General features: G+C 44.1%; 51 protein-coding genes and 2 riboswitches (2 of these 53 cut by a window edge). Of the genes, 45 read left to right on the top strand and 6 right to left on the bottom strand.

Annotated elements, in window-relative coordinates; all coding sequences use genetic code 11:
• The 24 genes from rseP to rny all read left to right on the top strand — a co-directional run.
• A protein-coding gene (gene rseP / locus ACFOJ8_RS07785) for an RIP metalloprotease RseP (RefSeq protein ID WP_380654858.1) crosses the window boundary here: on the top strand, window positions 1-957 show its 3' portion. The gene continues 327 nt to the left of window position 1, outside the view; the window shows 957 of its 1,284 coding nt (coding positions 328-1,284); its start codon lies beyond the left edge, outside the window; its stop codon occupies window positions 955-957.
• A gap of 11 nt (window positions 958-968) precedes the next feature.
• Complete coding sequence (locus ACFOJ8_RS07780) at window positions 969-2,657, top strand: proline--tRNA ligase (RefSeq protein WP_380654855.1); 1,689 nt, start codon at window positions 969-971, stop codon at window positions 2,655-2,657.
• A gap of 54 nt (window positions 2,658-2,711) precedes the next feature.
• Window positions 2,712-6,995 (top strand): PolC-type DNA polymerase III, encoded by a 4,284-nt coding sequence (locus ACFOJ8_RS07775; protein ID WP_380654853.1) that lies wholly within the window; start codon window positions 2,712-2,714, stop codon window positions 6,993-6,995.
• Window positions 6,996-7,115: 120 nt separating this feature from the next.
• Entirely contained in the window at window positions 7,116-7,583 is a 468-nt protein-coding gene (gene rimP / locus ACFOJ8_RS07770) for a ribosome maturation factor RimP (RefSeq protein WP_380654851.1), read from the top strand.
• 16 nt (window positions 7,584-7,599) lie between these two features.
• Entirely contained in the window at window positions 7,600-8,652 is a 1,053-nt protein-coding gene (nusA, locus tag ACFOJ8_RS07765; protein ID WP_380654848.1) for a transcription termination factor NusA, read from the top strand.
• A 16-nt stretch (window positions 8,653-8,668) separates the two neighbouring features.
• Complete coding sequence (gene rnpM, locus ACFOJ8_RS07760; protein WP_380657079.1) at window positions 8,669-8,956, top strand: RNase P modulator RnpM; 288 nt, start codon at window positions 8,669-8,671, stop codon at window positions 8,954-8,956.
• Window positions 8,953-9,261 (top strand): L7Ae/L30e/S12e/Gadd45 family ribosomal protein, encoded by a 309-nt coding sequence (locus ACFOJ8_RS07755; RefSeq protein WP_380654845.1) that lies wholly within the window; start codon window positions 8,953-8,955, stop codon window positions 9,259-9,261. The genes rnpM and ACFOJ8_RS07755 overlap by 4 nt, the downstream gene beginning before the upstream one ends.
• Window positions 9,262-9,265: 4 nt before the next feature.
• Complete coding sequence (gene infB, locus ACFOJ8_RS07750; RefSeq protein ID WP_380654842.1) at window positions 9,266-11,440, top strand: translation initiation factor IF-2; 2,175 nt, start codon at window positions 9,266-9,268, stop codon at window positions 11,438-11,440.
• Between the two features lie 5 nt (window positions 11,441-11,445).
• Complete coding sequence (gene rbfA / locus ACFOJ8_RS07745) at window positions 11,446-11,781, top strand: 30S ribosome-binding factor RbfA (protein ID WP_380654840.1); 336 nt, start codon at window positions 11,446-11,448, stop codon at window positions 11,779-11,781.
• A 53-nt stretch (window positions 11,782-11,834) separates the two neighbouring features.
• On the top strand, window positions 11,835-12,743 hold the full coding sequence (truB, locus tag ACFOJ8_RS07740) for a tRNA pseudouridine(55) synthase TruB (RefSeq protein ID WP_380654838.1): 909 nt from the start codon (window positions 11,835-11,837) through the stop codon (window positions 12,741-12,743).
• A gap of 11 nt (window positions 12,744-12,754) precedes the next feature.
• Window positions 12,755-13,696 (top strand): bifunctional riboflavin kinase/FAD synthetase, encoded by a 942-nt coding sequence (locus ACFOJ8_RS07735; RefSeq protein WP_380654835.1) that lies wholly within the window; start codon window positions 12,755-12,757, stop codon window positions 13,694-13,696.
• 100 nt (window positions 13,697-13,796) lie between these two features.
• Window positions 13,797-14,066, top strand: coding sequence for a 30S ribosomal protein S15 (rpsO, locus tag ACFOJ8_RS07730; RefSeq protein ID WP_380654832.1), 270 nt, complete (start codon window positions 13,797-13,799; stop codon window positions 14,064-14,066).
• 105 nt (window positions 14,067-14,171) lie between these two features.
• Window positions 14,172-16,292 (top strand): polyribonucleotide nucleotidyltransferase, encoded by a 2,121-nt coding sequence (gene pnp, locus ACFOJ8_RS07725; RefSeq protein ID WP_380654830.1) that lies wholly within the window; start codon window positions 14,172-14,174, stop codon window positions 16,290-16,292.
• Window positions 16,289-16,546, top strand: coding sequence for a hypothetical protein (locus tag ACFOJ8_RS07720; RefSeq protein ID WP_380654828.1), 258 nt, complete (start codon window positions 16,289-16,291; stop codon window positions 16,544-16,546). The genes pnp and ACFOJ8_RS07720 overlap by 4 nt, the downstream gene beginning before the upstream one ends.
• A gap of 18 nt (window positions 16,547-16,564) precedes the next feature.
• Window positions 16,565-18,232 (top strand): ribonuclease J, encoded by a 1,668-nt coding sequence (locus tag ACFOJ8_RS07715; RefSeq protein ID WP_380654825.1) that lies wholly within the window; start codon window positions 16,565-16,567, stop codon window positions 18,230-18,232.
• 58 nt (window positions 18,233-18,290) lie between these two features.
• Window positions 18,291-20,720, top strand: coding sequence for a DNA translocase FtsK 4TM domain-containing protein (locus tag ACFOJ8_RS07710; protein WP_380654822.1), 2,430 nt, complete (start codon window positions 18,291-18,293; stop codon window positions 20,718-20,720).
• 10 nt (window positions 20,721-20,730) lie between these two features.
• On the top strand, window positions 20,731-21,996 hold the full coding sequence (gene yfmF, locus ACFOJ8_RS07705) for an EF-P 5-aminopentanol modification-associated protein YfmF (RefSeq protein ID WP_380654819.1): 1,266 nt from the start codon (window positions 20,731-20,733) through the stop codon (window positions 21,994-21,996).
• Entirely contained in the window at window positions 21,983-23,266 is a 1,284-nt protein-coding gene (gene yfmH, locus ACFOJ8_RS07700; protein WP_380654817.1) for an EF-P 5-aminopentanol modification-associated protein YfmH, read from the top strand. Before yfmF ends, yfmH begins: the two co-directional genes overlap by 14 nt.
• The gene (locus ACFOJ8_RS07695) at window positions 23,259-23,948 is read left to right on the top strand and encodes an SDR family NAD(P)-dependent oxidoreductase (protein WP_380654814.1); all 690 of its coding nucleotides are present in this window, start codon (window positions 23,259-23,261) and stop codon (window positions 23,946-23,948) included. Before yfmH ends, ACFOJ8_RS07695 begins: the two co-directional genes overlap by 8 nt.
• Window positions 23,945-24,775 (top strand): DUF3388 domain-containing protein, encoded by an 831-nt coding sequence (locus ACFOJ8_RS07690; RefSeq protein WP_380654811.1) that lies wholly within the window; start codon window positions 23,945-23,947, stop codon window positions 24,773-24,775. The genes ACFOJ8_RS07695 and ACFOJ8_RS07690 overlap by 4 nt, the downstream gene beginning before the upstream one ends.
• 9 nt (window positions 24,776-24,784) lie before the next feature.
• Window positions 24,785-25,609: a helix-turn-helix domain-containing protein gene (locus tag ACFOJ8_RS07685; RefSeq protein WP_380654809.1), complete on the top strand. Its 825-nt coding sequence runs from the start codon at window positions 24,785-24,787 to the stop codon at window positions 25,607-25,609.
• Window position 25,610: 1 nt separating this feature from the next.
• The gene (gene pgsA / locus ACFOJ8_RS07680; RefSeq protein WP_380654806.1) at window positions 25,611-26,198 is read left to right on the top strand and encodes a CDP-diacylglycerol--glycerol-3-phosphate 3-phosphatidyltransferase; all 588 of its coding nucleotides are present in this window, start codon (window positions 25,611-25,613) and stop codon (window positions 26,196-26,198) included.
• A 168-nt stretch (window positions 26,199-26,366) separates the two neighbouring features.
• Window positions 26,367-27,422, top strand: coding sequence for a recombinase RecA (gene recA / locus ACFOJ8_RS07675; protein ID WP_380654803.1), 1,056 nt, complete (start codon window positions 26,367-26,369; stop codon window positions 27,420-27,422).
• 163 nt (window positions 27,423-27,585) lie between these two features.
• Complete coding sequence (gene rny / locus ACFOJ8_RS07670; RefSeq protein WP_380657076.1) at window positions 27,586-29,139, top strand: ribonuclease Y; 1,554 nt, start codon at window positions 27,586-27,588, stop codon at window positions 29,137-29,139.
• A gap of 46 nt (window positions 29,140-29,185) precedes the next feature.
• On the opposite strand, the gene ACFOJ8_RS07665 is transcribed toward rny, so the two are convergent.
• Complete coding sequence (locus tag ACFOJ8_RS07665) at window positions 29,186-29,407, bottom strand: hypothetical protein (protein ID WP_380654800.1); 222 nt, start codon at window positions 29,405-29,407, stop codon at window positions 29,186-29,188.
• Between the two features lie 77 nt (window positions 29,408-29,484).
• Here ACFOJ8_RS07665 and ACFOJ8_RS07660 point away from each other — a divergent pair, with 77 nt between their 5' ends.
• From ACFOJ8_RS07660 to hfq, 15 genes are all read left to right on the top strand, one after another.
• Window positions 29,485-30,243, top strand: coding sequence for a TIGR00282 family metallophosphoesterase (locus ACFOJ8_RS07660; RefSeq protein ID WP_380654798.1), 759 nt, complete (start codon window positions 29,485-29,487; stop codon window positions 30,241-30,243).
• Window positions 30,244-30,343: 100 nt separating this feature from the next.
• The gene (locus ACFOJ8_RS07655; RefSeq protein WP_380654795.1) at window positions 30,344-32,083 is read left to right on the top strand and encodes a 2-oxoacid:acceptor oxidoreductase subunit alpha; all 1,740 of its coding nucleotides are present in this window, start codon (window positions 30,344-30,346) and stop codon (window positions 32,081-32,083) included.
• On the top strand, window positions 32,083-32,949 hold the full coding sequence (locus ACFOJ8_RS07650; RefSeq protein WP_380654792.1) for a 2-oxoacid:ferredoxin oxidoreductase subunit beta: 867 nt from the start codon (window positions 32,083-32,085) through the stop codon (window positions 32,947-32,949). The genes ACFOJ8_RS07655 and ACFOJ8_RS07650 overlap by 1 nt, the downstream gene beginning before the upstream one ends.
• Before the next feature lie 112 nt (window positions 32,950-33,061).
• On the top strand, window positions 33,062-34,783 hold the full coding sequence (locus ACFOJ8_RS07645; protein WP_380657074.1) for an ABC transporter ATP-binding protein: 1,722 nt from the start codon (window positions 33,062-33,064) through the stop codon (window positions 34,781-34,783).
• Complete coding sequence (locus tag ACFOJ8_RS07640) at window positions 34,776-36,599, top strand: ABC transporter ATP-binding protein (RefSeq protein ID WP_380654790.1); 1,824 nt, start codon at window positions 34,776-34,778, stop codon at window positions 36,597-36,599. The genes ACFOJ8_RS07645 and ACFOJ8_RS07640 overlap by 8 nt, the downstream gene beginning before the upstream one ends.
• A 48-nt stretch (window positions 36,600-36,647) precedes the next feature.
• Window positions 36,648-36,738: riboswitch (TPP riboswitch) on the top strand.
• Window positions 36,739-36,805: 67 nt separating this feature from the next.
• Window positions 36,806-37,384: an ECF transporter S component gene (locus ACFOJ8_RS07635; protein WP_380654788.1), complete on the top strand. Its 579-nt coding sequence runs from the start codon at window positions 36,806-36,808 to the stop codon at window positions 37,382-37,384.
• 2 nt (window positions 37,385-37,386) lie between these two features.
• The gene (locus ACFOJ8_RS07630) at window positions 37,387-38,790 is read left to right on the top strand and encodes an ABC transporter ATP-binding protein (RefSeq protein ID WP_380654786.1); all 1,404 of its coding nucleotides are present in this window, start codon (window positions 37,387-37,389) and stop codon (window positions 38,788-38,790) included.
• On the top strand, window positions 38,784-39,575 hold the full coding sequence (locus ACFOJ8_RS07625) for an energy-coupling factor transporter transmembrane component T family protein (RefSeq protein WP_380654784.1): 792 nt from the start codon (window positions 38,784-38,786) through the stop codon (window positions 39,573-39,575). Before ACFOJ8_RS07630 ends, ACFOJ8_RS07625 begins: the two co-directional genes overlap by 7 nt.
• Before the next feature lie 136 nt (window positions 39,576-39,711).
• A complete protein-coding gene (locus ACFOJ8_RS07620; RefSeq protein ID WP_380654782.1) occupies window positions 39,712-40,137 on the top strand; it encodes a RicAFT regulatory complex protein RicA family protein in 426 nt (141 codons plus the stop codon).
• Window positions 40,138-40,203: 66 nt separating this feature from the next.
• Window positions 40,204-40,689, top strand: coding sequence for an energy coupling factor transporter S component ThiW (thiW, locus tag ACFOJ8_RS07615; protein ID WP_380654779.1), 486 nt, complete (start codon window positions 40,204-40,206; stop codon window positions 40,687-40,689).
• A 49-nt stretch (window positions 40,690-40,738) separates the two neighbouring features.
• Window positions 40,739-43,258, top strand: a complete 2,520-nt coding sequence (gene mutS, locus ACFOJ8_RS07610) for a DNA mismatch repair protein MutS (protein ID WP_380654777.1) — start codon at window positions 40,739-40,741, stop codon at window positions 43,256-43,258.
• A gap of 4 nt (window positions 43,259-43,262) precedes the next feature.
• Complete coding sequence (mutL, locus tag ACFOJ8_RS07605) at window positions 43,263-45,149, top strand: DNA mismatch repair endonuclease MutL (RefSeq protein ID WP_380654775.1); 1,887 nt, start codon at window positions 43,263-43,265, stop codon at window positions 45,147-45,149.
• Between the two features lie 11 nt (window positions 45,150-45,160).
• Window positions 45,161-46,036, top strand: a complete 876-nt coding sequence (locus ACFOJ8_RS07600; protein ID WP_380654773.1) for an alpha/beta fold hydrolase — start codon at window positions 45,161-45,163, stop codon at window positions 46,034-46,036.
• Entirely contained in the window at window positions 46,029-46,970 is a 942-nt protein-coding gene (gene miaA, locus ACFOJ8_RS07595) for a tRNA (adenosine(37)-N6)-dimethylallyltransferase MiaA (protein ID WP_380654770.1), read from the top strand. Before ACFOJ8_RS07600 ends, miaA begins: the two co-directional genes overlap by 8 nt.
• Window positions 46,963-47,157: an RNA chaperone Hfq gene (gene hfq, locus ACFOJ8_RS07590; protein WP_380654767.1), complete on the top strand. Its 195-nt coding sequence runs from the start codon at window positions 46,963-46,965 to the stop codon at window positions 47,155-47,157. Before miaA ends, hfq begins: the two co-directional genes overlap by 8 nt.
• Before the next feature lie 31 nt (window positions 47,158-47,188).
• Here hfq and ACFOJ8_RS07585 read toward each other — a convergent pair whose 3' ends face one another.
• Window positions 47,189-47,674 carry a glutathione peroxidase gene (locus ACFOJ8_RS07585; protein WP_380654764.1) on the bottom strand — a complete coding sequence of 162 codons (486 nt, stop codon included), beginning with the start codon at window positions 47,672-47,674 and terminating at the stop codon, window positions 47,189-47,191.
• Between the two features lie 107 nt (window positions 47,675-47,781).
• On the opposite strand from ACFOJ8_RS07585, the gene hflX reads away from it, so the two are divergent.
• Together hflX and ACFOJ8_RS07575 are read left to right on the top strand one after the other, a co-directional pair.
• Entirely contained in the window at window positions 47,782-49,047 is a 1,266-nt protein-coding gene (gene hflX, locus ACFOJ8_RS07580) for a GTPase HflX (RefSeq protein WP_380654761.1), read from the top strand.
• Window positions 49,048-49,075: 28 nt separating this feature from the next.
• Complete coding sequence (locus ACFOJ8_RS07575; RefSeq protein ID WP_380657072.1) at window positions 49,076-50,302, top strand: methionine gamma-lyase family protein; 1,227 nt, start codon at window positions 49,076-49,078, stop codon at window positions 50,300-50,302.
• 154 nt (window positions 50,303-50,456) lie between these two features.
• Here ACFOJ8_RS07575 and ACFOJ8_RS07570 read toward each other — a convergent pair whose 3' ends face one another.
• On the bottom strand, window positions 50,457-50,687 hold the full coding sequence (locus tag ACFOJ8_RS07570) for a hypothetical protein (protein WP_380654758.1): 231 nt from the start codon (window positions 50,685-50,687) through the stop codon (window positions 50,457-50,459).
• Between the two features lie 220 nt (window positions 50,688-50,907).
• Between ACFOJ8_RS07570 and ACFOJ8_RS07565 the strand changes: the two genes are divergently transcribed.
• The 3 genes from ACFOJ8_RS07565 to ACFOJ8_RS07555 all read left to right on the top strand — a co-directional run bounded on the left by ACFOJ8_RS07565 (window position 50,908) and on the right by ACFOJ8_RS07555 (window position 52,748).
• Window positions 50,908-51,426, top strand: a complete 519-nt coding sequence (locus ACFOJ8_RS07565; RefSeq protein WP_380654755.1) for a sigma-70 family RNA polymerase sigma factor — start codon at window positions 50,908-50,910, stop codon at window positions 51,424-51,426.
• Window positions 51,419-52,462, top strand: a complete 1,044-nt coding sequence (locus tag ACFOJ8_RS07560; protein ID WP_380654753.1) for a hypothetical protein — start codon at window positions 51,419-51,421, stop codon at window positions 52,460-52,462. The genes ACFOJ8_RS07565 and ACFOJ8_RS07560 overlap by 8 nt, the downstream gene beginning before the upstream one ends.
• A 97-nt stretch (window positions 52,463-52,559) precedes the next feature.
• Window positions 52,560-52,748: a hypothetical protein gene (locus ACFOJ8_RS07555; RefSeq protein ID WP_380654751.1), complete on the top strand. Its 189-nt coding sequence runs from the start codon at window positions 52,560-52,562 to the stop codon at window positions 52,746-52,748.
• Window positions 52,749-52,797: 49 nt separating this feature from the next.
• Here the strand turns inward: ACFOJ8_RS07555 and ACFOJ8_RS07550 are convergent, their stop codons facing one another.
• The 3 genes from ACFOJ8_RS07550 to ACFOJ8_RS07540 all read right to left on the bottom strand — a co-directional run bounded on the left by ACFOJ8_RS07550 (window position 52,798) and on the right by ACFOJ8_RS07540 (window position 56,707).
• On the bottom strand, window positions 52,798-54,105 hold the full coding sequence (locus ACFOJ8_RS07550; RefSeq protein WP_380654749.1) for a nucleobase:cation symporter-2 family protein: 1,308 nt from the start codon (window positions 54,103-54,105) through the stop codon (window positions 52,798-52,800).
• Window positions 54,105-54,689, bottom strand: a complete 585-nt coding sequence (locus ACFOJ8_RS07545) for a xanthine phosphoribosyltransferase (protein ID WP_380654746.1) — start codon at window positions 54,687-54,689, stop codon at window positions 54,105-54,107. The genes ACFOJ8_RS07550 and ACFOJ8_RS07545 overlap by 1 nt, the downstream gene beginning before the upstream one ends.
• Before the next feature lie 79 nt (window positions 54,690-54,768).
• Window positions 54,769-54,870, bottom strand: a riboswitch (purine riboswitch).
• Window positions 54,871-54,970: 100 nt separating this feature from the next.
• Entirely contained in the window at window positions 54,971-56,707 is a 1,737-nt protein-coding gene (locus ACFOJ8_RS07540; protein WP_449329070.1) for an ABC transporter ATP-binding protein, read from the bottom strand.
• A gap of 327 nt (window positions 56,708-57,034) precedes the next feature.
• Here ACFOJ8_RS07540 and ACFOJ8_RS07535 point away from each other — a divergent pair, with 327 nt between their 5' ends.
• Window positions 57,035-57,671, top strand: partial view of a GntR family transcriptional regulator gene (locus tag ACFOJ8_RS07535; RefSeq protein ID WP_380654741.1) — the 5' portion only. 86 nt of this gene lie beyond the right edge of the window; only the first 637 of its 723 coding nucleotides appear in the window; it begins with the start codon at window positions 57,035-57,037; the stop codon falls past the right edge of the window.

Below are 57,671 nucleotides of genomic sequence, written 5' to 3'. Positions count from 1 at the left end.
GTGGAAGTCATCGATTCAGACATAACAAAAGAAATGTTCATCCGCGCGAGTCGTCTGCATGACGGTGAAGAAATCTTATACTCACTTGCTGATGAAGCTTATTTCGTAGAAAACTCCCAACTTGAGCGTATTGCGCCGAGATCGGCACGTTTCGAATCGAAATCGGTCTGGAACCGTTTCATGACACTGGCTGCTGGTCCTCTGATGAACTTTGTACTCGCTTTTGTACTGTTCACACTGCTGTTCTATATCAATGGTAAGCCTTCCGAGGAGCCAGTTGTTGGTCTTGTCGGTGAAGATACACCAGCCGAGGAAGCCGGGCTCGAGGCAGGCGATCGTCTAGAAACGATAAATGGTGAACCCGTCAACAGTTGGGGCAATATGTCATCGATCATACAGCAAGAAGGCGGCCAACCTCTAGACATCACTGTGTCGAACGATGGACAGGAGCGTCAGGTAGAACTGACACCGATAGTGGATGTTACCGAACTTCCCGATGGTACAACCAATGAACGGCTAATCATCGGAATTGGTCAAGAAATGGAAAGGGGAGCCCTATCCCCGATACTATGGGGTGCTGAGCAGACATATGAAATGGGGACAATGATATTCCGTCTCGTGGTTCAGATGTTCGGCAGTATCGTCAATGGTACATTTTCTTTTGATATGCTAAATGGACCTGTAGGCATATATAAGGTGACTGAAGAAGTCGCCGCCCAAGGACTAATCACACTGATCAACTTTACGGCAGTATTAAGCGTCAATCTCGGCATTATGAATCTGTTGCCAGTTCCAGCACTTGATGGTGGCCGTATTCTGTTTGTTCTGTACGAGGGGATTTTCAGGAAGCCATTGAATAAAAAGGTAGAGCTGAACATCCAACTCGTTGGTGTATTATTTTTGCTTATAGTCATGGTTCTTGTAACATGGAATGATATAAAGACATTTTTCCTTTAGGAGTGAAATGAATGAGACAATCCAGAATGTTTATACCTACGATGAGAGAGACACCGCAGGATGCGGAAAGTCTGAGTCATCGCCTTATGCTGAAAGCCGGCATGATCAAGCAGATGGCCAGTGGTATATATACGTATTTGCCAATCACCAAACTTGTACTCAATAATATCGAGCAGATTGTAAGGGAAGAGATGAATGCCGTCGGCGGTGTCGAAATCCACATGCCGGTGCTGCACCCGAAGGAACTGTGGCAGGAATCGGGCCGATGGGATGCATACGGCAGAGAACTTATGAGAATCCAAGACCGTCACGATCGGGACTTTGCACTGGGACCAACGCATGAGGAGATGATTACAGCGCTTCTTCGCGATGAGCTGAAGAGCTATAAGAAGCTTCCTTTGACACTGTTCCAGATACAGACAAAGTTCCGCGATGAGCTGCGCCCACGTTTTGGATTGTTGCGTGGCCGTGAGTTCATCATGAAAGATGCATATTCCTTCCATAGTGATGAAGCATCGCTCGATGAAACGTACAATGACATGTACAACGCGTACTCGAAAATCTTCTCGCGCGTGGCGTTGAATTATCGGGCAGTTGAAGCAGATTCCGGTGCAATCGGTGGTAGCCATACACACGAATTCATGGCGCTGGCTGACATTGGTGAGGATACCATTGTTTATACTCAGGGCAGCAACTATGCAGCCAATATTGAAAAGGCAGCATGTCCAGCACCTGAATCTATAGAAATTAACAGTAGTGAAAAAGTCGGCAAGATCGAGACACCAAACGTTTCTACTTGTGCTGCTTTGGCGGAACATATGGGAATCTCTATTGAAGAAACAACGAAAACAATGATTATGCGTATCGGTAATGACTACGCTATGATACTTCTTCGTGGTGACCACGAACTAAACGATATCAAAGTGAAATCCTATTTTAAAACTGATGACGTTGATTTTGCGACAGACGAGGAGATCAGAAATCTACTAAATGCCGACCCAGGCAGTCTTGGTCCGGTCAATACGGATCTACCAGTCTACCTCGATTATCAGGTGCGGAACATGCAGGACTATCCAACAGGGGCCAATGAAAGTGGCTATCATTTCATCAATGTTAATCACGAGAGGGATTTCGAAGTGGAGGACTATGATGACTTCCGTTTCATTACAGAAGGAGAAATGGTCCAAGACGGTAGTGGTCCGGCCAAGTTCATGAAAGGGATTGAAGTAGGTCAAGTGTTCAAACTCGGCACAAAGTACTCCGATTCCATGAACTTGAATGTACTAGATGAAAATGGTCGGAGTGTGCCTGTGCTCATGGGATGCTACGGCATCGGTATATCACGGACGCTCTCCGCAATCGTTGAAAGTCACAGCGATGATCGCGGCATTATCTGGCCAAAATCTGTTACACCATTCGATATTCATGTTATTACAGCCAATCCGAAGGATGCGGAAGCTGTTAAAATAGCTGAGGAACTCTACGAATCACTTAGTAGTAGATATCGTGTGCTTTATGATGACAGAAAAGAGCGCGCTGGTGTAAAGTTTGCCGATTCTGATTTGATCGGATTGCCGTATAGAGTCGTTATCGGTAGAGGAGCTAAAGAAGGCAAAGTAGAAGTAAAAGCAAGAAACAGTGAAGATTCGATGGATCTTGCGATTGATGATGTGCTGCAGTACCTAGAAGTAAACTATTAGAAGAAGTCATGCGCGTAAATCTTAGATTTACGCGCTTTTATAGGAGTGTTGCAAGTGAAGGGCAAAGACCAGTTCAACATACTGCTTCAGCAGGCAGGCATAAAAGGGAACGACAATTATCTGTCGACAGGCACGTTGGAAAAGGTCGTGTCGGACGATACGCAAAGATTATGGGAATTCCACCTTCATTTCGAAAACATGATTCCTGCTTCTCTGCGTGCCATGATGGAGGACAGTATAAGTAAGGCTTTCTCAAATATTGCACAGACAAAACTCTTTATTACCGCAGATCATTATACGGATAAGGATATATTGGACTACCTCGAGTATGCACTCACAGATATCAACGTCAACGAAAATATTCGTTTCCAGCTACTTAACTGTGAAAAACAGTTCAAAAGTGGCATATTGATGTTTTCTGTGCAGAATGATATAGAAGTTGCCCATTTCAACAAGCATATTAACGGCAATCTGGCATCTGCCTACAGCATGTACGGCATGCCGATTTCGGCTATAGAGTTCAATGTGGATAAAGTACTTGATTCCGATCGACGTACAAAACTTGAAGAGCGTCTGAAGGAAGAGAAGACCGAGCTTGTGCAGGGCTTTATCGAGCAGCGTAAAGATATCGAAGCGGATATGAAGAAGCAACAGGAGGATGTCGTCAAGCAGATTGGAAAGTCGATGAACATGAGTGACATCAGACCGCTTAATACTGTTATTGAAGAAGAGTTCAATGTAAAAGTGGAAGGTGTCATCTTCGACAGTGAAGTAAGAGAACTTCGGACGGGGCGCAAGATTCTCCAGCTGAAACTGACAGACTATACCGATTCGATTGCTGCCAAAATGTTCTCAAGGCACGGAAAGAATGATGATGCGGTATTCGATGCACTATCGAAAAACGACTGGGTCATCATCGAAGGGAATGTCGAGTACGATGAATTCTCGCGTGATATGGTACTCATGATCCGCAACCTGAATGTTATCAACAAGCCAGAAAAAACGGACAAAAATCCCGACAAGCGCGTTGAACTCCATCTCCACTCCGAAATGAGCCAGATGGATGGACTGCGTAATATTGGTGAATACGTTAAGCGAGCGAAAGACTTTGGTCATACGGCAATCGCTGTGACCGATCATAATACCGTACAGGCATTTCCGGATGCTTACCATGCCGCACAGAAGCACGGGCTTAAAATGATATATGGCATGGAAGGCCTGCTTGTCGATGACGGTGCGCCGATTGCCTACAAATCCCAAGATATCGTGCTTGAGACCCATGATTATGTTGTCTTTGACGTGGAGACGACAGGGCTTTCATCAAAATACGATCAGATTATCGAACTGGCTGGCGTTAAAGTGAAAAACGGAGAGATTGTCGATCGTTTTGAGAGATTCAGCAATCCGAACGAGCTACTGACTGAAACAATCAAGGAAATTACCGGTATCACCGATGATATGCTTGTGGACGCACCGCCGATTTCGGAAGTCATCAGAGACTTCAAGACTTGGGTCGGGGATGCGATATTTGTTGCACATAACGCAAGTTTTGATATGGGCTTCATAGAAGCCGCCTATCGCAGAGAAGGACTCGAACCTTATACCAATGGAGTTATTGACACACTCGAGCTTTCTCGTGCGATCAATAAAGATTTTAAGAAACACGGTTTGAATATATTGGCTAAAAAGTACAGTGTCGAATTGACTCAGCATCACCGGGCAATCTACGATGCTGAAGCGACAGCATACATCTTCATTAAAATGCTTACGCAGATTAAGAAGCTTGGCATCGAAAACCATGGTCACATTAATGAGAAGCTGTCCGATGAAGATTCCTACAAGCGGGCAATGCCGACACATGTCACCATTCTGGTAAAAAACCAAGAAGGTTTGAAAAACTTGTTTAAAATCGTTTCTGCGTCATTGACCGATCATTTCTACAGGACGCCTCGCATCAGAAAACAAGTACTGGAGAAGTATCGTGCCGGTCTGCTCATTGGCAGCGCATGTGATTCTGGTGAAGTATTTACAACGATGATGCAGAAGTCATATGAGGAAGCGAAGAAAGTCGCTGGTTTTTATGATTATCTGGAGATACTTCCAAAAGCATTGTACAGCAGATTATTGGATCGTGAGATTATTCGCGATGAGTCGACGCTTGAAGAAATCATCGGCAATATCGTTGCACTCGGAGATGAGCTTGATAAGCCCGTGGTGGCAACCGGCAATGTACACTATTTGGATGAATCGGATAAACTATGTCGCGATATCCTCGTAAAAAGTAACCCAGGTAATCCACTCAGTCGCGGTGGTCTGCCAGATGCGCAATTCAGAACAACCGATGAAATGCTCGATGCATTCTCATTCCTTGATGAATCTGTCAGGCAGGAAGTTGTCATAGACGCCCCTAACCGCATCGCTGACAGTATCGACACGGTTGTCCCTGTAAAAGATGAACTGTACACTCCTAATATTGAAGGTGCTAACGATCAGATTCGTGAACTGAGTTACAGCAACGCGCGTGCACTCTACGGTGAAGAACTGCCGCAGGTCGTTATCGATCGGTTGGAAAAGGAACTTGAGAGTATCATCGGCAACGGTTTTGCCGTCATCTATCTAATCAGTCAGAAGCTGGTAACGAAATCTCTGGAAGATGGTTATTTGGTCGGATCACGGGGATCAGTGGGATCAAGTTTTGTCGCGACGATGACTGAAATTACCGAAGTAAACCCACTACCACCGCACTACGTGTGCCCGGAATGCCGGACGAGCGAATTCTTCATGGATGGTAGTGTCAGCTCTGGATACGATCTTCCTGATAAAAGTTGTGGGACATGTGGCAGTATTTTAATCAAAGAGGGGCAGGATATTCCGTTCGAGACGTTTCTCGGCTTCAAGGGCGATAAGGTGCCGGATATCGATCTCAACTTCAGTGGGGATTATCAGCCGGTGGCGCACAATTATACGAAGGAACTCTTCGGAGAAGACAAGGTCTTTCGTGCAGGCACCATCGGTACCGTTGCAGAAAAGACCGCATTCGGCTATGTTAAAGGATATTTGAACGATAACGGCCTCCAGCGTAGAGGCGCTGAAATCGACCGCCTTGTACTTGGGTGCAGTGGTGTCAAACGAACGACCGGGCAGCACCCCGGTGGAATCATCGTCGTGCCAGACTATATGGATATATACGACTTCACACCCATTCAATATCCGGCTGATGATGTGGAGTCCGAATGGAAGACGACGCATTTTGATTTCCATTCCATCCACGACAATCTGCTGAAACTCGATATACTCGGACATGACGATCCGACAATGATCCGTATGCTACAAGATCTCTCCGGCATTGATCCAAAGACTGTTCCTGTAGATGATGCGAGAACTATGTCGCTCTTTAGCTCACCAGAAACGCTTGGTGTGACGGAAGAAGATATCGTCTGCCGTACCGGAACGCTCGGTGTACCTGAGTTCGGCACGGGCTTTGTCAGGCAGATGCTTGAAGACACCCGGCCTTCGACGTTCAGTGAACTTGTTCAGATCTCTGGTTTGTCTCACGGTACAGACGTATGGCTCGGCAATGCGCAAGACATCATTAGAAGCGGCACATCGGACCTTAAAAATGTCATCGGCTGTCGGGATGATATTATGGTCTACTTGATGTATCAGGGTCTCGAACCCTCACTCGCCTTCAGTATCATGGAAAAGGTGAGGAAAGGTAAAGGACTAAGCGAGGAACACGAAGCGGCGATGTTGGAGCAAGGGGTACCTGGCTGGTACATCGATTCCTGTAAAAAGATAAAATACATGTTTCCGAAAGCCCACGCTGCTGCCTACGTCTTGATGGCTGTCCGTATCGCTTACTTTAAAGTGCATCATCCGCTCTTTTACTACGCGAGCTATTTCACTGTGCGTGCTTCCGATTTCGACCTTCTGACCATGGTCAAAGACAGTACAACGATCAAGCATAAGGTCAAAGAGATGAACCAACGCTTCCAGGAGCTAAGTAAAAAAGAGAAAGATACACTTATCGTACTCGAGCTCGCCAATGAGATGGCACAGCGCGGCTACAGAATCCGCCCTGTAGATGTTGAAAAGTCCGACAGTACAGAGTTTAGGATAGAAGGAGATGCCCTTTATCCACCGTTCCTTGCGGTTCCGGGGCTTGGTGCGAGTGTGGCAAGGCGTATTGTCGAAGCACGGGATGAAGAGCCTTTCATCTCGAAGGAAGATTTGAACAAACGGGCTGGTGTGTCCCAAAAAATCGTCGACTATCTGACGGAACTCGGCAGTCTTGATCATCTACCGGACAAGGCTCAACTCTCTATTTTCGACATGTAGCTTCAAGTTGCAGGCCCAAAGTCTCTGTGATATAATTACTATGATATTAAATACCCAGTCACAAGGAGAAGAACGGGCGCGCCCGTTCTTCTCTTAGTTTTGAAGGAGGGGAATGGACAGATGAATCGTACTGAACAGAATGTCATGACACACGCACAGCCACTCATCGAAGAAATGGGGTATAAGCTCATCGAAGTGGAGTACGTGAAAGAAGGTCCTGACTACTATTTGAGGCTTTATCTCGATAAAAAAGGCGGTATTACCCTAGAAGACTGCGCCCGGGCAAGCGAAGCACTAAGTGAAAAGCTCGATGAATGGGAGATTATTGAAGGCGGTTATTTCCTTGATGTTTCTTCTCCTGGAGCCGAGCGTCCAATCAATGATGACGATGATCTCGAGATGACACTTGATCAAGGGATATATGTCAAAACATATCAGCAAATCGAAGGCAATAAAGAATGGACAGGGATACTAAAACATTACGATGCTGATGCTGTGACTATCGAGTATAAGGATAAAACCCGCACAAAATCAGTCGTTGTCAGCCGCGACAAGATCGCGACAATACGAAAAGCGGTAATATTATGATTGGAGGCGCTTATAAGTGAATCAGGAATTATTGAATGCAATACAATATCTTGAAAAAGAAAAAAGCATTCCTAAAGAGGTGCTTGTGGAAACAATAGAAGCAGCACTTCTTACAGCATATAAAAAGAACTACTCCCAGCACCGCAATGTTACGGTGGATCTGAATATGGAGAATGGTACATACCGTGTCATTTCCAGAAAAGATGTTGTAGAGGAGGTCGAAGACTCTACAGCAGAAATCGACCTTGAGACGGCTCGCACCGTTAACCCGGCATACGAAATCGGCGATCCGTTTGATGAGGACGTGACACCACAGGACTTTAACCGTGTCGGTGCACAGGCTGCTAAGCAGGCTGTGATGCAGCGTCTTCGCGATGCTGAACGGGGAATTCTATACAATGAGTTTATCGATAAGGAAGATGAGGTCATGACTGGTCTGATCGACCGTGTTGATCATCGTTTCGTTCACATCCAGCTGGGCCGTACGGATGCAGTGCTAAGCGAATCGGAAAGAATGCCAAACGAAGTATATCGTCCGAATGATAGGATCAAGGTCTATGTCAATAAGGTCGAACAAACGACAAAAGGGCCTCAAATCTTTGTATCACGGACTCACCCGAATCTACTGAAACGCCTTTTCGAAAAGGAAGTACCTGAAATTTACGATGGTACGGTCGAAATTACAAGCGTAGCAAGAGAGGCTGGGGAACGTTCTAAGATTAGTGTGTATGCTAAAAACCCAGACGTGGATGCAGTCGGTTCATGTGTTGGAGCACGTGGTGCGAGAGTGGAAGCTATCGTCAATGAACTTTCAGGTGAGAAGATTGACATCGTTCTATGGAACGAAGATCCGAAGGTATTCGTAAAGAATGCGCTTAGCCCATCTCAGGTCGTTGATGTCGTTGTTGATGCAGACAACCAGTCTACAATGGTCATTGTTCCGGATAACCAGCTGTCATTGGCTATTGGTAAAAGGGGACAGAATGCTCGTCTGGCTGCAAAATTGACTGGATGGAAGATTGATATTAAAAGTGAATCTGACGCACGTGAAGAAGGCGTCCTAGAATAATATATGCGGGTGATATATCATGAAGAAGAAAGTACCACTCAGGAAATGTATCCTGACTAATGAAATGCATCCTAAAAAAGATCTCCTACGCATCGTTGTGACTAAGGAAGGCGATGTCTCCGTCGATCCGACAGGCAAGAAGAACGGCCGTGGTAGCTATGTTGTCAAAAATCTTGAAACTGTCGAGAAGGCACGTAGTGGCAAAAGACTCGAAGGTAGGCTCGGTTTTGACAGCGAAACGCTCTCTCCTGTCTATGATGAAATCATTCGCTTAATTTACCGCGAGGATATCCCTAAAAGATGACTGATAAAATACTAAACCTATTGGGGTTAGCTAAACGTGCGGGTATGTTGACAACGGGAGAAGACAAGACGATAGAAGCCATTCAGCATAACAAGGCGAAAGTCGTTTTCATCGCCAGCGATGCAGGAGACAGCACAGCGAAAAAAGTCAGAAACAAATGCACTTATTACAACGTACCATTGATTGATGACTATACCAACGAGAATCTCAGTATCGCAACAGGGGCACCAAATCGTGTGGTATTGTCAGTGACAGATCCAGGTTTCAGCCGAAAGATGCTGCAGCTTAAAGAGAAAGGAAAGTGATTCGATGAGTAAAATCAGAATCTATGAATATGCAAAAGAGTGCGGAGTCCCAAGCAAAGAGGTAATTGAATTCCTCCAGGCCAGAGATATTGAAGTCAAAAGCCATATGAAGTCCCTCGAAGATAACGAACTGGCACTTCTAAACAAGGAGTTCAAGAAAGCAAATGCTTCGAGTGACTCTGCTGCCAAAAGTAAGGCTGCAGACCAGAAAACTGACCGGAAAAAAAATACGAGCCAGAATAATGGTCAGAAACAGAGTAACAATTCCAATCAGGGTGGCGGTCAAAGACAGAATGCCCAAAATCCGAACCAAAGGAACAGAAATAATTGGAATCAAAAACCAGGTGCTGGTGGTAGGCCAAAAAACAGAAAGCAAAATAATGGGCCAAAAGACCAAACAAAGCAGAAACCGGTCCAAAAGCCCGTCGAAATTCCTAAGGAATTTAAGTACCAAGAAGGCATTACAGTAGGTGAACTTGCTGAAAAGATGGGACTTGAATCTTCTAAAATAATTAAGGACCTCTTTATGGTCGGTACAGTGGCGACTATAAATCAGGCACTTGATAATGATACAGTGGAATTGATTGCGAGCGATAACGGATTTACTGCAGAACTTGAGATTATTGTGGATGATACAGATCTCGAGAATTATTTTGAGCTCGGCGACGACTTGACTGAGGAAAGACCAAGCGTTGTTACAATCATGGGCCACGTCGACCATGGTAAAACAACATTGCTCGACTCCATCCGTCATACGAAAGTAACGGCAGGTGAAGCAGGTGGTATCACGCAGCATATCGGTGCATACCAGATTGAATCAGCTGGCAAGAAGATAACCTTCCTCGATACACCAGGTCACGCGGCATTTACGACAATGCGTGCACGCGGTGCGCAAGTGACAGATATCACTGTGCTTGTTGTAGCGGCTGATGACGGTGTGATGCCTCAAACAATTGAAGCGATTAATCATGCCAAAGCAGCAGAAGTACCAATCATTGTTGCAGTCAACAAGATGGATAAGCCGACAGCGAACCCTGACCGGGTCATGACAGAGCTTGGTGAACATGGTCTATTCCCTGAAGATTGGGGTGGCGACACAATCTTTGTTTCACTCTCTGCCCTTAGCGGTGAAGGTATCGATGACCTGCTTGAAATGATCACCCTTGTCGGAGAAGTAGCGGAACTGAAGACGAAGAGCGACAGATCCGCTGTAGGTACAGTTATTGAAGCTGAACTTGATAAATCCAGAGGTCCAGCAGCATCACTCCTCGTCCAGCACGGTACGTTGCAGGTGGGAGATTCCATAGTTGTCGGTAATACTTTCGGTAAAGTCAGAGCAATGGTGGATGACCTCGGCCGCCGCATCCAGAAGGCTGGTCCTTCCACACCAGTTGAAATCACTGGCTTGAACGATGTACCACAAGCGGGCGACCGTTTTGTTGTCTTCAAGGATGACAAGACTGCGCGCAGCATTGGTGAGACGAGAAGTGAACAACAGGTCATGAAAGATCGTGAGCAAACATCTGCAGTCAGCCTAGATAACTTGTTTGAACAGATGAAAGAAGGCGAAATGAAAGATCTTAACATCATCATTAAAGGTGATGTCCAAGGTTCAGTTGAAGCATTAAGTGCTTCACTGATGAAAATAGATGTTGAAGGTGTCAATGTAAGGATCATCCACACAGGAGTCGGTGCTATCAATGAATCCGACGTCACCCTTGCCTCTGCATCACAAGCAATCGTCATCGGCTTTAATGTCCGACCAGATGTCAATGCCAAGAAAGCTGCAGAGCGTGAAGGCATTGATATGAGACTTCACCGTATCATCTACAACGTCATAGAAGAGATTGAATCTGCGATGAAAGGTATGCTCGACCCTGAATTTGAAGAGAAGGTCATCGGTAATACCGAAGTGCGTCAGACATTCAAAGTATCAAAAGTAGGTACAATTGCTGGTTCTTACGTGACAGATGGCAAAATCACTAGAGATTCTGGTGTAAGAGTCATTAGAGAGGGTATAGTCATCTATGAAGGTGAACTGGATACTCTGAAACGCTTTAAGGACGATGCAAAAGAAGTGACTGCCGGCTACGAATGCGGAATTACGATCAAGAATTTCAACGACCTTAAAGAAGGAGACCAGATTGAATCTTATATCATGGTTGAAATTGAAAGGTGATGACTATGAGCAACAGACATGAAAGAGTTGCAGAAGAAATCAAGAAAGTGGTAAGTGAGACGCTCCGTACCAAAGTGTCAGATCCTGATATTGGAATGATTACTGTTACAGATGTAGAGCTTACAAAAGAAATGGAAATCGCGACAATCTATTTCACTTCCCTCAATGAAAACAGAGAAGAAGTGGAAGCGGCACTCGGACGTGCCAAAGGCTTGGTCCGCTCTGAAGTTGCAAGAGAAATCAGGATTAGAAAAGCACCAGAACTTCAGTTCAAATACGATACTTCCATTGAATATGGCCACAAGATTGAGAATCTGCTTAATGAAATCAAAGATAAATAAACCTGAGGGGGATTACCCCCCAGGTTTTTATTTTTATATGGAGGCATAAGGATATGCACGGTGTAATAGCCATCAATAAACCAAAGGGACTGACGAGTCACGACGTCGTCATGCGCATGCGCAGAATTCTACATATGAAAAAAGTGGGGCACACGGGTACCCTTGATCCAGAAGTCACTGGTGTACTGCCAATTGTCATCGGAGATGGTACAAAATTGACCGAATATATGCAGACCAAAAAGAAGCGGTATCAAGCAGAAGTAACACTCGGCTTCTCTACGGATACAGAAGACCAGACAGGCACTGTGGAGGAAAGAAGCACCGATTTGTCAGGGATTGAGGATGAGGCGATTGACCATGTGATTGAAACATTTGTCGGCACATACCCTCAACAAGTGCCAAAATATGCATCTGTGAAAGTGAACGGGAGAAAGTTATATGAATATGCACGTCAAGGAATTGAAGTCGAACGTCCTATTCGAGAAGTCCAGATTTACAGCATCGGCCGCACAAGCAGTATCGAAAGAACGGATAACTTGATTACTTTTGAAATCGATGTCGAATGTTCGAAAGGCACATATATTCGCACTCTGGCTGTAGACATTGGTAGGGCTCTCGGGGTAGCGGCGCATATGTCCCACCTTGTACGAACAGAATCATGTGGCATCACGCTAGACCGGACGGTAACACTCGAAACGTTGAAGGAATCTACACCCGAGGATTATGTCGTTCCAATAGCAGAAATCATCGAAGCGTTGCCGACCATAGACATTACCGACACAGATTTTCTTTTCAAAATCCGCAATGGGCAGAAAGTGGCCAAATCTGATATCATGGAAAAAGTAGACATGAAGAATGTCGGCATGGTGGCATTGAGGCATGAAGGTGTACCGATTGGAATTTACTACAATCATCCAGAACAAGAAGCCTTGATGAAACCATATCAAATGTTCAATTTATAAGAGGCGATGAAATGAAAATTTATAGACTGCACTATCCACACGAACAGCATGAACTCAATCTGAAACCTTCTGCCGTAGCGGTCGGCTTCTTCGATGGTCTCCACAGAGGCCATCAGAATGTCATAAGCAAGATGGAAGAGATTGCTAGAGAAAAAGGGTTGAAAAAAGCAGTGATGACTTTCGATCCCCATCCTTCCGTCGTGCTGAGCCCTAAAAAGCAGCGGACGACCTATTTGACACCGCTTGATATAAAACTTAGCATGTTAGAAGCACGCGGCATCGACTACTGCTTTGTTATTAATTTTTCGAGTGCGCTCGCTGGGCTTGGTCCTGACGAATTTGTAAAACAGTACATTGAGGCGCTTAATATTAAAGAAGTGACAGCCGGTTTCGATTTTACATATGGTAAATTCGGCAAAGGCAATATCGAAATGCTTTCCGAGTACAACTCATTCAATACGACAGGGGTTGGCAAGGTCGCCGAGGGTGATGAGAAGATTTCAACTACCCGTATTAGAGAAGATCTGGCTACACATGATTTAGCGCATGCCAACTTGATGCTCGGCAGACCGTATGAAGTGAAGGGCGTTGTTGTACAGGGAGAGAAGCGGGGACGAACAATTGGTTTTCCGACAGCTAATATCGAACCTGAGTATCGTTATTATCTGCCTGCAAAGGGCGTCTATGCAGTAAGCATGAGACTCGATAATGAGGAAACATTGTATAAAGGAGTATGCAATGTTGGTGTTAAACCGACTTTCCACGATAACCTTGAACGTGTTTCGATTGAAGTGCACCTTTTTGATTTCGATCAAAGCATCTATGGCGAGAACGTGACAGTACATTGGCATCACTTCATTCGTCCAGAGTGGAAGTTTGATGGAATAGATGAATTGAAGGCGCAAATCACAAAAGATAAGCAGAAAGCCATCGACCTACTTGAAAACCTATGAGAGTTCAAGTATAATGGTTCAAGTACCCTAGTCTTGGCAGAGAGAAACTCCGACATCTGCTCGGATAGTGGTGAACAATAATAATAAGGAGGCGTTTCTAATGGCAATTACACAAGAGCGCAAAAATGAACTAATTCAGGAATACCGTACACACGAATCTGATACTGGCTCTCCGGAAGTACAGATTGCTGTACTTACAGCTGAGATTACAGCATTGAATGATCACCTGCGTACACACAAGAAGGACCACCACTCAAGAAGAGGACTTCTTAAAATGGTTGGACGCAGAAAAAATCTGCTCACATACCTTCGTAACAATGACATTCAAAGATACCGTGAACTCATCCAGAGACTCGGTCTTCGTCGATAAGAAACGATCTGGCATATCCCATGGATATGCCTTTTTTTATGTATATTTTTTTACAAAAGTGATATGATTGAAACAAGTAGCCTTACTAAGGAGAGTAGACAAATTATGATAGAATCAACAAAAAAAGTGTACGAAACAGAATGGGGCAGACATAAGCTGACTGTCGAATATGGAGAAATGGCTAAACAGGCAAATGGTGCTGTTCTTGTCCGCTACGGCGAAACAGTAGTACTTAGTACTGCAACAGCATCGAAAGAACCAAAAGATTTGCCGTTCTTCCCACTGACAGTGGCATATGAGGAGAAGTTGTATGCAGCAGGTAAAATACCTGGTGGCTTCAACAAGCGTGAAGGTCGGCCGAGTGAGGAAGCAACCCTCACAAGTCGCCTGATCGACCGTCCGATCCGCCCACTGTTTCCAGATGGCTACAGAAACGATGTGCAAGTTATGTCCATTGTACTTTCCGTCGACCCTGATGCATCGCCACAGATGGCAGCCATGCTTGGTTCCTCCCTGGCGCTTGGTGTCAGTGACATTCCATTCGATGGCCCAATTGCAGGAGTAACCGTCGGATTGATTGATGGAGAATTTGTTATTAATCCATCAACTGAGCAGTTAGAACATTCCCAGATCGACCTCCAAGTTGCTGGTACAAAAGACGCTGTCAACATGGTAGAAGCTGGTGCGAAAGAAGTATCAGAGGAAACAATGCTTAAAGCCATTATGTTTGGCCATGACAGCATCAAGGAAATGGTTGCTTTCCAGGAGTCTATTCTAAATGAAATGGATATTGAAAAGCGACCTTTCGAACCAGTCGAGACGGATGCTTCGTTCAAACAGCAGATGGAAGAGAAGGCTCTGTCCATGGGGCTGTACGATGCAATCCAGGATCCCGACAAACAGGCACGTGAGACAGCGATCAGTGACGCGAAAAAACGTATACTTGATACATTCGACGAGTCTGAAGAAAATTACGAGAGTATCCGTGCTGAAGCCTCAAGTATTCTTGAAGGTCTTCTTAAAAATGAAGTGCGCCGACTGATTACAGAAGAGAAAGTCCGTCCAGATGGCCGTGAACCTTCTGAGATCAGATCGCTCAATTCCCAGGCGGGATTATTACCGAGAACCCATGGTTCTGGACTGTTTACACGTGGACAGACTCAAGCACTTTCCATCTGTACGCTTGGTGCACTTGGAGAACATCAGATAATCGATGGCCTTGGTGTTGAAGAAAACAAGCGCTTTATGCACCACTATAATTTCCCAAATTTCTCTGTTGGTGAAACGGGGCCGATTAGGGGACCAGGGCGTCGCGAGATTGGCCACGGCGCACTCGGAGAACGTGCTTTGCTACAGGTGATTCCTGACGAAGTAGCTTTCCCGTATACCATTCGTCTCGTATCTGAAGTACTAGAATCAAATGGATCGAGTTCCCAGGCTTCAATCTGTGGGTCCACGCTTGCACTGATGGACGCTGGTGTCCCAATTAAAGCACCAGTTGCTGGTATCGCGATGGGACTAGTCATGAAAGATGACAACTATACAATCCTCTCAGATATTCAAGGCATGGAAGATGCACTTGGCGATATGGACTTCAAAGTGGCGGGTACCGAAAATGGTATTACTGCTATTCAGATGGACATCAAAATTGAAGGGCTGAGCGAAGAAATTCTTCGTGAAGCGCTGGAGCAGGCAAGAAAGGGCCGGGCACAGATTTTAGAAAATATGCTGGCGACAATCAGCGAGCCACGTTCAGAAGTCAGCAAATATGCACCTAAAGTGGAAGTCATGCATATCAAACCGGATCAGATTCGTGGTGTCATTGGACCAGGTGGTAAAAAAATCAATGAGATTATCGATGAAACAGGTGTTAAACTGGACATCGAGCAGGATGGTACAGTCTTTATTGGCCATACCGATGCTTCAATGATTGCTCGTGCAAAACAGATTATCGAAGACCTGACACGTGTTGCTGAAGTAGGAGAAGTTTATACAGGTGAAGTAAGACGCATTGAGAAGTTCGGCGCATTCGTCCAGCTCTTCCCAGGCAAGGATGCACTTGTTCACATATCACAACTCGATACCTCAAGAGTTGGCAAAGTCGAAGATATAGTCAAGCTAGGTGACAAATTCCGTGTCAAGGTAACGGAAATTGATAACCAGGGTAGGGTAAATGCTTCCCGCAAGGTACTGCTTGAAGAGGAAAAAGGAGAGAAGCAGCAATGATTTTTGATAAAGTTGAACTTGATGAAGTGACTTATGATGTCACGGGTCAACTGAGAATCAAAGAAGACAACGAAGTGAAAATCACTTTCGAAGATCTAATGTTTGGAAATACACTCAAAGATCTGAATTCCAGAGAAGAAACAATCGATTATCTCGTGCTGAAGAGCAACGAGGAGATAAGATATGATTCGCAAAAAGTTAAAGTGTCTCATCTAACGATAGATGGGAAGTTCTACCACGCCACTTTCAAGTAGGCTTTAGGAGGAAATAATTTGAACGAAGGAAAAAATGAAGCAAAGGTTAAAATTATACCGCTCGGTGGCGTCGGCGAAATTGCAAAAAATATGTACGTTGTCGAAGTGGAAGATGAAATGTTTATCCTCGACGCAGGACTTATGTTCCCGGAGGATGAAATGCTCGGCGTCGATATTGTGATTCCGGATATCACATATGTCCAAGAAAATAAGCAGAAGTTAAAAGGAATTTTCCTTTCCCACGGGCATGAGGATGCGATTGGTGCAATTCCTTATATTATCGAGTCCCTCAACGTCCCGATCTACGGATCAAAGCTCACGTTGGCACTTGTCAAAGACCGTCTCAAAGCCAAAGGCGTTAACAAAAAAGTGAAATTCTATACGATCAATAGTCAGTCCCGTATGAAGTTTAAAAATGCAGAGATGGTATTTTTCGAAACGAGTCATAGCATTCCGGATTCCTATGGAGTGAGCCTCGAAACAAAATACGGTTCCATTGTCTACACTGGTGAGTTCAAGTTCGATCAGAGCTTGAAGAACGGTTACGGCTACAATATGGCGAAGATGTATGATATTGCTAAAAAAGATGTTTTGGCTCTAATCAGTGATTCTACTGAAGCAGAAAGAAGAGGCTACAATACGCCTGAGAATATGGTCGAAGAGCATATCTTGGATGGGTTTGCGAGAGCACGTGGAAGAATAATCGTCTCTTGTTACGCGTCAAACTTTGTACGCATACAACAGGTTCTGACAAATGCTGCAAAGACACGCAGAAAGGTTTCATTCCTTGGTCGCACTCTAGAGAATTCGTTTAAAGTAGCGCGCAACATGGGATACTTTGAAATTCCAGAAGGACTACTCGTTCCAAGTCATGAGATCGGCGATTATCCTGACAACGAAGTTGTCATTATAGCCACCGGTTCCCAAGGTGAACCAATTGAAGCGCTCGGCAGAATGTCCCGCGGCCAGCACGAAGTAACAAATATCAAAGAAGGCGACATCGTCTATATACTGACGACTCCTTCTTCAAATATGGAGGTCATTCTCTACAGTACTATGAATGAGCTCGTCAAAGCAGGCGCAGAGGTTGCAACACCTGGTAGTGTTCATGCGTCAGGTCATGGCTTGAGCGAGGAACTAAAAACCATGCTCAACGTAATGAAACCAAAGCATTTCATACCCGTTCAAGGAGAATTCAAAATGCAGATTGCCCACGCCAAGCTTGCTGCTGAGACAGGCGTAGAGCCTGAAAATATTTTCCTTCTTGAAAAGGGCGATGTTGCTACCTATGACGGAGAAAAGATGATCAGTGCAGACAAAGTGACCGCAGGAAACGTACTGATTGATGGCAGCGGTGTCGGCGATGTTGGTAACATCGTACTCAGAGACCGCAGACTACTCAGTGAAGACGGTATCTTTATTGCGGTAATTACCATAGATCCGAAGAAGCGTAGAATTATGGCTGGCCCTGAAATTCAGTCACGCGGTTTCGTCTATGTGAAGGAGAGCGAAGATCTTCTGAAAGAAGCTGAGGAACGCGTTCATAACATTGTGCTTGATTCGCTAGATGAAAAGAAGTTGGAATGGAGTACACTCAAACAGAGTATTAGAGACGATCTTGGCAAGTATCTGTATGACAATACGAAACGACGTCCTATGATCATCCCGATTATATCTGAAATATAAAACAAGAATGAGACTGCCAGTTCTGGCAGTCTCATTGTAAATAGGAGGGAAGCAGACGATGGCAAAGAAGACAGGGAAGACGAGAAGTAGGAAAAAGAAGAATACGAACAATAGAACGTATTATTCAATTTCCGCCTTCATACTCATCGCAGTTTTGTTCATCACGATTTTTCAACTCGGTGTCATCGGTACATATATCGATGCATTTTTTGCCTACCTCTTCGGTACAAGCAGGTATTTTACATATCTTATGCTTTTTCTGACAAGTATATATCTGGCAGCGGAGCAGAAATTGCCCATTACACGGAGGATGGGCGGATATTTGTTGATGCAGTTCGGGCTGCTGTTTTTATTCCACACACTGCTTTATATTGTAGACAGGCCTAGGATAGAAGCATTCTACACATTCCAGCAAATTGTAGAAACAATACAGACAGTGGGTATCATGGCATTCTTCGGCGGAGGTGTTATCGGACAGATACTATTCTCTTTTTCGTCTACAGGTATATCCATGATAGGCACACTGCTTCTTGGATTGATATTCCTTTATATCAGCTATCTATTGATAACATCAAAGAATATAGAACAAACCATATCAAAAGATATGGTAAAGGCATCAGAAGGCATGAAGCAACTCTCGAATACTCTGCTGCGCGGATTGAAGGGACTTGTTAATCAGCTGGTAGCATTCTCTTCTCAACTACGCGAGAAAGCATCCGATCAAAAGAAAGTAGACGGCAAAAAAAAGACAGCTACCAAGCAGAAAAAACAGCCGGCAAAAATCAATGCTACAAAAAAAGAGGAATTACCAGAGCAGCCGCAACCGCAGCCATCAGCCGATCTTGAAGCTGATGAATCCATTATTGAAACGATGTACGAATACGATCGTACGGAAGTGACTAGTATTCCGGAGCTAAATGAAGACAAAACAACTTCAAATTCGAGTGCGACAGCAGAAATCGAGAAGGAAAGTGATGAATCTACAGCAATCGAATATGAAAATGAAGACTTAACCGACGATTACGCAGCAGTAGATGAGGCCAGTGCAGCTGATTCTGAAACTTTTGACGAGGAAGAGATTAAGCAGCTGAAGCAATATGAACTGCCCTCCCTTACTATGCTAAATGATGCTGAAGTATCTGAAACAGTGAGCAACAAAGAAGTGTTAAAGCAAGGTAAGATTCTCGAAGAAACACTTAAGAATTTTGGAGTGAATGCTAAAGTTTCTAAAATACGTATCGGACCGGCAGTAACACAATTTGAAATTCAACCTGATATCGGGGTTAAGGTTAGTAAGATCATTAATCTGCAAAACGATATCGCACTCAGTTTAGCCGCCAAGGATATTCGTATAGAAGCACCAATCCCTGGAAAATCTGCAGTCGGCATCGAAGTGCCGAACTCCGTTATCAGTATGGTGACGTTACGTGAAGTACTCAAAAGGAGAACAAGCGATAACCCACTCGAAGTCGCCCTCGGTAAAGATATTTCAGGTAGTCCAATTTCGGCAGAATTGAATAAGATGCCGCACCTACTGGTTGCTGGTTCCACCGGTAGTGGTAAATCCGTCTGCATTAACGGTATTATCATCAGTATTTTAATGAATGCGAAACCGCATGAAGTCAAACTCATGATGATCGACCCTAAAATGGTCGAGTTGAATGTTTATAACGGCATTCCACACCTACTGAGTCCAGTTGTAACGAATCCGCAGAAGGCAAGTGATGCACTCAACCGAATCGTTAGTGAGATGGAGCGGAGGTATGACTTGTTCTCTCATTCTAATACACGTAATATTGAAGCATACAACCAGTATCTGGAACGTGAAAGTGAAACGCCTGAAAAAGTTCAAAAATTACCTTATATTGTCGTTATCATAGATGAGCTTGCTGATCTTATGATGGTCGCTTCAAAAGATGTTGAGGCTTCAATTACAAGAATTGCACAGATGGCCCGTGCTGCGGGCATTCACTTGATTATCGCTACACAAAGACCATCGGTCGATGTTATTACAGGGATAATCAAAGCCAATATTCCATCCAGGATTGCCTTCAGCGTAAGTTCTCAAACAGATTCCAGAACAATTATCGATTCCCAGGGCGCGGAGAAACTGCTCGGTCGAGGCGACATGCTCTTCCTACCTTCAGGGAAATCGAAACCGATTCGCGTACAAGGAGCATTCCTATCTGATAGCGAAGTCAGTGATGTTGTCCACTACATTACAAGTCAGATGAAGGCAAACTACGAAAAATCAATTATGAACAAACCGGTCCAAAAAGAACAAAAAGAGTCCGAGGACGCACTCTATCCGGATGCCAAATGGTTTGTCATCGAAGAACAGCGTGCAAGTGCCTCCCTTCTGCAGCGTCAGTTCAGAGTGGGATACAATCGTGCCGCCCGGCTGATCGATGACCTTGAAGCAAATGGGGTTATCGGACCAAGCAGTGGTAGCAAACCAAGAAGCGTACTTGTACAAAATGAAGAATAAGGAGTTTTACATGTATACAGTAGATCGTACCGAAGTGAACCATATTCCAGCAGCCATCATTAAAACAAACAAATTCAAGACCATAACCATTCAACTCCAGTTCAGAAGCAAGCTAGAGAGGGATCGTGTAACAAAAAGGAATATCCTCTCTAAGATGATGATTAAACGAACGCTCCAATTTTCAAAGGAGGCAGAGTTGCTTAAACATCTTGCCCATTACTATGGTGCACATTTGACTTCTAATGTCGGTCGTAAAGGTGAAGATCATATTGTCACTTTCGGCATGGAATTCGTTAACGACAGATTCATCAAAGAAAACCTGGATGTAGTGGGGGAAATGTGCCGTCTACTACGCGATGTTCTTGAAACCCCGGTGCACTATGATGAAACATATGAAGACTTTTTCAAAAAAGAGAAGCGTCTCTACAAGAACCGTCTTAAAAGTATGAAGGATAATAGAGCCCAGTCGAGCTTCCAATCGATGATTGATGTTATGTTCAAAGATGAGAATTATAAATATCTGTCGCATGGGGTTCTAGAGGACATTGATGCAATTACACTCCAGGACATAAAAGACGAGCATGAACAGATGATGGCAAGTGACGCCCTGGCGATAATGATTGTTGGTGCAGTGGACGACAGCATTAAGAAGAACCTCTCGTCGATTTGGTCACGTGAAGCTCCCGTTACATTCGAGCATAGAACATATCCTTATCGTGAAGTTGAGAATGTCAGTAGAGCAAAAGATGTACAACAAATTGAACAAGCTAAACTGAACATGGGGTTCCGGGTTGATATCAACAATCTACAGGAGCAGATGGCATTCAATGTCATGAACCAGATGTATGGTGGCTCTGCTTCTTCTCTTTTATTCAGAAATATTCGTGAGGAGCTGAGTTTAGCCTATCAGATTCATTCACAGGTGGACGTGAGAAATGGCTATATGTTCGTTATGGGTGGTGTTGATCCAACTAATGTGGAAACAGCAGAATCCGCAATACTTTCCGAGCTCGATGCACTGAGGGAAGGGGCTTTCGAAGCGGAGTTCGTCGAAGAAGTCAAAAGAATGATGAGAGTCAATAGACAAGAGATCATGGATAAACCAAAAGGTCTGATCACCATGGAATATAACCGATTGATCCAAGGCATGCAGGATCAGTCGTGGGAAGAACGTCTTGATGCAGTTGATAGTGAGATGATTAGAGAAATCAGCAAACGAGTGGTACTCGATACCGTATACGTACTGACAAGGAGTGACGAAGATGAAAAGAACTGACTACCCTGAAATAGATGAAAGTGTATACCAACATCAATGTGCCAACGGCCTCGATGTATTCATCGTCCAAAAACCAGGATACAGCAAGAAGTTCGTCACCTATACGACGAAGTATGGTTCAATGGACGACCACTTCAAAGTCGATGGAGAATCATACAAAGTGCCAGAGGGTATCGCGCACTTCCTTGAACATAAGATGTTCGAGAAGGAAGATGGTGATGTCTTCAATCTCTTTTCCAAGTATGGAGCCAATGCCAATGCTTTTACATCGTATGACCGCACCTCTTACCTTTTTAGTACAACAGAATCTTTTGATAAAAATCTGAAATTGCTTATGGATATGGTTGAAAAACCTTACTTCACAAAAGAAACAGTCGAGAGGGAGGTCGGCATTATCGGTGAAGAGATAAAGATGTATCAGGACAACCCTGGATACAAGCTTTATTTTGAAACATTGAACCAGATGTACCATAACCTTCCCGTGAAGGATGACATTGCGGGTACGGAAGCGTCAATCGCTGAGATCACAAGCGATCATCTTTTCTTGTGCCACGAGACATTCTACCATCCGTCCAATATGGTACTCATCCTCGTTGGCAAATTTGATGTAGATGACGTCATTACTTCTATCGACCTTCATCAATCAGAACGAGACATACCGGATGCACCGAAAATTGAAAGGATACTGCCTGAGGAGCCACGGGAGATTGTCAAACCTCGCAGTGTATTGGAGATGGATGTCGAGGAGACACGTGTCATGCTAGGGTTCAAGCACCAGCAAGACAGTGGAAATGACATGGCACGTCTAAAGCGTGACTTATCCATGATGTTTGCGCTCGATATGGTCTTTGGTGAACAGTCAGAGTACTATTATGAGCTGATGGAAAAAGACCTAATAGATGATTCTTTCAATTTCAGCCATATTGAAGAAGCGGCCTTTTCACATCTGCTGTTTGCATCAAACACAGAAGCACCAGAGGAGTTTACAGAGGAAATCACATCAATTATAGAGACTGTAAAGGATAGCGATTTCTTCACGGACGAGAAGTTGACCGTTCAGAAACGGGAAATTATTGGTGACTACTTGTCAAGCTTGAACTCGCCAGAGTATATCGCCAATCAGTATACAAAATACTATCTCGACGGCTATGATCTCTACAAACTTCCTGAAGTTATAGACAGCATTGAAATTGATGATGTGAAACAGCATTTCACTGATGTTCTGGATACCCGGTACATGGTGGAGTGTATCTTGAAACCGCATGACTAGGCACATCATCGTCGGCAGCACCGGAGATATTGGCAGCGCCATACACGCAACTCTCAGTGAAAGTGCCGAAATCTGGTCTTTTTCTAGATCCAGCGAACCCAAACACGACGGCCACCATTATTTTCTTGATTTATCGGTGCCGTTCGATACTTCAGTAGTGGAGGATATCTTTAAAGACATCGATGAGATAGAAAGTTTGATATGGTGTCCAGGAGAAACACTTTTTGGCATGTTGGAGGATACTTCGCTTAAAAAAGTGGATGCTCAATACAATATCTCCATCCGGTCGCTAATCACCTTCGTCAATGTCCTGTTACCGAAGCTCAAGAGAAGTCGAGATGGCCGAATCATCATCATCACGTCGGTGTGGGGTCGACATGGTGCCAGTTATGAAAGTGCTTACGCTGCGATGAAGGGTGCCCAGGAATCACTTATTAAATCTCTTGGCAAAGAGCTTGCAGATACCAGTGTTACAGTAAATGGCATTGCACCCGGAGTAGTCTATGGAAACATGACGAGTGATTTATCAGAGTCGGATCAAGCATTCCTACTTCAGGAACTGCCGCAATCACGTTTTGTCGCACAAGAAGAAATCGTACATGCCGTAGAGTACCTGCTGGCCCCAGCGGCCCGATCTGTTACAGGTGAAATTATGAATATCAATGGGGGATGGTATACATGAGTGATACTGAAAAAGGAAAGCCGATGTATCCAGAGAGAAATATTGAACAGTACATGGAATACGAAATTCTGAACAATCGGCCGGGACTACTCGGAGACATCTCCTCACTGCTCGGCAACCTTGGAATCAGCATAGATACGATCAACGGTGTAGAGAACAGAAGACGGGGCCTATTGGTCCGTACCGACGAACTCAACAAACTCAAACGCTTCGAATATATGAGTGCATATATCGATGATATCCATATACTTAAAATAAGAAAACCACAAGTGCGAGATCGGCTCGCGGTCAGGCATGGTCGATTCATTAAAAGAGATGAAGAAGATAAAAAGGTCTTCCGGTTTACCCGAGAGGAAATCGGTATCCTAGTCGATTTTCTAGCTGAAATCTTCAAAGAGAAGGGGCATAAGCTTATCGGGGTACGTGGCATGCCGCGCGTTGGCAAAACGGAATCCATCGTAGCAGGCAGTGTAACCGCAAAGAAAAAATGGTTGTTTTTGTCTTCGACACTGATCAAGCAGACGGAACGTACAAGTTTACTTAAAGGGGAGTACGATGAAAACAACGTGTTCATCATCGATGGAGCCGTAACAATGAAATCCAACGAGGAAGCGCATAAGCAGCTAATCAGGGAAATCATGAGTTATCCTGCCATCAAGGTGATCGAGCACCCCGATCTTTTTATTGAAGGCATGCAGTATGAGCTAGAAGATTTTGATTACATTATTGAGCTCAGAGAAGATGAAAACCAGGAGATTACTTATGAGAAGCATAAGAAACAACACTGGTTTGAAGATGAAGACATCAATTTCTTTGGTGGAATGTAGGGAGGACTCATGAAACTCGGTGCTTATTTAAAAAATAAAAGAGAACAGTCAGGGATCACTCTGAAAGAGATGCAGGAAAAGTCCGGCATCCGGAAAGAAATCATCAAGCGGATTGAGAGTGGTGATCTGAATACTTTGCCAGAACCCGCCCATGCATCTTTTTTGTTGCAACAGTACACGCGTGCGGTCGGTCTTGATCCGGAAGCAGTAATGGAAAGGTACGCGGATGAGATTCCCTATGAGAATGCAACTGAAAGAAAAAGGAATCAGTTGCAAGATGAAGACTATCAATATTTCAGGAAAGTATTAATCGGTTTTGTAGTATTGATTGGTATTCTGTTCGTCGGCTGGATGATTCTACTCCAGGTTGGTGCGCAGGCGGATCTCTTCGAGAAGAAGCCGATTTATGATATGGAAGAGGCAATTGTCTCTTCCCCTGAAGAAAGTGAAGAAACTTCTTTGGATATAGAAGAAGAGACAGAGGAGCCACCGACTGAAGAGACTACCGAAGCACCGGCAACAAGCTATTCTTTCAGTGGTTCCGAAGGGAGTACATTGTACTATGAGCTTCAAGTCGTGGAGCCTTTGATTATCTCATTGTCGGGCGAGAATGCCTCTTGGGTAACGCTTACAGACGATGTGGGCAATACGTATGCTTATGAAAATTTAACTGAAGGAGAATATGAAATCTCTTCTGAAGCTTCAATTGTCTACCTGACCCTGGGCAATTCAGCTGGTTTTGATATTAGCATTGATGACGAACCCCTTGAGAACCCGGAAGCTGGAAACGCGGTCACAGTCTATTATGAATTCAATCTGATAAAGGAGGAGTGACATGAATATACCAAATCAGCTGACGGTATTTAGAGTGATTTTAATACCGGCATTTCTAATATTTATACTTGTGGATTTCGGCTGGGGCACTTTGAATGTACTTGGCGGAAACGAAATATCTGTCAGTCATATGATTGGTGCTGCCATCTTCGTGGTGGCTGCCCTCACCGATTTTCTTGACGGCTATCTGGCCAGAAAGTGGAATCTGATTACCAATATGGGTAAGTTTCTAGATCCATTAGCCGACAAATTATTGGTGACAGCGGGACTAATTGTTCTCGTAGAATTGCAGACCATCTCCTCTTGGATTGCTGTCGTAATCATCGCACGTGAATTTGCTGTTACAGGTCTGAGGTTACTTCAGATCGAACAAGGGTATGTAAGTGCTGCAGGGCAGCTTGGTAAGATAAAAACCGTATTCCAGATGATTGCACTAGTGCTTCTTCTATTCGGGGACTTATTTACACAATATGTGCCATTTTCCCCAGGGCTAGTGACAATGTACATTGCAGTGTTCTTTACGATTCTATCTGGAATTGAGTACTTTTATAAGGGTCGAGCTGTTTTCATAGATGATGGAGCGAAATGATTTTTGCGTATTTTCAAGACCATTATGCCGTAATTGCAACTCTTTATTACAGGTGGATAATAACTGAATAAAAAGGTTGTGAAACAGATCCTAAAAGCGAACATATATTCGCTTTTTAGTGTCTGGTATGGTATAATATATTACGAAATGAATTAATGGAGGGTAATTATGGACGAGAGACAAAAAGCGATAGACACAGTGATAAAGAACATGGAAAAGTCATTTGGCAAGGGCGCTGTAATGAAACTTGGAGATGATGCTGGACGCAAAGTTTCTACAGTTTCCACTGGCTCCATCACACTTGATAAGGCACTTGGTGTTGGCGGTTATCCTAAAGGTAGAATTATTGAAATTTATGGTCCAGAATCTTCTGGTAAGACAACTGTTGCACTGCACGCTATAGCCCAAGCGCAGAAGAATGGTGGGATTGCAGCGTTCATCGATGCAGAGCATGCGCTCGATCCTGACTATGCGCAGAACCTTGGCGTAGATATAGAGAACCTTTATCTATCACAGCCAGATACAGGCGAACAGGCACTTGAAATTACAGAAGCATTTATCAGAAGTGGGGCTGTTGATATCGTCGTTGTCGATTCTGTCGCGGCGTTGACACCAAAAGCGGAAATCGAAGGTGAGATGGGTGATGCCCACGTTGGTCTTCAGGCACGGCTCATGTCACAGGCACTAAGAAAACTTTCCGGTGCCATTTCAAAAAGTAATACGACAGCAATATTCATCAACCAGATTCGTGAGAAAGTTGGCGTTATGTTCGGTAACCCCGAGACAACTTCCGGTGGCCGTGCGCTGAAGTTCTATAGCTCCGTTCGTCTCGAAGTCAGACGTGCCGAGCAGCTGAAACTTGGTACTGATATAGTCGGCAACCGCACGAAGATCAAAGTAGTTAAGAACAAAGTAGCGCCACCGTTCCGCGTTGCAGAAGTGGATATTATGTATGGCAAAGGTATCTCGAAAACGGGCGAATTGATTGACCTCGGCGTTGAGAACGATATTGTTGAAAAAAGTGGTGCATGGTACTCTTATGAAGGTGAAAGACTTGGGCAGGGTAAGGAGAATGCCAAAGAGCACCTTACCAATAATCCGGCATTGCTCGAAGAAATCGAAACCAAACTGCGTAATGCACTTGGTTTTGGCAAGGACAGTGATACCGAGGTTCCTGAGGAAGAGACAGCTGCTGACCAGCTTTTTGATGAGGAAGAACTATAAACGAATAAGTGTATGGCCACGCGGCACCAGAATGCAAATAAGACGTTCTGGTGCTTGCGTTTTTATATGAATATCTTTAGAATTGTATGTGTATAATATCTATTATGAAAGATATTATATAAAACAATAGCTAGAGCCTGTTAGGGAGGTGTTTATTGTGGACATGATAGACATTTTCTTAATCTTGCTTGGCATTATTCTAGGTGTTGTAATCGGATATTTTATCGTCAGAAACACTTTGACTAAACGGCAGCAAGAGGCGCGAAATTCTGCTGAGCACATTATCAATGAAGCGAAGAAGCAGGGTGAGAGCCTCAAGAAAGAAAAGCTGCTCGAGGCAAAAGAGGAAAATCAAACTCTCAGGGAGACATTTGAACGTGAATCCGGTGAGAAGAGAGATGAACTCAAGGCACAGGAATCCAGATTGCTGAATCGGGAACAAGTTCTTGATAGGAAAGGCGAAGTTCTGGATAAAAAGGATGAAGCACTGGAGCACAAAGAAGCCAAAATTGAAGAAAAACAGCAAATGGTTGATGCCGAGGATTATAAGATTAAAGAAATCATCAGTCGGCAAGAAGAAGAACTCACTCGCATCTCCGGACTTACGCGCGAAGAGGCGCGTAATGAGATTTTCGCAGAAGTGGAGCGGGAACTGTCACATGATATGGCTGTAATGGTCAAAGAGAAAGAGAATCAAATGAAGCTTGATGTGGACAAGAAAGCGAAGGAATTGCTTGCTGTGACTGCCCAGCGATATGCAGCAGAATATACAAGTGAATCGACAGTATCAGTCGTTACATTACCAAACGATGAAATGAAGGGTCGCATCATCGGCAGAGAAGGTCGTAACATTCGAACTTTGGAAACATTGACCGGGATCGACTTGATTATCGATGATACACCTGAAGCGGTCATACTTTCCGGTTTTGACCCAATTCGCCGGGCAATTGCTAAAAATGCACTCGAAGACCTCGTGCAGGATGGTAGAATTCATCCAGGACGTATTGAAGAAATGGTGGATAAAGCCAAGCGTAATATGGAGGCGAACATTCGTGATGCAGGGGAAGCAGCAGCTTTCGAACTTGATATTCACAATCTTCACCCGGAACTCATTAAGCATCTCGGTAAGATGAAGTATCGACTTAGCTACGGTCAAAACGTGCTTAAACACTCTGTCGAAGTCGGATATCTTGCTGGTATGCTTGCGAGCGAACTCGGTGAGGATGTACAGCTGGCAAGAAGAGCTGGGCTCCTTCACGATATTGGTAAAGCCATCGATCACGAAGTGGATGGCAGCCATGTTGAAATCGGCGTTGAGCTTGCAAAACGATACAAAGAACATGATACAGTCGTTAATGCTATTCATTCCCACCACGGGGATGTAGAACCGACAAGTATCATTTCGATTCTCGTTGCGGCAGCCGATGCATTGAGCGCTGCTAGACCGGGTGCAAGGAGAGAGACACTTGAGAATTACGTCAAGCGTCTTGAAAGACTTGAAGCTATCGCTGAAGGATACAGTGGCGTTGAAAAGACATTTGCCATCCAGGCGGGTCGTGAGATACGTGTCATGGTCAAACCGGATGAGTTAGATGATCTGAAAGCGCATCGCCTTGCGAGGGATATCAAAAAGCAAGTCGAAGAAGAACTCCAATACCCAGGACACATTAAAGTGACAGTAGTAAGAGAAATGCGAGCAGTAGAATATGCCAAATAGAAAACCAGCAGGATATCCTGCTGGTTTTCTTATTTTGGGCTTATATTTACATGTTGATGTCGATGTCTCTGATATTACTGAAGGCTTCGCTTGTTTCTTGAGTAGAGTTGGAAAATCTTTCGTATTTCTCAGCGAGCTTATAGGCGCTTAGATAGAGTTCGAGGCTGTCTTTTGCTTTGTCTTCGATGCTCTCACTCGTCGAAGGGTTTGCCATAAGGGCCATTTTTGCAAAGTCTTTGGGATCGATGGATAATGTCAAGTTAGTCACTCCTAAAGTTTTATAAAATACAACTTCCCTAAAACATGTATAATAAACATCAAATTGAATTTAAAGGATGAAACTGAATGCGCATTTTATTTATTGGAGATATAGTAGGAAAAGTCGGCCGGAGAATGCTATCTGAGCACCTTTTATCGTTAAAGAGAGAGCATGGGGCACAGGTAGCCATCGTCAATGGTGAGAATGCTGCCCATGGCAAAGGGATCACTGAGAAAATTTATAAGGAGATTCTGACAAGTGGTGCTGATTTCATTACACTTGGTAATCACGCATTTGCCAAACGCGACGTCTATGAATTCATGGATGAGGATATTCGGATGGTTCGTCCGGCAAACTTCCCTGACGGTGCGCCCGGAAAAGGGTATGGTATTGTCAACGTGAATGGTGTCAAGTTGCTCATTATGAATCTTCAAGGTCGTAGTTTCATGGACGCCATTGACTGTCCATTTAAAAAAGCGGACGCAATACTTGGAAGTGTGGAAGCCGATGAAATATTCGTTGATTTTCACAGCGAGACCACAAGTGAAAGCCTCGCAATGGGGCATTATCTAGACGGCAGGGTGGATGCTGTAGTCGGTACACATACCCATGTTCAGACGAATGATGAACAAGTGCTGCCAGGTGGTACGAAGTACATCACTGATGTTGGCATGACAGGCTTTAAGAACGGCATACTCGGTATCCGTAAAGAGGAAGTCATCGAACGCTTCATACATCAGTTGCCAGTTCGTCACAATGTGCCTGAAGAAGGGGCAGGCATCCTTTCCGGTGTCATCATCGATACAGCAGCCAATAAAATAAGTAAAATCCGAATAGAGGAATAGCGGTCATCCAATAGGCTGATTTTCGTTTCAGGCCTATCCATAAGATCGAAAATTGCTGTGGATTTTGGTATATTAGCATAAGGACAAGGAGGCAATGTGTATGAATGAACAATTGTCATGGAAAGTCGGTGGCCAGCAAGGTGAAGGCATCGAATCCACTGGAGAAATATTTTCAACCACACTCAATAGAATGGGTTACCACCTTTATAGCTATAGACATTTTTCGAGTCGTATTAAAGGTGGCCATACAAATAATAATGTTAGAATTTCTACTAAGGAAGTACGGTCGGTCAGCGACAACATCAATATACTTGTTGCATTCGACCAGCAAACCATTGATCTGAATAGTCATGAACTGGTTAAGAAAGGCATCATCATTGCCGACAGCAAATTCAACCCCGAAAAAGACGAAACTCAAGATATACAGCTTATATCCATTCCGTTCACGGAGACTGCTAAAGCGCTCGGTAGTCAACTGATGAAAAACATGGTGGCTATCGGGGCTAGCGCCAGATTGATGAACCTCGAACTTCAACCATTCAAGGATATGATTTATACAATGTTCATCAAAAAAGGACAGGATATCGTTGATGCTAATCACGAAGCGCTCAACCAGGGCTACCAGCTTATGGGTGACGAGATGGTCCATATTGAAGGAGACTTCGAAATGCTTCCATCAGACAGTGAAGCGCGTCTCTTTTTGATCGGCAACGATGCCATCAGTTTCGGTGCATTGAACGCTGGGGTACGGTTCATGGCGGCCTATCCAATTACACCAGCAAGTGAGATCATGGAATACATGATAACTAATCTGCCGAAAGTGGGCGGAACCGTCATACAGACAGAGGATGAAATCGCAGCAGTAACTATGGCGATTGGCTCCAACTATGCAGGAGCGAGAAGTTTTACTTCCTCTGCAGGACCGGGATTATCATTGATGATGGAATCAATAGGACTGTCAGGAATGACTGAAACTCCGCTTGTGATTGTCGATACGATGCGCGGAGGTCCTTCCACGGGGCTGCCGACAAAACAGGAACAATCGGATCTCATGCAGATGATATACGGCACGCATGGAGATATTCCGAAGATTGTGCTCGCACCGTCAGATGTCGAAGATGCATTCTACACTACGATAGAAGCATTCAACTTGGCAGAATACTATCAGGTCCCTGTTATCTTGTTGTCCGATTTGCAAATGTCACTCGGTAAGCAGTCCTCTGCTCCGTTCGATGTCTCCCGAGTGGAAATCAATCGCGGCAAAACGATTACAGAAGATATCGAAGATCAGGCGGATGAATATTTTGAACGTTACGGAAACGAGGACGATGGTATATCCCATCGCCCAATTCCAGGTACCAAAGGCGGCATCCACCATGTAACCGGTGTTGAGCACAGTCCTACTGGTACACCGAATGAGAGTCCAGAGAATCGTCAGGTACAAATGGACAAGCGGATGCGCAAACTGAAAGACTTCACGATGGAAGAACCATTCAAAGTACAAGGAAACGTAAATAGCGATCTGCTTATACTCAGTTTCCTGAGTGTCAATGGTGTTGCGAATGAAGCAGCAGAAAGAATAGATGCGGACGTGACGACTGTGAATCTAAAGCAGATTCATCCATTTCCAATCGATGCACTCAGACCTTATCTTGATGGCGCCAAAGAGATACTTGTCATCGAGCAAAACTATAGTGCACAGTTGCAGAGTGTGCTCAAGATGAACTATCCTGGACATGACAGAATCCGTTCTTATGTAAAATATGATGGAACGCCTTTCAAACCTGAAGAGATCGAAACGCATATCCACTCGATTCTAAAAACAAAGGAAGTTATTTAATGGCGACATTCAAAGACTTTAGAAATAATATCAAACCAAACTGGTGCCCGGGCTGTGGTGACTTTAGTGTTCAGGCAGCTATACAGAAAGCGTGTGCAGCTAATGGGCTTGAGCCAGATGAACTTGCTGTCATCACAGGTATCGGCTGTAGCGGTCGTTTGAGTGGCTACATCAAATCCTACGGTTTCCACTCTACACATGGACGCAGCCTTCCAGTGGCTCAAGGTGTCAAAATGGCCAATGACGACCTTACAGTCATCGCTTCAGGTGGAGATGGCGATGGTTTCGCAATCGGTATGGGACACACCGTCCACGCACTGAAAAGAAACATCGATATCACTTATATCGTCATGGACAATCAAGTCTACGGCCTGACGAAAGGACAGACTTCTCCGTCCTCAGGCAAAGGTTTTGTGACGAAGACGACACCGGAAGGGTCAAAAGAGAATCCGATCCAACCAATCAGAACAGCACTAGCAAGCGGGGCGACTTTTGTTGCTCAAAGTGTGAGCTCAGACATTAAACAGCTTACAGCCATCATCCAGCAGGCGATGGACCATAAGGGGTTCAGCTTCATTAATGTCTTCAGTCCATGTGTAACATACAATAAGGTGAACACTTACGATTGGTTCAAGGAGAATCTGGTAGCTGTCGAGGACATTGAAGGATTTGATTATCAGGATCCAAAGAATGCAATGCAGCACGTCATGGAATATGATGGTCGACTGAAGGGTATCATCTATCATGATCAGGAAGCAAAATCCTACCAAGAGAACATTGAAGGATATCTAGACCAGCCACTTGTTAAAAAAGAAATGAAACTTGAAAATGGAACATTCGATGAACTCATGGCGGAATTCCGCTAAATCAAAAACCTGAAGCTTCGGGCTTCAGGTTTTTATTTTTTCTATTAAAATAGTTTGAATTATGTCATAATTGATATATTACTTCGGTAACCGAAAGAAAAGGGTGGAACAATTGATTACAGTCTTCAAATACGCGCTCAAATACAAATGGTTCATTGCAGTCGCTCTCTTCTTCATGTTCATCGAACTTGCTGTTGAGTTGCTTCAGCCTTATCTGATTTCAAAAGTCATTGATGATGGTATCGTGGCACAGGATATAGATACCGTTTGGTTTTATCTTCTGGTTATGTTCGCCATTAGTATGGCAGCGTTTCTAAGTGGAATCAGTAACTCATATTTCTCGAGTCAGGTCGCCACGCGTTTCAGTTACGATTTGCGAACGGCATTGTTTCGGAAAGTCCAGTATTTCACGCTCGCAACACTATCGAAATTCCCAACTTCCAGTCTCATCACGCGCATGACCCAGGATGTCTTACAAGTCGAAATGTTACTCTATATGTCATTAAGAATTATTCTGAGGGCACCGTTACTTGTTATTGGGTCACTTATCATGTCGTTTGTCGTCAATCCGACACTTGGTTTCTATCTGTCCTTCTTAACACCAGTCCTATTGATATTTCTTTTCTTTACAGCCCGTAAGGGTGGACAGATTTTCCTAAGAGTCCAGAAGCGACTGGATAAAATCAACCGTTTTATCCAACAGAACCTTGAAGCGGTCAGACTAATTAAGGCAAATGACCGTGGCGAGTTCGAAATCGGCAAGTTCAGCAAAGTCGCGGGTCGTCTGCGTGATGATACAGTGTATGCACTGAGGCTGATGGAATCCATCATGCCTGTACTGCTTCTGATTATAAACGGCAGTCTACTCGTCGTATTATGGATGGCTTCTGATTTGCTTCAGAGTAACAGCGTTGAAGTTGGTGAGATTGTCGCCGTCGTCAACTATGCACTCCGCATGCAGAGTGGTTTCTCAATGTTTGCTTTCATCATCATCGCATTCAGTCGTGCCAAAGCTTCCAGTGAACGTATGGAGGAAGTGCTCGAGGCGCCTGTGGCAGTGAACGATAATAAAGAAATCAGCAAGGTGGATCAGGCAGGCACAGTGAAATTTGATAACGTCTCCTTTAAATATCCAGGTTCAACACGGTATGTTCTCCGCGACATCAACTTCGAAGTTAAAGAGAATGAGACACTTGTCATTATGGGTGGTACAGGATCTGGCAAGAGTACACTTCTTAGTCTTATACCAAAAATGTATGATGTAAAAGAAGGGGATGTCTATATCAATGGCATCAATGCAAAAGACTGGAACGAAGATGATCTCCGTGAGACCATCGGTTATGTACCACAGTCTGCTGTATTGTTCTCAGGCAGTATTTTCGAGAACCTCTTATGGGGAGATCTTGAAGCGGGAGAAGCGGAAGTATTCACATCAACACAAAAGGCACAAATCCACAATTCAATCAATACATTCGATCACCGCTATGAAACCCGTGTCGGCCAAAGGGGCGTGACGTTATCGGGCGGGCAAAAGCAACGACTATCCATTGCTCGCGCACTCGTCCGAAGACCGGGTATACTGATCTTAGACGATAGTACTTCGGCTCTAGATATCCGCACGGAATCGGCGCTATGGGATGCTATCAAGGAAGAGAATACGACTCAAATCATCGTCACGCAAAAGATAGTCACTGCAAAAATGGCTGATCGCATCCTTATACTTGATGGTGGCGAGATTAGTGCACTTGGATCGCATGAGACACTTATGGAAGAATCGGATCTATACCGATCCATTGTGCAATCGCAGACGGAAGGGGGACAGCTGGATGATTGATTTTATCAAAAGACCATTCGGCAATGAACCGGTCCTTCAAAAAGAGGAAATCGGACGCAAGAAAAAGAAAGAAGACCAGCGTGCCAATGATATATGGGGAACACTTAAAAGAATGTGGCGCTTCATCAACGAAGAGCGGGTTTTGCTTTATGCCATAATAATCCTTGTAGCATTGACCAGCTTGCTCAGTATCGTCGGGCCGTATCTTGTCGGCCAAATCGTTGATAATTATTTTGTGCAGCGCCAACTAGACGGACTTGCTTCGATTCTGATCCTGTTACTTGTGGTCTATATCTTGCTTTCAACAACGCAGTACCTGGCAGCGTTCATGATGGTCGGACTGTCACAGCGTACAGTATACAAACTCCGTTCCAGATTGTTCTCTCATATGCAGAAATTGCCTGTAAGGTTTTACGATAAACGTCAGCATGGTGAATTGATGAGCCGGATGACAAACGATATCGAAACCATTTCGCAGACGTTGAATACCTCTTTTATACAGTTTACAACGAGTGTCGTCACACTTGTCGGTACAATCAGTGTCATGATTTACTTGAGCCCACTTCTGACACTACTTACAGTATTGATTATTCCAGTACTGATTCTAGCTGTGGGCTTCATCACCCGAAGAACTGGCCCCCTCTACAAGAAACGCCAGCGGGCAACCGGTGAAATGAACGGTTATATCGAGGAGATGGTCTCAGGCCAGGAAATCGTCAAAGTGTTCTCCCAAGAAGAGACAGCGATCAAGAACTTCGATGAAAAAGCTGGAAGACTTAGAGACATCACGTTCTGGGCTTTCCTATACGCCGGGTTCATTCCAAAAGTGATGAATATGCTTAACAACATCAGTTTTACCGTCGTTGCAGGTGTCGGTGGATTACTTGCACTCTCTGGCAACGATGTAGTCACTATCGGAACAATTGTTGTTTTTGCTGAATATGCAAGGCAGTTCACACGACCACTTGCCGATCTCTCCAACCAGTTCAATCAGGTTCTATCTGCCATTGCAGGTGCGGAGCGAGTATTTGGCATCATGGATTCCGAAACAGAAGAGGATAACGGAGGAATTGAAGACAAGGTTTTAGAAGGTGAAATCGAATTCGATGATGTCTCCTTCTCCTACGATCCCGAGCAGCAGACACCAACGATCAGAAATCTTAGCTTCAAGATAGAAGCGGGAGAATCCATCGCGTTAATTGGTTCCACCGGGGCAGGCAAGACGACAGTGATGCAGTTGCTTGCAAGGTTCTATGAAACGGATTCGGGGCAGGTCAGAATAGACAAAGAAGATATCCTTGACTATGCCCGTTCGACCATCCGTTCACAGACGGCGTTTGTGTTGCAGGATCCGTATCTCTTCGAGTCTACTATCAGGGAGAATATACGTTATGGTAAGCTTGATGCCACTGATGAAGAGGTCATTGAAGCGGCGAAGCTTGCCAATGCACATGAGTTCATCATCGAACTTGAAAATGGCTACGATACTGTGCTTGAAGCGGATGAAGGATTCATTTCACAGGGGCAGAAGCAGTTGATCTCAATTGCCCGGGCCCTGATCACAGATCCTGCCATCCTGCTACTTGATGAAGCGACAAGCAGCATCGACACTGTGACTGAGCTCAAGATTCAAGAAGCACTAGAGCGTCTTATGAAAGACCGTACAAGTATCATTATCGCCCACAGGCTCAACACCATCAAAGCGGTCGATAGGATCTTTGTTATGGAACTGGGTGAACTGGTTGAGCATGGCTCTGAGCAGGAACTCCTCGAACAAAAGGGACGCTACTTCCAAATGGTGTCTGATAATAAATAACTTCACAAAAGTCTTGAAATGTATTAAGATAAGTTCAACCGAATAAGAAACGACCACTAGGGGTGTCCGTTTGGACTGAGAATGACCCTCATTACCTGATCTAGATCATACTAGCGTAGGGAAGTGGCATATTTTCCTACAAATATGCACACCACTCCGCTAGTGGTGTGTTTTTTATTTGGGAAATATCATTTGGGGGTTTTTGTATGATAAAAAGGAACAGTCTGACGCTCACCGATGTACTGGTTACAGTTGTCGTTGCGCTTGTGTTCTCGTTCATCTACTCGATATGGGGTGGGGTCTATACAGCGTTGGAGCCACTCGGCTTGCATTTAAATCAGCTTCTTTATGGCATGTGGTTTATTGCAGCGGTAGTCGCTTATCTGATTATTAGGAAGCCAGGCGTTGCACTGATTGCCGAGTTTGCGGCAGCATCAGGTGAGACAATCGTCCTGTTGCAGTTCGATATAATGCTGATTGTCTATGGACTGATCCAAGGACTGGCATGTGAGATTGTATTTGCGATTGTGAAATATAAGAGTACGTCGCTCATGGTTGCAGTCACTGCAGGTATAGCAGCGGCGCTGTCTACACTGCCGCTCGATTGGTACTACGGCTACCTTGGTCAGCTAGCGACATGGAATCTTATGCTCATGTTCGGCTTTAGAGTGTTGAGTGGTGCACTCATAGCCGGTGGTTTGGCATATCTACTTTATAAAGGGCTGAGAGGAACCGGTGTGCTGAAACTTGTCGGTCGCAAAATGCCGGCGGATGAAGGGTTATAACAATGGCCATAACAGTCGAAAAGCTCAGACTGAAATTTCCAGAGGCTGAGAGTCGACTCTTTACCGATCTAGACTTGGAAATAGCGGAGGGTGAGAAGGTACTCATTGTCGGCCCAAGCGGTTCCGGCAAGAGTACACTCCTCAATGTGCTTGGCGGTCTCATTCCAAACGTCATCCAGGTGCCGATAAAAGCGGATAAGCTAGAGCTCGCGGAGTCCGGTGCCTATGTGTTTCAGGATCCGGATGCCCAGTTTACGATGCCGACAGTTTCTGAGGAACTTGCCTTTGTCATGGAGAACAGACAGGTCAAAGTAGAAGAGATGGACCAACAGATTAAAGAGGCGCTTGATACAGTCGGTCTCGATGTGGCACCAGATACACCTATTCAGACACTATCCGGCGGTATGAAACAGAAACTGGCCATAGCCGGTTCATTGTTACAGCGTGCAGACACACTATTTTTTGATGAACCGACAAGCATGCTCGATGACGGTTCCGCTGCCCATCTGTGGGAGACAATCCATAAAATGTGGGGGGATCGCACCGTAGTCATTATCGAACATCGTGTGGAAGATATATGGGACAAGGTGGATCGGGTTATTCTTATGGATGATGCCGGACAGATAAACAGCACGGCATCGCCAGACGTGATGCTCAGAAACCATCGTGATGCGCTCGATGCGTTTGGTGTATGGCACCCGGAGTCCTGGCATAATGCGCCGATGCTTCCCGATATAAAAGCGCAGTCTGAAACGTTGCTTGAAGCACGTAACCTTAAGATTAGGCGTGGAAAAAAACAACTACTTGATATCGCCGGTCTTGAAATCAGGAAGGGTGAATGGATTACACTTGAAGGGGATAATGGAACAGGCAAAACAAGCCTGCTCCTTGCTTTGATGAAACTGATTTCGTCTGAGGGAGATATTTATTTTAAAGGTAGAAGAGTGAAGCGGACGAAGCAATACAAAGGCGCTGTCTATCCAGTATTTCAAAATCCTGAAATGCAGTTTATAACAAATACGGTGGTTGACGAAGTATTTATTAATCTGGAACTCCATTATGATAAGAAAGAAGCCAAGCAGAGGACAGAAGCCTTGCTCGAAAGACTTGGTCTGGAGAATATACAGCATCTGCATCCGCTTGAAATCTCGACAGGTCAGAAGCGTCGGCTGAGTGTTGCGACAGCTTCAGGCGGTATTCCTGAAATCATCATTCTGGATGAACCCACTTTTGGGTTGGATCAGCGTCATGCGTTCCGATTGATTGAAATGCTGCACGACATGGTCCAGTCGGGGACAACCATTATCATGATTACGCATGATGAAGAGATTAAGGTGCGTTATCCGTCAAGACGGCTACATATAGCAGGTGGGATACTTACAGAAAGAGGTGCAGGGCGATGCTAGAAGCGATACGTTACTACAGCACCCCTGTAGATGAAGTCAATCCGATCACTAAGATGCTGATTGCCGCTTGCTTGTTCCTGACGGTTCTACTCATCCACGATCCGAACCATCTGTTCCACCTGTCCCTCCTGATGCTGGTGCTGCTGTTTGTACTGAGTGGAGTGAAAATTAGATATCTCTTACTACTTGTTTCAACTGTATTTTTCTTCGGTGCGATTTCAAGTCTGTATATGATCTTCTATGGTGATGGTACGACTACGTTGGTTCGATTCGGCATCATCCACATCACAGAAGAAAGCACCATCCGTGGCATCCACATCATGATGCGTGGCATAGTATTATCGCTATTCGGTGCACTTGTCGTCTTCACTACGAAACTGACGGATGTCTTCTACAGCTTGATGCAGCAAGGGGGCTTAAAACCGAAGTTTGCCTACGCATTCATGGCCGCAATCCGCATGGTACCGATCATCGGTAATGAATACATGTCACTAAGACGCGCCCGCAAAGTAAGAAAGCCATTGATCCATAGGAAATACGTCAGTGGCTATAAGGGATTCTCTACCACGATCATCACACTTTTGAGCCAGAGTATACGGCGAGCCTATCGCCTCGGTATTGCGATGGAATCAAAAGGATTCGATGATGGGCCAAGGACCTATTATCATCGAACTACGTTCTCAATCCGGGATATCCTTTTTGTCGTCATCATCATTCTTGTGGTTATCAGTGCCTTTCAGCTTGGACAGTGGTATAGCCCATTTCCGACACGGGATGCCAGGTGAAAAACAGCCAAATAGTTTTGAAATATGCAGGAAAAACAGATATACTGATATAAGATTTGATTCGCCTGGTTTTTTGCGGATGATGACAGAATAATGCCGGGCCTCCGGTGTCAGAATAGGAAAAGGTGGAAGGTCTATGTATACGAAAGACGAGATAGTAAAAGAAGCAAAAGCGCTCGGCGGTATGATTGCTGAGACAGAGCAGGTTGATTTCTTTAAAAAAGCTGAAGCAAAGATACATGAGAACAAAGACGTCCGTGAAAAGATGGCCAGTCTAAAAAGTCTTCAGAAACAGGCTGTCAATTTCCAGAACTACGGTAAGGAACGGGCATATCAGATGACTGAGGAAAAGATCAAGAAGGTTGAAGCGGAGCTTGATGAAATGCCGATTGTCAACCAGTTCAAAGAATCTCAGAGCCAGGTCAACGAGTTGTTGCAGATGGTTTCACATGCGATCAGTCAGACCGTGACAAACGAAATTATCACTTCTACAGGCGGGGACATTTTGGAAGGTGAAACCGGAGCGGCAATGAGAAATATGCCGAACCGTAAAGAAGACTAGAAGGTAGCATAAGGGCTGTACATCTTTTTTGATGTACAGCCCTTTATTTAAAAGGAGGATGGTTGAATGACTAGAAATTTAACCATAACAAGTATGCTTGTCGCACTGAATGTTGTACTCAGTACTTTTGTTGTGATCCCCCTCGGTCCAGTCCGAGCAGCTCCCATACAACATCTCATCAATGTCTTAAGCGTCGTACTCACAGGTCCTTTCGCAATCGTTCAGGCATTCCTTTCGTCAACTATCCGTATTATGATGGGGACTGGATCGCCATTTGCCTACCCGGGCAGCATGATCGGTGCACTTGTTGCATTCCTGCTTTACCGGAAATTTAAAAAGCTGGGTCTGTCTGTTGCTGGTGAAATGATCGGGACCGGTGTCCTTGGTTCGCTCGCTACTCTGCCTTTGATTATGATACTTGGTTTGGAGCTGAATTTTTTCTATGTATTGGCGCCTGCGTTTATGGCGAGTACAGTGATTGGTGCTCTGGTATCATGGGTGATTCTTAGGCAACTTGACAAAAAAGGCGTTCTAAAGACGTTCAACATTTAATCGGCCGCGTGATATAATGCAGTTATATTTTAGTAATGGAAGTGTTTAGATGACGACAGTAACACCAATGATGCAACAGTATCTGAATATAAAGGCGGAGCATCCCGATGTATTGCTTCTCTACCGGATGGGTGACTTTTACGAGTTATTCTATGACGATGCGATTACTGCGAGCAAATTGCTCGAAATCACATTGACATCAAGAGACAAAAAGAAGGATCCGATCCCGATGTGCGGCGTACCCTATCATTCTGCTAAGGGCTATATCGAACGACTGATCGATCAAGGATATAAGGTGGCCATCTGTGAACAGCTCGAAGATCCGAAGCAAACGAAAGGAATGGTCAAAAGAGGCGTCGTGCGGGTCATTACTCCAGGCACTTTAATTGATGATTTCGGTATGGATGATGGACGCAGCAACTATATCCTCTCACTGGATGAACAAGGGGGGTTCTTCAATGCCGCCTATTCCGATATTTCTACAGGTGAAATATCGGCTTTCTGCACGGATGACATGATGGTGCTGAAAAGTGAAATCGATCGTATCGACCCGAAAGAAATTGTCATTGAGGAGAATATTCAAGACATCTTATCGGAATTATATGCCGATCCACCAGTAAATACTGTGTTTACGAATGATACGCATCATCCACTCGACTATGACCCGGCAGTCACTCAAGGGGAAAAGCAGGCACTTGATCTTCTTATCAGCTACATCCAAGCTCACAACATGAGGGAACTGAAGCATTTTAGAACAGTCGCGAAACATCGCATCAAGGAGACTATGCAGCTCAATTACGCTGCACTTTCCAACTTGGAGTTGCTGGAGAGCCTTCAGACCAGGAAAGCGAAAGGGTCGCTATTTTGGTACATGAATCGAACTGAGACGCCGATGGGCAAGCGTAAACTAAGAAAATGGATTGAACGTCCGCTCCTCAGCAAGGAAGCTATCATTGAACGGCAGGATGTTGTCGCTTTATTCCTCGAGAATTTCATTGAAAGAGAGGATATCAAGACCTTGCTCAATAACGTCTACGACATTGAGCGGCTTGTCGGCCGTCTTAGCTTCGGCAATATCGATGCCAAAGATCTGGTTCAGATGCGGGATTCACTTGCAGGGCTGCCAGCAATTGAAACGATCCTTTTGGAGATCGGACTGCGAGAGACACCTTTATTCAAAGATTTCGACACGCTCCGTGACGTTCATCAACTACTTGAATCAAGCCTTGACGATACACCCCCGAAGACAATACGCGAAGGGGGCATCTTCAAAGAAGGGTACAACAGCCGGCTTGATGAATACCGCTACCTGTCAAACAACGGCAGAATATGGTTGAATGACTATATCGAAGGAGAACGGGAACGGACTGGCATCCGCAATATGAAGATCGGGTTCAATAAGGTGTTCGGCTACTATATTGAAATCTCAAAAGGCAACGCTGTAAATTTCGATGCCGACCACTTCGAGTACCAGCGCAAGCAGACGCTGACCAACGCAGAGCGCTTCATCACCCCAGAACTTAAGGAAATGGAGTCGAAGCTACTCGGTGCCCAGGATGAAAGCATCATCCTAGAATATGACCTCTTTGTCGAACTGCGCGAGCAAATGGAAGAGTTCATTCCAAGACTGCAGACAACGGCTGATATCATCAGCTCGCTCGACTGTCTCATTTCATTTGCGACTGTAGCCAATGAGTACCGTCTGGTACGTCCTGAGTTCAGCGAGGATACGTTATCCATCAAGGCAGGACGCCACCCGGTAGTCGAAAAAGTGATCGGGGAGAATACCTACGTACCGAACGCACTCGACATGGATGAGAAAACGTTCATCTATTTAATAACAGGTCCAAACATGTCTGGTAAGAGTACGTATATGCGTCAGACAGCAATAATCAGCATTATGGCGCAGATGGGCATGTATGTTCCGGCAGAGTCAGCGATATTGCCGATCTTTGACCAAATTTTCACCCGTATTGGCGCGAGTGACGACTTGGCAAGTGGTAAATCGACATTCATGATTGAAATGATGGAAGCAAACGAAGCACTGCAGCATGCGACAAAAAACAGCCTTCTGATCTTTGATGAGATTGGTCGGGGGACGTCTACTTATGATGGACTGTCCCTCGCACAGTCGATGCTTGAGTACATCCATGATCATATCGGTGCCAAGACGCTGTTTTCGACCCACTACCACGAGATGACACGGCTTGGAAATGAACTAGAACATTTAAAGAATGTCCATGTTAAGGCAACCGAGTACGATGGAAAATTAATTTTTCTTCATAAGGTGAAGCCGGGCCCGGTGGAACGGAGCTACGGTATACATGTAGCGCGTCTTGCGGAATTGCCAGAAGAGGTAACAATACGGGCGCATGAGCTGCTCCAAGGATTCGAACAAAATAGACAGGTTCCGAGCAGTACACAATTGTCATTGCCGCTTGATGAGGCTGAGAGTGAAGAATCGCACCCGGTTATCGACATGCTCAAAGCTGTCGACATCAACCAGATGACACCACTTGATGCGATGATGAAACTACAGGAACTTAAAAACGAGCTTGAAGGCGAGTGATGATATGGGTTCAATAAAAGTATTGGATAGTGCAATACAGAATAAGATAGCTGCCGGGGAAGTTGTTGAACGGCCAAGCTCTGTAGTCAAGGAACTAGTGGAAAATTCCATCGATGCCAATGCTTCGCAAGTTGAAGTGTTCATTGAAGAATCGGGAATGAAGCAAATACGGATTGTGGACAACGGAGATGGCATCCATCATACGGACGGTCCACTGCTATTTCAAAGACACGCGACAAGTAAAATCGGTACGGACTATGATCTGTTTCAAATTCGTTCCCTCGGATTTCGTGGAGAGGCACTCGCAAGTATCGGTGCTGTAGCGAAGGTAACCGTGGAAACCAATCATATGGAAGGCAATCCAGTATTCATTCGGTTTGAAGGCGGTAAACTGATGGAACAGACGCCCGGTAAAGAACGTAAGGGAACGGATATTACGATTACAGAACTCTTCTACAATACACCAGCGAGACTCAAGTACATGCGTTCGATGCGTACGGAGAGCGGAAAAATCATTGATGTCATTCAGCGCATGGCGCTGGCTTATCCCAATATCAGCTTCCGTCTCATACTGGATCATAGCGAAAAGGTTATGACCAAAGGCAACGGTAATCTCAAGGAAGTCATCAGTGATATTTATGGGCTGAATATCGCAAGACATGCTGTGGCATTTGAGGCGGAGGATGCCGATTTTCGTATACAAGGTTTCCTTATCCGCCCAGAGATCAACCGCAGTAACCGGAACTATCTCAATATTTCCATCAATCGCCGGTTCATCCGGAGTTTCAAACTTTCTCAATCGATCATCAACGGCTATCATACATTGTTGCCAAAAGATAAGTATCCGATCGCGGTAATTGATATTACGATGGATCCAAAGCTTGTTGATGTTAACGTACATCCGGCTAAAACCGAAGTCCGCTTTTCAAAAGAGCGGGAGCTGAACCAATTGCTCGAGAAAACTGTGCGTTCGCATATGAAAGGTGAAATGCTCATACCGGATGTCGCCAAAAAATCCTCAGTACCAAAACAGCAGGTCACACAGGGTACTCTAGATTTTTCTCGTGAGACACGAGATGATAATGTACCAGAGAAACCTGAGACAGATTGGCAACAGCCTGCAACGCCTGATTTCAGAAAACCGTCAGCGGAGTACAAGGTTGTACCAAAGAAAACGGTGCTGAATGAAACAAAGGTGAAATCAAAACAGACTGTACAACGCACGGTGCCTGACCAAACGCGAGTGAAAAATACAGAGACCACAGACACTACTTCCACAACGACTGGGTCATCCATTGAGAAAGAGAAACTGCCGTATCTTGAAATTGTGGGTCAGCTTCACGGCACCTACATCATCCTACAGAACGACACAGGCATGTATATGATGGATCAGCATGCAGCTCAAGAACGCATCAAGTATGAATACTATGCGGAGAACATCACCATAGGAAAGACGGACGGTGTGCCGTTGTTAATCCCGTATACTTTCGAATTCCCGATGAATGATATAATAGAAATAGATGATCGGCTAAAACGCCTTCAATCACTTGGTTTTAATATCGAAAAAAGTGGCATCAGACAATACGCTGTCACCGCCTATCCGAACTGGATTGATGACAAGCATCCGGAAAGGGATATTGGTGAACTGATTGAATTCGTTTCTTCAAGACCTGACTTCTCCGTAAACCAATATAAAGAGGAGATGGCCATCATGATGAGTTGTAAACAATCGATTAAAGCCAATCACTATCTCGACAGAGTGCAAATTGAAGCGCTGCTCGAATCACTCAGGGCCTGTCACTCGCCATACACGTGTCCGCATGGGCGTCCGGTCATCATTCATATGAGCACCTACGAAATCGAGCGCATGTTCAACCGCATAATGAAGTAGGAGGGGTAAAGATGAAGATTAGTGAAGAGATGGTATACAATCAAGGCCGACATATTAAAACCAGAATCTTTTCTCCGGATCACCCCGTATGTGCAATCCAACTCCTCCATGGTATGGCGGAGCACATGGAGCGCTACAGTGAAATGATGACATGGTTTGCCATGAACGACTGTATGGTCATCATGCATGATCATCGCGGGCATGGGATGGATGCTCAAGATCTGGGTCATTTTGAGAGTTTCAACCTACTGATTGAAGATGCTCTGGCAGTTTCAACAGTCATTCCAAAGGATTTGCCGAAGTTCATTTTAGGACATTCGATGGGATCCATCGTTGCCCGTCGTCTGCTTGAGCGTAGAGTATATGATGGTGGTATCATCGTCGGCACAGGTAGCAAGGACACTTTTTCTGACCGGTTATCCACCAAGATGCTACGGTCACTTGCAGATGTAGCACCAAGAACAAAGTCTAAAGTGATTAACCGCCTTGCATTTGCTGGATATGACAAATCGTTTCCGGGCACACAAAAGAACCGATGGCTGTCTGAAGATGCAGTGAAAGTGGCACGCTACAACAGTGACGCTCTTTGCGGCTGCTTGATGAGCAACCGTGCTTTGTCAGAAGTTGTACGAAATATACAAGATAGCCAGAAAAAGCGTAACTTGAAAGAACTGGATGCCAATGTACCCATTTTATTTATCGGTGGTAAGGAAGATCCCTTCTCAAGTAAGGGCAGAGATATACGTAATCTGGCGCGTACTTATCGTCATTATGCTGGCAGTGTCACTGTACAGCTTTATGATAAGAGCCGACACGAAGTGCTTTTTGAAAAAAATCGTGAACAAGTTTACAACAGGCTTATGGAGTGGGTGATGAGACATGTCTGAAAAGAAGAAGTTGCTTATATTGGTCGGACCCACCGCAATCGGCAAGTCTGCACTCGGTGTTGAAATTGCGAGACGGTTCAACTTAGAGATTATAAGCGGGGACTCGATGCAAGTGTATCAGGGAATGGATATCGGTACAGGAAAAATCACAGAAGCTGAGATGAATGGTGTCCAGCACTATATGATCGATGTCATGCCGCCGGATTCAGCTTTCTCGGTACATGATTTCCAAAAGCACGTAGATGAAATCATCGACGAATTCCACGAAGCCGGGGATGTGCCATTTATCGTTGGTGGAACCGGTCACTATATCCGTGCCCTTATCTACGGCTACGAATTCAACGATGAGGACGATGCTGAGAAACGTGCATTGACGGAACGTCTTGACGCACTCGGATCGACCATCCTACACAACCGGCTGAAGAACGTTGATCCGAAACTTGCCGGCGAGATACATCAAAATAACCGCAGACGTGTCATCCGTGCTTTGGTTAAACACGAGCTGAGCAACAGGATCAGCAGCAGAGAAGGCCCCGGCTACACAGATGAGATGAAATATGATACATTTATTATAGGGTTGACACGGGATAGGAAATTGATTCATGAGAGCATCAACAACCGTGTCGAAAAGATGTTCGAGATGGGGCTTGAAGAAGAAGTGCGTGCCCTCGTGCAACACAGACCTCTATCAAAAACAGCAGGCGCAGCCATCGGCTATAAGGAGTTCATACCATACTTCGAAGGTCACGTCTCCCTGAATGATGTTAAAGAAACCATTAAGCAACACACCCGGCAATATGCCAAACGGCAACTGACCTTCTTTAGGAATCAGCTTCCCGTGAGTTGGTACGATCTTGATTCAGTGAATACGGATAGTATATTTGAAGATATATATCAATTCCTACACACGAAGGAGAGAAAGAAAAATGACTAATGGTGATCTGCAGGAGAAGTTTCTCAGTGAATTCAAGGAGTCAAAAGCCGAAGTGACCGTATTTCTTGTAAATGGATTTCAGATGCGGGGGACTGTCATAGATTTTGACCGGTTCGTTATACAGCTGCATTCAGGAGGCAAGGATCAACTGATCTATAAGCATGCCATCAGCACTTTCACTAAATAGGAAAAAGCATCCCATTAGGTGGGATGCTTTTTTAGCCTCTCAGTACTTGAGCGATATCATACTCTATTGAAAGTGGCGATTTTTGAGGTGGATAGCGTTTAATTATCTTGCCTTCTCTTGAAATCAGGAACTTTGTAAAGTTCCATTTTACCGCACTAGTAAGCAAACCATTCTTACTTTCGGTCAGATGTCTGAATAGCGTATGGGTGTCGGTACCTTTAACATTCACCTTCTCCATCACGGGAAAGGTTACGCCATACTCTTTGTTGTAGTGGAACTCTGCTTCGGAAGCATCGAGTGGTTCCATGTTCATGAAGTCATCGGAAGGAAATACGAGTACTACAAATCCCTCATCCTTATATTTTTGATAGAGGAACTCAAGTTCGGATAATTGATTGCAAAGTGTACATTCACTTGCGGTATTTATTATAAGTATGCCTTTGCCTTTAAAATCTTTCATATCAATCGTCTTGCCAGTGGCATCTTGAACTTTCAAGTCGTACAGGTGTGTCTTCATGATTTTAGGCTCCTTTCTACAAAGTTAAATGGAATATATGCTACTTTAGACATAATCCAGGTCAGCTAAACACGAAAACAATAATCGATTAACAAAACGGGTAAGGAATGTTAAAGCAGCCGAGGAGGTACACAATGACAAAAAAATATAAAGGCGTCATTATTTCAGTAAATACACCAAAAAGGAAAGATGTCCAGTCTGAGCTAGAGGAACTTAAAAGCCTAGCGGAATCGGTGGATATAGAAATTATTGGTGTCCATGTACAAAATCGATCATCGGTGGATCCGAGATCTTATGCCGGTACTGGCTTCCTGTCGGAAGTTCGTGAGTCATATGATGAGGATGAGGAGATCGATTATACGATCGTCAACGACGAAATCACTGCTAGTCAGAACCGTTCGATAGAGGCTATTATGGACACCAAGGTCATCGACCGCACGCAAGTTATTTTAGATATTTTCAGCCTAAGAGCCATGTCTAAAGCAGGACAGCTGCAGGTCGAACTGGCACAGTTACAGTATCTTGTGCCGAGATTGAAAGGTCAGGGTATCAATCTATCACGCCTTGGTGCAGGTATCGGTACGAGAGGCCCTGGTGAGACAAAGCTTGAAACAGACAGGCGACATATCAATCAGCGAATCAAAGAAATCAGGAAACAACTTCAAGTTGTAGAGTCGCACCGCGAGCGGTACCGTGAGAAACGTAATAGAAACCAAGTGGTCAAAGTGTCGCTTATCGGTTATACCAATGCGGGTAAATCATCTCTCTTCAATGCCATGGCGAAAAGTGATACCTATGAGCAGAATGCGCTCTTTGCTACATTGGACCCGAAAACCCGCCAGATTACACTCCCTTCTGGTTTTGAATGTATCTTATCTGATACCGTCGGGTTCATTCAAAACTTGCCGACGACTCTCGTTGAGAGTTTTAAATCCACACTGGAGGAAGCCGCGGATAGTGATTTTCTGATCCATGTCATCGATAACAGCTCGGAGAATCTGGAGACGCATTATGATACAGTCAGAAATCTAATGAAACAGCTCGATATGGAACATATCCCGTCCATCGTGTTCTTCAATAAGACGGATCTTGATAATACAGTACACTATACGCCGAGCGAGCCGAATGCCCATGTGAACACTTCAATGCCCCCTATTGAAATTCTACGCACACTTGAAGACTTCATGAAGACCCATATGGAGAAGTACGAAGCTATATTGCCGCTCTCAGAACCTCAGAAGATATACGACTTGAAGCGATATACAATTGTAGATGAACAAGTCTTAGACGAGAGATCAGAGGCATATACCCTGAGCGGCTATGAGCCACCCGGGGCTTGGAGTCATAGAATTATAGAAGGAAACGAGGACTAACTGCTTGGAACATAAAAAGATAGAAACGATGGTGGAAGCATCCATCGACGCAATTGAGCCGATTATGAGAAAAAATAAGAAGATTGCACAAAGAAATTTTAACAAGGTGATGAAAGCTTTTCATGATAATGGGGTAGCGGAGAGTGATTTCACTGGTACTACAGGCTACGGCTACGATGATACTGGTCGTGACAAACTTGAAGAAATATATCGCTCTGTATTTAGAAGCGAAGATGCGATTGTCAGAAGCCAAATCATATCAGGTACTCACGCTATTAGTCTCGTATTGCTCGCCTTGCTTGAAAAAGGTGACGAGCTCATCTATATCAGTGGTGCACCGTACGATACACTTGATAAAGTTATTGGTCGCTCAACTGACGATATCGGCAGCTTAACAGAAAAGGGTGTTAACTACAGGGTCATCGATTTGGTTGATGATCAATTTGATGTTTCCCAAATCATGGCAACCATTACATCGAATACTAAGATGATTGCAATCCAGCGTTCACGCGGCTACAGTATGCGGAAATCGTTAACAATCGATGAGATACAGATGATGATTGAAAAAATAAAGGCCAAACATCCTGATATTATTATCTTTGTCGACAACTGCTACGGCGAGTTTGTTGAGACCAGGGAACCTATCGAAGTAGGTGCGGATGTCATTGCGGGGAGCCTCATTAAGAATCCGGGCGGGGGCTTAGCTCGTATGGGCGGGTATATCGCCGGAAGAAGGGACCTTGTTACACGCATTAGTTATCGTCTGACTGTACCCGGAATTGGTAAGGAGATGGGGGCCAGTTTGAATGCCTTGCAGGATATGTACCAGGGCTTCTTCATGGCACCACATGTCGTTATGGAAAGCTTAAATGGCGCCGTTCTGACAAGTCATTTGCTGTCGAAGGTAGGGCTAAAGACGGACCCTGTACCTGATGCAAAGCGTACTGATCTGATTCAAAGTGTATCATTTAACACGGAGGAAGAGATGGTCACGTTCACCCAAATGATCCAAAAAGCATCACCGGTCAACTCGCAGTTCCTACCTGTCCCTAGCGATATTCCAGGCTACGAGAATCCTGTTATCATGGCCGCAGGTACATTCATACAGGGGGCATCGCTCGAGCTCAGTGCAGACGGCCCCATCCGCCGTCCTTATACCGTATTTGTTCAGGGTGGTCTTGTTTTTGAACATGTTGTCTATGCGCTCACTACGGCACTTGGTGAAATGGTCGAAAAGAAAATGATCACATTATAGACTCTAGGGAATCTAGAGTCTTTTTAAAATAGTTCAACGAACTTGATTTTGATGTATAAAAAATAGAACTGCCGTTTATTCGGTAGTTCTATTTTTAAGTAAATGCCTCTTCAATGAATACGCCTACTTGCTTAATTAAATTCAAGGTTCCAAGTTATCCAAAGTAGAGATTAAACCATAAAACGATAAGCATTATGCTTACTACTCCCCAAACCGTCGTGCTTACTATCCACCAGATTAGAAGTTGAGCCTCTCTTTGGCTTTTTTCATCTTCACCAGCTATCGTAATAGAAGCAAGCTTACTTTCCATTCCTTTTTTCATACATATTAAAAGCGAACACCCTGTCATTATGAAACCTATAGTTATCCATGTTAATAGCTCCATATTTTGTATCCTCCCTTAGTGAACCAATTTACTTTATATTTTGTCGCTTGTTATAACTTTTCGATTAAACAAACTAGATACATTGAACACTCCCATTGTAGCTTTAGAGTAACTTTTAATTTTCTTTACCGAGTTCATAATATTTGATGTAAAAATCAAATGATAGATTCTCCTTATAACATACGTAAATATGGGTGAGCAGTAAAGGAGGAAAGAAATCTTGGACATAAAAACCAAAAGAATTATTAAAAAGATAAAGAAGCATGATGAATCTGGCATCGAGCTTTTGGTCCGTACACACGGGGGGCTTCTTAAATATATTATCAACAAACATCTATATCAATTGGAGTCTCATGAAGAAGAGTGTTTTAACGATGTGCTCCTGTCTATCTGGAATAATATTGATTATTATGATTCTAATCGTTCGTCATTCAAAAACTGGATCGGAGTTATTGCACGTTTTCAAGCAATAGACATACTACGGAAATATAGGAAAGAACTTCACGATGAATCATACCAGTTAGACACAGGGCATGCGACAGACAGCTTCTGGAAGATGGAGTTTGAAGATCTTATTAGAAGCCTTAAGCCGATTGACCAGAAATTGCTTACATATATTTATATAGACGGCTACAGTGTAAAGGAATCTGCTGAACTGTTGGGAATAACTCCAGACAGTGCATATAATCATGTTTCCAGAGCCAGAAAAAGACTCAGGGAGGGGTACAATAATGAATAAGATCATGTTCGAAAAGTTTAATGATGCACAAGCCGCAGAATATGATTATGTACCATTGTCTGTTGAGGAAGAAGATCGGATACTAAAAAGGTTTAAAGCGTCCATTCCTGAACAACGTAAAAATAATAAAACGCCTTTAAGAGCATTGATAGGGGTAGTACTAGCTGCCATATTATTTACAGGTATATTTTTAAGTCCTGTTAGCAATAGCATTCAGGCCAATGTTTTTAATGCTTTTGAAAACATCCATCAGTCTTTAAAAACTTTTTTGGGTACAGGGGTGGAAGATTACAAGAACGAAATTAACCAAGTTGAAGTATATGAGGGTCTGTCGATAAAGTTGACTGATGTTGCAGCTGACTCACATTCAATTTCCTTCAACTTTCTTCTCGATTTTAAAGCGCATGATGAGCAATTAAACTATCTGATGTTCCCTCGGATCTTAGAGCTGTCCGTAAACGGTGAGACGCTTGATATTTATTCAATTGCAGCGGGAGAAGCCCAAGGGCAAGTGTATCAAAATATTGTCACCTTTTATCATGATACCAATTTGGAAAATGAAACAGACATAGATGTGGATATAACAATATCCGATCCGCAAATACCAGGAGCTATGGAAAGGGGCCTTGAAGAACGTATACATCATAACTACACATTCGATTTGACGCTCGACCCAGGAAGTATTTATGAGGACACCAAAACAATACCCCTGGAGGGGGCACCAGGGAATCATAACTCGCCAATTCGTGCTGAGTCTCTGAGTATCCATCCGTTCAATGCCGCATTGAAAACAGAAGAAATCGTAAATGATGACTATAATGGGATAATAGCCGAGCTGACTGATCAATTGGGTCAAACTTATGTATTAAGCCAGAATTCCGATGGGATATTTAGATACTATAAATCGCTTTCAGAAGGAACGATAGAAGAATTGAATGAAGCAAAACATGTAGATCTCGTATTTCGTCGAATGTCTTCCAATAACCCACTTTCTTATCAACATAATATTGAAATAGAAATTCCAGATAATAGGTGATGCCAAAATGCATAACGGGTATAATAGGAATAAGAGATTCTGCAAGATTAAACGAATGTGCAAACGATGGTGATCGCTGAAAATGGAGGGTAAGATTATGGTCTACGTGACACTGATGCTGCCGATCATTTTTCTGACTGCTGTGCTACTGTTTACGAGACGATCGATGCTTTTCAACAACAACGGTAGAAGCATGAAGAACTCCGATGCTGATATTTTTCTAAAGTGGATGATTGGAATGGAAATCGTAGTCGTCGGAGTATTGATAATATTAAGCAGTATGTAACATTGAAAAAGCACCATGCGATATTTTGTCGCATGGTGCTTTTATTGACTTACTGTGTAATCTGTTCATTTTCAAGCGTAGGTTGTTTGATGTTTTCACTTCTTAGGTTAAATATCAGATTAAGAATGATTGCAGTTAAACTGCCAAGTACAATACCGCTTTCCGCAACGACACCAAATGTCGGTGGAACGATGGCAAAGAGATCGGGTACTGCTGTGACACCGAGTCCCATTCCGATTGATATCGCAACAATCATCAGGTTGTTCTGATTTTCAAAGTCAACTCTTGAGAGCATTTTGATGCCATATGAGATGACCATACCAAACATCGCAAGCATTGCACCACCAAGGACAGGTGTCGGGATGCCCATTGTGATAGCACCGATTTTTGGCACAAGTCCAAGTAGTATCAACATGACACCAGCGATGTAGATAATACGTTTGTTGCGTACGCCGGAAAGCTGTACGAGCCCAACATTTTGAGAGTAGGTTGTATAAGGAAAGGCATTAAATAGACCTCCGAGAATGATGGCCATACCTTCTGCACGATAGCCGCGCTTAAGGTCTTTTTCTTCGATGTCCTTTTCACAAATATCACCGAGTGCGAAGTAGACACCTGTCGCTTCGACCAGACCGACGATTGCCACAAGCATCATCGTCAAGATCGGTACCAGATGGAATTCTGGCATACCGAAAAAGAAGAAGTGTGGTAGGTGGAACCATGATGCATCCCGGACTTCAGACATGTCTACCATACCGAAGAATGAACTGATGACAGTGACAATGACGATACCGCTTAAAATAGCAATGGACTTAAGGAAGCCTTTACCGAATCTGAAAAGAATCAATATGACTGCAAGTGTGCTAAATCCAAGGGCAAGGTTGATGCCAGAACCGTAATCCGCACTCCCTTGGCCACCGGATATATCATGCATAGCGACTGGAACGAGTGTAATTCCTATGATGGTGACGACAGTCCCGGTCACCACTGGCGGGAAGAAGCGGATCATCTTGCTGAAGTATTTTCCAATGAGTAAAACGAATAGTCCAGTGACTAGTATTGCGCCATAGATTGAAGTAATGCCGTAAGTATTGCCAATTGCAATCATCGGTCCGACGGCAGTGAAGGTACAACCAAGCACAACAGGAAGGCCGATGCCTGAAAACTGGTTCTTCCAGACCTGAAGGATAGTTGCGATTCCACACATGAAGATATCAATCGCAATCAAGTACGTTAGTTGGGCAGATGTAAGACCGATGGCCCCACCGACAATCAGTGGGACGACGACTGCACCTGCATACATAGCGAGTACGTGTTGGAAACCGAGTGACATTTGTTTTGTTTTTGACATCTGCATTATGCGTTCACCTCTGATAGGAATTTGATTTCTCCATTGGATAAGGAGGCAATACGCGCGAGCGACTCAACATGATAGCCTCTATCTTTAAGTTTCTGCGGACCACTTTGGAATGATTTTTCAATGACGATACCAATTCCGGCAACTTCAGCACCAGCTAATTCAACGACTTCGGCCAGTGCGTTAGCAGCTTCCCCGTTAGCAAGGAAGTCGTCTATAATGAGTACAACATCTGAGTCATTGATGAATTTGTCGGCAACAGCGATAGTATTTGTTTCCTGTTTAGTATATGAATAGACCTCTGCAGTAAGGAGATTCTCGTCCAAGGTCAGTGATTTTCTTTTCCTTGCGAATACAACCGGAACACCGAGCGCAAGTCCTGCCATTACGGAAGGCGCGATACCTGAAGATTCCAGTGTCAGTATCCTCGTAATATTCTTTCCTTCAAACCGTTCTTTGAATGCTTGACCGATCTCAGCCATAAGAGCAGGGTCAATTTGATGATTTAAAAATTGATCCACTTTCAGTACCGTGTTTGAAAGTGCAACACCTTCGCTCAGTATTTTTTCCTTAAGCAACTGCATGAACAACACCCCAAAAAGTATTTTTAAAAACAAAAAAACTCAAAGCACACATCATGAGATGAGTATACTTCGAGTGTAATCACGCAAGTTACTCACCCATAGTCAGAACATTTACGGTGTTCCGGTAGAAACTTGCAGGCCATATCCCCGCGATTATATGAGTGCTTTGTATTTAAGATGTAGATAATCATAACACAATAAACGAACTTTTCAACACTATTTTTAAGTGATGTTCATGTTTTAGTTTAAAAATACAATGTTTTTGTGATTTAGTTCGGTTTTTAAGTAGTTTGATAAGCAAATTGAGCATCGTGCAATGACTTATATATACCATCCTTTTTCGCCATGAGTGATTCGTGACTGCCGTTTTCAGCGATGCCTTCTTTAGTGACGACCATGATGCGATCTGCATTCTTGATAGTAGCGAGACGGTGGGCGATGACCAGTGTTGTCCGGCCTTCAGCGAGACGATTCAAAGCAGTCTGAATCTGCACTTCTGTTGCAGTGTCGAGTGCACTTGTCGCTTCATCGAGTATGAGAATCGGTGGGTTTTTCAAGAACATACGTGCAATGGCGATACGTTGTTTCTGTCCACCTGACAGTTTAACACCACGTTCCCCAACAACGGTATCCAACCCGTCCCGGTAGCTATCCACGAGTTCTTTCAATTGAGCTTTCTCAAGCGCCGCATATATTTCTTCATCTTCAGCTTCAGGTTTACCGTAAGCAACGTTGTCTCTCAATGTACCGGAAAACAAAAAGACATCTTGCTGGACAGTTCCGATATTTTCTCTCAATGAAGCAAGCGTATAGTCTCGTATATCCTTACCATCCACTTGGATGGACCCTCGTGTTACATCGTAGAATCTTGGTAGAAGAGAACACAATGTCGTTTTACCTGCACCGCTTGGTCCAACAAAAGCAACTGTTTCCCCTGGATTGATGGCTAGAGAGATACTGTTTAGCACTGTTTTGTCATCATAGGCAAAAGTAACATCATTGTAGTCGATTTGGCCTCTTGCAGATTCGAGGGGTACCGCATTTTCGTGATCCTTTACGTCCGGCACCTCGCGCATGATTTCTGTAAAGTGATTGAAGCCGGCAATTCCGTTCGGATAAAGCTCAATCACAGCGTTGATCTTCTCAAGTGGTTTGAAAAGGATATTCGAGATGAGAATGAATGCCGCGAATTCTCCGAATGTCAATTCACCATTCATTGTGTAGTACGCACCTGCGATTAGTATGAATACCGTGACGAGACGCATTAGCATATATGTACTGGATGTATTGAATGCCATAATCTTATAAGCTTTCAGCTTTGTCTGCCTAAACGCGTCGTTGATCATTTTGAAGTTATCGTACTCGCGTTGCTCATTTGCAAACGCCTGAACCAATCTAATGCCGCCAATTTTGTCCTCAATCAAGTGGTTGAAGTCTGATACACGTCCAAAAAGTTCTCTAAATGCGACAGTCATCTTTTTGTTGAAGTAGATGGCGATTACAAGTATAAGCGGAACAATGATAAATGAAATGATTGCCAATTGTGGATGTATAGCGAACATGATCGCAAACGCGCCAAGTAGAGTCATTATGGCAATGAAAAGGTCTTCCGGACCATGGTGCGCCATTTCGCCAACGTTCATTAAATCGTTGGTCAATCGTGTTAAAAGTTTGCCTGTTTTCGTATTATCAAAGAAACGATAGGATAGCCGCTGGATGTGACCATAGAGGTCATTACGTATATCTCGTTCTATGTTCGTCCCGAGCATGTGACCGTAGTAGGTGACTATAAACTGCAAGAAGGTATTGAGCATATAGACCAAAATGAGACCGGCAGCGGCTATGATGATCCATTGCCAATTACCGGAGGGGAGTAATCTATCAATGAAGAGATTGACAATGAGCGGAAAACCGAGTTCAAGTAACCCGACTACAACCGCACAGAAAAAGTCAGTGAAGAATAAGAGTTTATATGGTGCATAGTAAGAAAAAAAGCGTTTCAATTGCTGTACCTCCAATTTTCCAAATGGTATATGTATAAATTCCCTCCTGATTATATCATGTCTACTTTAGTATTGGAGTCAGCCTAAAGTCCTTACATTGAAAATGTTTCTCAATTAGATTGGATTTTGATACTTCTTATGTATGATAACCAACACGGTAATTTCGAAAAACGGAGATTTAATTCTGTGGTAACTATGTTGTTTCAGTTTCATTACACATCATGTTGGAATACACGCCTAGGCAGGTACGTATATCTGCAGAAGCTGAATGTTTTTGTTATAATTTATATAATATTTGTATTAATAAATCCGGTCGGAATCAAAATTCAGGAGGAGATTAATTTGGCCCAGAGTGCAAAGAAAATCCCGAAGTATAAAATGATTGAAAATTATATTATGCAAAACATCAAAAGTGGTCATTATTCAAAAGGAGAACCGATAGAAACCGAGCAAGAACTATCAAGTAAATATTCAGTCAGCCGAGTTACAGTGCGTCAAGCGACAAACAATCTTGTGGCAAGAGGTTACTTGTCACGTAGTCAGGGGAGCGGCACATATGTGGCTGAGAAGAAAGTTGTCAGTCGTGCAACGACAGTCAAAAGCTTTACAGAAGAGATGAAAGCGATGGGAAAGAAAGCATCATCTAAAGTATTGGACTTCAAAGTTGTTGCTGCAAATAGGGAAGTCAGTCAAAAATTGAATTTGGAAATAGATAGCCCAGTTTATCATATCGTCAGGTTGAGAGAAGCTGATGGAGAGCCGATGATGATTGAAACAAGTTATATGAGCGTAATGGCATATCCGGATCTGACCTATGAGCGTCTCTCCAGGTCTAAATACAGCTATATTGAGGAAGAAAGAAAGTTGATTATTGACCACTCTCACCATATCGTCGTCCCAATCATGCCGACAGAAGAAATGATCGGGTACTTCGGGTGCGATCAAGCTTCTCCGCTACTTAAGGTTTTCAACACGACCT

Origin of the sequence: Salinicoccus sesuvii, from assembly GCF_042648145.1 — a bacterium.
Lineage (GTDB): Bacteria > Bacillota > Bacilli > Staphylococcales > Salinicoccaceae > Salinicoccus > Salinicoccus sesuvii.
The sequence above is the reverse complement of the archived record's forward strand: the minus strand, read 5'-3'. Positions and strand labels throughout refer to the sequence as shown.

Excerpts from the sequence above, each read along its gene's own strand:
- ACFOJ8_RS07625 (WP_380654784.1), top strand. The coding sequence starts at position 38,784 with ATGCTAGAAGCGATACGTTACTACAGCACCCCTGTAGATGAAGTCAAT.
- ACFOJ8_RS07655 (WP_380654795.1), top strand. The coding sequence starts at position 30,344 with ATGAATGAACAATTGTCATGGAAAGTCGGTGGCCAGCAAGGTGAAGGC.
- ACFOJ8_RS07630 (WP_380654786.1), top strand. The coding sequence starts at position 37,387 with ATGGCCATAACAGTCGAAAAGCTCAGACTGAAATTTCCAGAGGCTGAG.
- ACFOJ8_RS07635 (WP_380654788.1), top strand. The coding sequence starts at position 36,806 with ATGATAAAAAGGAACAGTCTGACGCTCACCGATGTACTGGTTACAGTT.
- yfmH (WP_380654817.1), top strand. The coding sequence starts at position 21,983 with ATGAAAAGAACTGACTACCCTGAAATAGATGAAAGTGTATACCAACAT.
- hflX (WP_380654761.1), top strand. The coding sequence starts at position 47,782 with ATGTTAAAGCAGCCGAGGAGGTACACAATGACAAAAAAATATAAAGGC.
- ACFOJ8_RS07660 (WP_380654798.1), top strand. The coding sequence starts at position 29,485 with ATGCGCATTTTATTTATTGGAGATATAGTAGGAAAAGTCGGCCGGAGA.
- truB (WP_380654838.1), top strand. The coding sequence starts at position 11,835 with ATGCACGGTGTAATAGCCATCAATAAACCAAAGGGACTGACGAGTCAC.
- rimP (WP_380654851.1), top strand. The coding sequence starts at position 7,116 with ATGAATCGTACTGAACAGAATGTCATGACACACGCACAGCCACTCATC.
- infB (WP_380654842.1), top strand. The coding sequence starts at position 9,266 with ATGAGTAAAATCAGAATCTATGAATATGCAAAAGAGTGCGGAGTCCCA.
- ACFOJ8_RS07685 (WP_380654809.1), top strand. The coding sequence starts at position 24,785 with ATGAAACTCGGTGCTTATTTAAAAAATAAAAGAGAACAGTCAGGGATC.
- mutL (WP_380654775.1), top strand. The coding sequence starts at position 43,263 with ATGGGTTCAATAAAAGTATTGGATAGTGCAATACAGAATAAGATAGCT.
- rny (WP_380657076.1), top strand. The coding sequence starts at position 27,586 with ATGATAGACATTTTCTTAATCTTGCTTGGCATTATTCTAGGTGTTGTA.
- ACFOJ8_RS07690 (WP_380654811.1), top strand. The coding sequence starts at position 23,945 with ATGAGTGATACTGAAAAAGGAAAGCCGATGTATCCAGAGAGAAATATT.
- ACFOJ8_RS07695 (WP_380654814.1), top strand. The coding sequence starts at position 23,259 with ATGACTAGGCACATCATCGTCGGCAGCACCGGAGATATTGGCAGCGCC.
- miaA (WP_380654770.1), top strand. The coding sequence starts at position 46,029 with ATGTCTGAAAAGAAGAAGTTGCTTATATTGGTCGGACCCACCGCAATC.
- thiW (WP_380654779.1), top strand. The coding sequence starts at position 40,204 with ATGACTAGAAATTTAACCATAACAAGTATGCTTGTCGCACTGAATGTT.
- pnp (WP_380654830.1), top strand. The coding sequence starts at position 14,172 with ATGATAGAATCAACAAAAAAAGTGTACGAAACAGAATGGGGCAGACAT.
- ACFOJ8_RS07550 (WP_380654749.1), bottom strand. The coding sequence starts at position 54,105 with ATGCAGATGTCAAAAACAAAACAAATGTCACTCGGTTTCCAACACGTA.
- ACFOJ8_RS07720 (WP_380654828.1), top strand. The coding sequence starts at position 16,289 with ATGATTTTTGATAAAGTTGAACTTGATGAAGTGACTTATGATGTCACG.
- ACFOJ8_RS07755 (WP_380654845.1), top strand. The coding sequence starts at position 8,953 with ATGACTGATAAAATACTAAACCTATTGGGGTTAGCTAAACGTGCGGGT.
- mutS (WP_380654777.1), top strand. The coding sequence starts at position 40,739 with ATGACGACAGTAACACCAATGATGCAACAGTATCTGAATATAAAGGCG.
- ACFOJ8_RS07650 (WP_380654792.1), top strand. The coding sequence starts at position 32,083 with ATGGCGACATTCAAAGACTTTAGAAATAATATCAAACCAAACTGGTGC.
- ACFOJ8_RS07735 (WP_380654835.1), top strand. The coding sequence starts at position 12,755 with ATGAAAATTTATAGACTGCACTATCCACACGAACAGCATGAACTCAAT.
- hfq (WP_380654767.1), top strand. The coding sequence starts at position 46,963 with ATGACTAATGGTGATCTGCAGGAGAAGTTTCTCAGTGAATTCAAGGAG.
- ACFOJ8_RS07555 (WP_380654751.1), top strand. The coding sequence starts at position 52,560 with ATGGTCTACGTGACACTGATGCTGCCGATCATTTTTCTGACTGCTGTG.
- ACFOJ8_RS07545 (WP_380654746.1), bottom strand. The coding sequence starts at position 54,689 with ATGCAGTTGCTTAAGGAAAAAATACTGAGCGAAGGTGTTGCACTTTCA.
- rpsO (WP_380654832.1), top strand. The coding sequence starts at position 13,797 with ATGGCAATTACACAAGAGCGCAAAAATGAACTAATTCAGGAATACCGT.
- rbfA (WP_380654840.1), top strand. The coding sequence starts at position 11,446 with ATGAGCAACAGACATGAAAGAGTTGCAGAAGAAATCAAGAAAGTGGTA.
- ACFOJ8_RS07640 (WP_380654790.1), top strand. The coding sequence starts at position 34,776 with ATGATTGATTTTATCAAAAGACCATTCGGCAATGAACCGGTCCTTCAA.
- ACFOJ8_RS07560 (WP_380654753.1), top strand. The coding sequence starts at position 51,419 with ATGAATAAGATCATGTTCGAAAAGTTTAATGATGCACAAGCCGCAGAA.
- yfmF (WP_380654819.1), top strand. The coding sequence starts at position 20,731 with ATGTATACAGTAGATCGTACCGAAGTGAACCATATTCCAGCAGCCATC.
- ACFOJ8_RS07710 (WP_380654822.1), top strand. The coding sequence starts at position 18,291 with ATGGCAAAGAAGACAGGGAAGACGAGAAGTAGGAAAAAGAAGAATACG.
- ACFOJ8_RS07570 (WP_380654758.1), bottom strand. The coding sequence starts at position 50,687 with ATGGAGCTATTAACATGGATAACTATAGGTTTCATAATGACAGGGTGT.
- ACFOJ8_RS07600 (WP_380654773.1), top strand. The coding sequence starts at position 45,161 with ATGAAGATTAGTGAAGAGATGGTATACAATCAAGGCCGACATATTAAA.
- recA (WP_380654803.1), top strand. The coding sequence starts at position 26,367 with ATGGACGAGAGACAAAAAGCGATAGACACAGTGATAAAGAACATGGAA.
- pgsA (WP_380654806.1), top strand. The coding sequence starts at position 25,611 with ATGAATATACCAAATCAGCTGACGGTATTTAGAGTGATTTTAATACCG.
- ACFOJ8_RS07575 (WP_380657072.1), top strand. The coding sequence starts at position 49,076 with ATGGTGGAAGCATCCATCGACGCAATTGAGCCGATTATGAGAAAAAAT.
- ACFOJ8_RS07585 (WP_380654764.1), bottom strand. The coding sequence starts at position 47,674 with ATGAAGACACACCTGTACGACTTGAAAGTTCAAGATGCCACTGGCAAG.
- ACFOJ8_RS07620 (WP_380654782.1), top strand. The coding sequence starts at position 39,712 with ATGTATACGAAAGACGAGATAGTAAAAGAAGCAAAAGCGCTCGGCGGT.
- ACFOJ8_RS07780 (WP_380654855.1), top strand. The coding sequence starts at position 969 with ATGAGACAATCCAGAATGTTTATACCTACGATGAGAGAGACACCGCAG.